This is a genomic window from Melissospora conviva, from assembly GCF_049523535.1.
Taxonomy (GTDB): domain Bacteria; phylum Actinomycetota; class Actinomycetes; order Mycobacteriales; family Micromonosporaceae; genus Melissospora; species Melissospora conviva.
The window spans coordinates 181,824-237,914 of record NZ_JBLLDT010000003.1; the positions used below are offsets into that span (position 1 = coordinate 181,824).

Genomic DNA, 56,091 nt, shown 5'->3' on the forward strand with positions numbered 1-56,091 from the left:
TCGCCGTTGTCTCAGCGCTGGCCGCGGCGGTGTGCGCCGCGGTGCTCCTCGGTGGTCGTGCCGTGGACGTGGTGCGGGCCAGCACGACGCCAGTGGCCTGGTCGGCGGCGGCGAGGACGTGCCGGGCGACAGTGTCGCCGGTCCGTGTCCGGGAGCCGCGTAGCGTCTTGCCGTCCACGGCGATCACCCTGCGTGTCCCCGCCGACCGCGCGGGCAGTTGCGTGGCGAGCCAGGCTCCGATCACCATGGCCAGCCGGTGGCGTCCAGGGCCTGCAACAGCCTGCGGATCATGGCCTCTGACGGCCGCCGGCCAGGGTCGATCCCGAGCACAGCCGCGGTATCGGCAGGTAGATCAGCGACCCACTCACCGATCGCCGGGTACGAGCGGTAACCGGCGACGACCGCGCACACCGCCGCCGCGACCACGGTTACCAGAGCATGCCGGACCCCACGTCGGGCACGCGGATCGGGCAGGGAACCCAACGCGGCCAGCAGGTCGGCAGCCGAGGCCACGGCAGATGACCCGGGCGGTGCGGTCGACAACGATGAGATCAGCGATGATGGCAACGCGGGCATGGCTCACTTCAGATAGATCAACAGGCCTCGAGAACCTTGATGATCTTCTGGAACGGCCATGCCCGCCCCGCTACCCACACCCAGGGCGCGTCTACACCAACCACCTCAAGCCGGACACCCCTCACGACTTTGCCGGGGCCCTGCGTAGTGGGGCGCCTCGTCGCCGCCCGCACCCTCGCCGGAGGCGACATCTGAGCCTCACAGCGATCGCTTAGGGTGACCGGGGAGAATGGTCGGGTGACTTCTCCCCGCGATCTCGTTCTGCTCGGTTCGACCGGTTCGATCGGGACCCAGGCCATCGACATCGTGCGCCGCAACCCGGACCGGTTCCGGGTGGTCGCGCTCGGCGCCGGCGGCGGCAACGTCGCACTGCTCGCCGCCCAGGCACTGGAGCTGGGCGTCGAGGCGGTCGGTGTCGCGAAGGCCTCCGCCGCCCAGGACCTGCAGCTCGCCTTCTACGCCGAGGCGTCCAAGCGCGGCTACGCCACCGGCGACTTCAAGATCCCAAAGATCGTGGCGGGCCCGGACGCGATGACCGAGCTCGCGCAGTGGCCCTGTGACGTGGTGCTCAACGGTGTCGTCGGCTCGCTGGGGCTCGCGCCGACGCTCGCCGCGCTGCGGGCCGGGCGTACGCTCGCGCTCGCCAACAAGGAGTCGCTGGTCGCCGGCGGCCCGCTGGTGAAGGCCGCGATCCAGCGGCCGGGGCAGATCGTGCCGGTCGACTCGGAGCACTCGGCGCTGGCCCAGTGCCTGCGCAGCGGCAGCGCCGCCGAGGTGCGCCGGCTGATCGTCACCGCCAGCGGCGGACCGTTCCGCGGGCGCAGCCGCGACGAGTTGACGCAGGTCACACCGGAGCAGGCGCTCAACCACCCGACCTGAGCACGGCGCGCGCCGCGTTCGCCTTCTTGTGGTACGAGTACGACGCACGTGGCCAGATGGCCAAGGCGATTCACTCGGAAGACCCGGGCCGGCCGTGGACCTGGAGCTACGACAAGCGGGGCCGGCTGAGACGGCCACCGATCCCGACACCGGCACGACGACGCTCGCCTATGACCACCGCGACCGGCCCCTGACGTCGACGAATGCCTGTGGCATCACGGTGTGGAGCGGTTACGACGAGTTGTCACGGCCGACGCAGCAGCGGCTTGGCGGCAGCAGCGGAACTCTCCTGGCGGAGTACACCTACGACACTGTCAGCGTCGGGCCGACTGTGAAAGGGGTAGAAAGTGGCGACGAGATTCGACTCCGACCGGTACCTTGACCTGCTAAATGAGGCGATCCCTGGCGAGACCGGGGCCGATGAGATCCTAAGGTTTCTAAAGAGGCAAGGGCTTTCGATAGTTCAGTCAACAACTGTCTTTGCGCGTCGACGTGGGATGTCGATGTCTGAGGCAAAGGAAATCGTTGCTGAGAGCGATACATGGAACGACGTGATGGCGGACCACTCAAACTTTCACGACGCACTGGAGCGTAGTGCAGAGACATGTCGCCAGATACCTTGATCGAGTTTGTGATTTCACCTCCGTGATGACGTCATTCAAGTATTTGATCAGTGGCGAGCAGCGGTTCGTCGTCGTAGTTATGGCTGGTGAAGCCGCTGCTGCCACTCGACTGTGGGTTTGTTTGGCGCCGGACAATCCGACGGTCGGAAGTGGTTGGCTCGGCTGCTGGAGTAGTGGCACGCGAAAGGTGGAAACAGGATATTCCCTCGGGCGTCTACTCGGGGAAATGAACGCGGAGGTGGCGCGTGTGGGGCGGACGGGCCCGTTTGGCTCCTACCTCGACGATCATCTTTTCTTCGACGGGTGGGATGCTTGGGGAAGCGGGATTCCAGCACCGATAGACAATCTGTTTCCGGTCGATGTGCTGGCGTGCGCGCAAAGCTGCCGATCGAGCAATGAACTTGTAGGTATACTGTTTGGCCGAGAAAGGCGAAGCGTCGATTCTCCTGAGTGACAGAAATATTCACGAGCGGGCCGTGTGGGTGTTTCGGTCAAGTGCCCGCCCGGCCTCTTTCGCTTCGGTCCGTGACCACGTTCCGTGAAAGTGCTGGATGCCTGCCGCCGTCAGGGGTGCCGTCATGGATAACTGTGCCTGCGATTTTGGGTGACTCGCAGTGAAGGACGTGCCTTGAGGAACTGCCGTTAGTGATTCACCGTCGCGGACGCGGCCCGAGGAGGTCTCACGATGCGCCGTCGCCGAGCGCCTCGTCGCCGCTGGTGCCCTCGCCGACGGCGACATCATGAGCCTCTCAGCGATCGCTTAGGGTGACCGGGGAGAATGGCCGGGTGACTTCTCCCCGCGATCTCGTCTTGCTCGGTTCGACCGGTTCGATCGGGACCCAGGCCATCGACATCGTGCGCCGCAACCCGGACCGGTTCCGGGTGGTCGCGCTCGGCGCCGGCGGCGGCAACGTCGCACTGCTCGCCGCCCAGGCACTGGAGCTGGGCGTCGAGGCGGTCGGTGTCGCGAAGGCCTCCGCCGCCCAGGACCTGCAGCTCGCCTTCTACGCCGAGGCGTCCAAGCGCGGCTACGCCACCGGCGACTTCAAGATCCCAAAGATCGTGGCGGGCCCGGACGCGATGACCGAGCTCGCGCAGTGGCCCTGTGACGTGGTGCTCAACGGTGTCGTCGGCTCGCTGGGGCTCGCGCCGACGCTCGCCGCGCTGCGGGCCGGGCGTACGCTCGCGCTCGCCAACAAGGAGTCGCTGGTCGCCGGCGGCCCGCTGGTGAAGGCCGCGATCCAGCGGCCGGGGCAGATCGTGCCGGTCGACTCGGAGCACTCGGCGCTCGCCCAGTGCCTGCGCAGCGGCAGCGCCGCCGAGGTGCGCCGGCTGATCGTCACCGCCAGCGGGGGACCGTTCCGCGGGCGCAGCCGTGACGAGTTGACGCAGGTCACGCCGGAGCAGGCGCTGAACCACCCGACCTGGAACATGGGGCCGGTGGTGACGATCAACTCCGCCACCATGGTCAACAAGGCGCTCGAGGTGATCGAGGCGCACGAACTCTTCGACATCGCGTACGCCGACATCGAGGTGATGGTCCACCCGCAGTCGGTGATCCACTCGATGGTGGAGTTCGTCGACGGCTCGACCATCGCCCAGGCCAGCCCGCCCGACATGCGGCTGCCGATCGCGCTCGGTCTCGGCTGGCCCGACCGGGTGCCCGGCGCCGCCACCGCGGTCGACTGGAGCACCGCCCACACCTGGGAGTTCTTCCCGCTCGACGACACTGCTTTCCCTGCGGTGGCGCTGGCGAAGGCGGCGGGGGAGACCGGTCGCTGCCGGCCGGCGGTCTTCAACGCCGCCAACGAGGAGTTCGTCGCCGCGTTCGTCGCGGGACGCCTGCCCTTCCTCGGTATCGTGGACGCGCTGCAACGGGTGCTGGAGAGTACTCCCGATTTCGATGAGCCGGGTACGGTCGACGATGTGCTTGCGGCGGAGTCGTGGGCGCGTACGCATGCCCAGGAGATCATCGCGCGCTCGGTGGAAGGAGCTTGATGGCGTACGTGTTCGGGGTGGTCCTCTTCGCCCTGGCGATCCTCATCTCGGTGAGCCTGCACGAGGCCGGTCACATGGTCACGGCCAAGGCGTTCGGGATGAAGGTCACCCGCTACTTCGTCGGCTTCGGGCCGACAGTCTTCTCCTTCCGCAAGGGCGAGACCGAGTACGGCCTCAAAGGCATCCCGCTCGGCGGCTTCTGCAAGATCGTCGGGATGACCCCGCAGGACGACGACGTCGAGCCGGCCGACCAGCCGCGGGCGATGTGGCGTTTCCCGCTCTGGAAGCGCACAGTGGTGATGTCCGCCGGGTCGATCACGCACTTCGGTCTCGCCGCCATCGCGATCTGGGTCTCGGCGATCTCCCTGGGCCTGCCGAACCCGGCCTTCCCCAGCACCGAGTCCGAGATTCTCGCCGAGCCGGCCCGGATCGCCGTCGCCGACTGTGTGATCGCCGAACAGGTCGCCCGCGAATGTGCCCCCGGTGACCAGGCCAGCCCCGCCAAGGCCGCGAACCTGCAGAACGGTGACGTGATCACCGCGGTCAACGGCGTGCAGGTCAGCAGCTGGGGCGACTTCCAGGCGGCCCTGCGCGAGGTGCCGCCGGGCACTGCGGCGACGATCTCCTACCTGCGCGACGGCCGGGCCGAGGAGACCACCGCGAATCTCGCCACGGTCAAGCGCCCGCCGCTGGACAACCCCGCGGGGGAGGCCAAGGACGTCGCCGCGCTCGGCGTCGGCCTGGTCGCCACCACGCCGAGCTGGGTCACCTACGGCCCCGTCGAGGCTGTCGGGGCCAGCGGCGAGTTCCTCGGCACGCTCGCGACCAACACCGTCGACGCGCTGCAGCGGCTGCCGCAGAAGATCCCCCCGCTCTGGGACGCCGTCACCGGCGGCGAACGGGACATGGACACCCCGATCAGCGTCGTCGGCGCCAGCCGGCTCGGTGGCGAGGCCGTCGACAACGACGCCTGGGAGGTCTTCATCCTCCTGTTCATCTCGTTGAACTTCTTCGTCGGTGTGTTCAACCTGCTGCCGCTGCTCCCGCTCGACGGCGGCCACATCGCGATCGCCTGGTTCGAACGCGCGCGCTCCTGGTTGTACGGCAAGATCGGCCGGGCCGATCCCGGGCATGTCGACTACCTGAAGCTCATGCCGCTCACCTACGCGGTGATCCTGATCGGTGGCGCCTTCACGCTGCTGACAGTCACCGCGGATGTCATCAATCCGATCACGCTCTTCTCGAGGTGAGTACCAACGTGACAGCTGTCAGTCTCGGTATGCCCGCCGTACCTCCCGCGCCGCTGGCTCCGCGCCGGATCAGTCGGCAGATCATGGTCGGCTCGGTGCCGGTCGGCGGCGGCGCGCCCGTCTCCGTGCAGTCGATGACCACCACCCTCACCTCCGACGTCAACGCCACGCTCCAGCAGATCGCCGAGCTGACCGCGGCCGGTTGTCAGATCGTCCGGGTCGCCGTTCCCTCCCAGGACGACGTGGAGGCGCTGCCGGCGATCGCCAGGAAGTCGCAGATCCCGGTGATCGCCGACATCCACTTCCAGCCGAAGTACGTCTTCGCCGCCATCGACGCCGGCTGCGCGGCGGTCCGGGTCAACCCGGGCAACATCCGCCAGTTCGACGACAAGGTCGGCGAGATCGCCAAGGCCGCCAGTGAGGCCGGTGTGCCGATCCGCATCGGCGTCAACGCCGGCTCCCTGGACAAGCGGCTGCTGGCCAAGTACGGCCGGGCCACCCCCGAGGCGCTCGTCGAGTCGGCGCTCTGGGAGTGCTCGCTCTTCGAGGAGCACGGCTTCCGCGACATCAAGATCTCGGTCAAGCACAACGACCCGGTCGTCATGATCCAGGCGTACCGGCTGCTCGCCGCGAAGTGCGACTACCCGCTGCACCTGGGCGTCACCGAGGCCGGCCCGACCTTCCAGGGCACCATCAAGTCCGCCACCGCCTTCGGGGCGCTCCTGTCCCAGGGCATCGGCGACACCATCCGGGTCTCCCTCTCCGCCCCGCCGGTCGAGGAGATCAAGGTCGGCTCGGCGATCCTGGAGTCGCTCGGGCTGCGCGAGCGCGGCCTGGAGATCGTCTCCTGTCCCTCCTGCGGCCGCGCCCAGGTCGACGTCTACAAGCTCGCCGAGGAGGTCACCGCCGGCCTCGAAGGGCTGCCGGTGCCGCTGCGGGTCGCCGTCATGGGCTGCGTCGTCAACGGCCCCGGCGAGGCCCGCGAGGCCGACCTCGGTGTCGCCTCCGGCAACGGCAAGGGCCAGATCTTCGTCAAGGGCCAGGTCATCAAGACCGTCCCCGAGGCGCAGATCGTCGAGACCCTGATCGAGGAGGCGCTGCGCCTGGCCGAGGAGATGGGCGCCGAACTCCCCGAGGAGCTGCGCGGGCTGACCGGCGCCACCGTCTCCGTGCACTGACGTACGTCGAACCTTCGCCGGGCCGGTCACCACGGGTGACCGGCCCGGTGTCTTTGCCGGCTCGAACGACCCGCCAACGTCTCTGCGGCACCGGCCCGGACCGCCCACCGGCGGCACCTGCTGTGAGCGGCGCAACGTCCGGGTAAAACCAGGCGAAATCCGTCCGCCCCGGTGGCTACTGTCCTGCGAGTGCCACTGCTGCCCGCACCGGGGCTCGCCCGGACGCTGACGTACGCCACCCTGGTCCACACCGTGGGGCGGGGCCTCTGGCTCACCGCCAGCGCGCTGATGCTGACCCGGTCCGTCGGGCTCTCCGTCGCCGAGGTCGGTATCGCGCTCAGCGCCGCGGCCCTGGTCAACCTCGTCGTCGCCAGCCCGATGGGCTACCTCGCCGACCGGCTCGGACCCCGCCGCGTCTACCTCCTGTCGGGGTTCGCCCTGGCGGTGCTGACCGCCGGGATCGCGCTCGCGGGGTCGTTCGTGGCGTACCTGGGGCTGGCCGTGCTGATCGCGGTGGCCGACAGCGCCAACGTCGGCGCCCGGGGCGCGGTGATCGCCGGGGGTGTTCCCGCCGACCAGCGGGTGCGCACCCGCGCCTACCTGCGCGCCACCACCAACGTCGGCATCTCCGTCGGCGCGGTGATCGCAGGCGCCGGCATCGCCGTCGACACGCGCGCCGCCTACCAGGTGCTGATCATCGCCAACGCCGCCTTCTTCCTGCTCGCGGCGCTGATGCTGATCCGGCTCGTCCCCATCCCGCGAGTGCCCGCCCCCGCGAGTGGCCCGCGGCTGCTCGCCCTGCGCGACCGGCCCTTCCTCGCCTTCGTCGCCCTCGACGGGCTGATGTCGATGCACTTCACCCTGCTCAACGTCGCCCTGCCGCTCTGGATCGCCGACCACACCGACGCCCCGCGCTGGCTGATCTCGGTGCTGCTGCTGGTCAACACCACGATGGTGGTGCTCTTCCAGGTGCGCGCCTCCCGGGGCACCGCGGATCTGCCGGGCGCGGCGCGGGCCTCCCGCCGCGCCGGCGTCGCGATCGGCGCGGCCTGCGTGCTCTTCGCCGCCGCCGGCGGAATGCCCACCGCCGCGGCGGTGGCGCTGCTGGTCGCCGGGGCGCTCGCCCACGTCGTCGGCGAGCTCTGGCACTCCGCCGCCGGCTGGGGCATCTCGTTCGGGCTCGCCCCCGCCCACGCCCAGGGCCAGTACCAGGGCACGTACGGCATGGGCTTCTCGCTCGGCCGGATGGTGGCGCCGGTGCTGGTCACCACGCTCGCCATCGGCTGGGGCACCCCCGGCTGGATCGTGCTGGGGGTGCTCTTCCTGCTGCTCGGGGCGGCGATCCCGCCGGTGGTGCGCTGGGCGGCGGGGACCCGTACGCCGGCGGGGGAGCGGGAAGCCGTCGCCGTCGGCTGAGGCGATGCCGCCACTCGTCCCCCGCGAAACGGCACCGATCTGGCAGGCTGGACGGGTGCTGATGGCGCCCGTACGGCAGCTCGGCGCGGCGGACCGCCGCGCCGTCGAACGGCTGCTCGACCTCGACCCGTACGGCGCCGCGCCTGTGGCGGAGCGGGTCGCCGCGCGCGGTCTGGCCTGGTGGCGCTCCGACGGCCGGGTGCTCGGCTACGGCAGCCGCCGCAACCTGGAGGCGCTCTGCTGGGTCGGCGGCAACCTGACCCCGGTGCGCGCCGGCCGTCCCGCGCTCGCGGCCTTCGCCGAACGGCTCGCCGGTGAGCCGCGGCTCTGCTCCTCGATCGTCGGGCGGGCCGACGCGGTGCTGGAGCTCTGGGAGCGGCTGGAAGGGCGCTGGGGCCCGGCCCGCGACGTACGCCCGAACCAGCCGCTGCTGGTGACCGCCACGATGCCGTCGGTCGCGCCCGACCCGTACGTGCGCCGGGTGCAGGTGGAGGAGAGCGAGCTGCTCTTCCCGGCCGCGGTCGCCATGTACACCGAGGAGGTCGGCGTCTCGCCGGTGCTGGAGGACGGCGGCCGCGCCTACCGGCGGCGGGTCAACGACCTGGTCCGGGCCGGGCGCGCGTACGCCCGCTTCGAGGACGGCCGGGTGGTCTTCAAGGCCGAACTCGCGGTGGTGACCCGTCGGACCGCGCAGATCCAGGGCGTCTGGATGACGCCGGAGTGGCGCGGGCGGGGGTTCGCCGCCGCGGCGATGGCGGCGGTGGTTCGCGACGCGCTCACGTACGTGGCGCCGACGGTGAGCCTCTACGTCAACGACTTCAACGCCCCGGCCCGGCGGGTGTACCAGCGCTGCGGCTTCGCACCGGTCGGCGCCCTCGCCACCGTTCTCTTCTGACCTGCCCCGCCGACGCGCGCGTCGGAATCCTGGCCAACCGGGTCGGGCCGGATATGAGCATCCGCACCGCCGCCGCCACGTACGGGGTGGCCTTCTCGCCGTACTTCCTGGGGATCGTGCGCCGGGTCGCCCAGACCTGAGTGCCACTCGGGGCCCTGGGCGGCTCCGGCCCTCGCCCCTATTCTGGGGGCATCGATTGGTCGCGCCCGTGGCTCCCCCGTGAGCCGCCCCCGTCCCCTGCGAAGGGTAAGTCCATGAGCGTCGCATTCCTGGTCTCCGGTGTCCGCACCCCGTTCGGCCGCTACGGCGGCGCCCTCGCCGGGGTCCGCCCCGACGACCTCGCCGCGCACGTGATCCGCGAACTGGCCGCCCGCCATCCGTCGGTTGACTGGTCCCGGGTGGACGACGTGGTGCTGGGCTGCGCCAACCAGGCCGGAGAGGACAACCGCAACGTGGCCCGGATGGCCGCGCTCCTCGCCGGCCTCCCGCAGGAAGTGCCGGGCAGCACCGTCAACCGGCTCTGTGGCTCCGGCCTGGACGCGCTCGCCACCGCCGCCCGGGCGATCGTCGCCGGTGAGGCCGATCTCGTGGTCGCCGGCGGTGTGGAGAGCATGAGCCGCGCCCCGTTCGTGCTGCCGAAGGCGACCAGTGCCTTCTCCCGCTCCAACGAGATCCACGACACCACCCTGGGCTGGCGGTTCGTCAACCCGGCGATGGAGGAGCAGTTCGGTACCGACTCGATGCCCCAGACCGCCGAGAACGTGGCCCGCGACTACGACGTCTCCCGCGCCGACCAGGACGCGTTCGCGCTGCGGTCGCAGCAGCGTGCGGCGAAGGCGCAGGCAAACGGCGTCCTCGCCGCCGAGATCGTGCCGGTGGAGGTGCCGGCCGGGCGGGGGCAGACCCGCCTGGTGGAGGCCGACGAGCACCCGCGGGAGACCACGGCGGAGAAGCTCGCCGCACTGCGCCCGCTCTTTCCCGGCGGCACGGTGACCGCCGGCAACGCCTCCGGCATCAACGACGGGGCGGTTGCCCTCCTCGTCGCCAGCGAGGCCGCCGTGCTCCGGTACGGACTGACCCCGCTGGCCCGCATCAGCGGCGCCGCCGCGGCCGGGGTGCCGCCCCGGGTGATGGGCATCGGCCCCGTTCCGGCCAGCCGCAAGCTGCTGGAGCGGCTCGGTCTGCAGATCTCCGACGTGGACGTGGTGGAGCTCAACGAGGCATTCGCAGCCCAGGGGATCGCGGTGCTGCGGGAACTCGGTCTGGCACCCGACGCCGAGCACGTCAACCCCAATGGCGGCGCGATCGCCCTCGGGCATCCGCTCGGTGCCAGCGGGGGCCGGCTGGCGCTCAACGCCGCGCTGCAGCTGCGCCGCACCGACGCCCGCCGGGCCCTGGTGACGATGTGCGTCGGTGTCGGGCAGGGCATCTCGCTGATGCTGGAATCGGCCGCCTGAGCGCGGCCCGCTCGGTCCGGCACGACCGGCACCGCACGCCTAGAGTGTTGACCACCATCAAGCACAGGGAGTCGGACCGGTGACCCTCGACGATGCCCAGGCGGCGGTGACGATCCTGGCCGGCGTGATGATCCTGGCCGGGCTGGCGGGTGTGGTCGTCCCGGTGCTGCCGGCGGTGCCGCTCTGCTGGGGCGGGGTGCTGGTCTGGGCGCTCTTCGGCGACGCCGGCGCGCTGCGCTGGGGGATCCTCGCCGTCGCCACACTGGTGGCGCTCGTCGGCGCCGTCGTCAAGTACGCCTGGCCCGGCCGCAACCTCAAACGCAGCGGGGTGCCCAACCGCTCCCTGCTCGCCGGCGGTCTGCTCGGGCTGGTCGGCTTCTTCGTGGTGCCGCTCGTCGGGCTGGTGATCGGATTCGTGCTCGGCATCTACCTCGCCGAACTCGCCCGGCTGGGCAACGCCTCCCTGGCCTGGCCCTCGACCGTGCAGGCGCTCAAGGCGGCCGGCTTGTCGATGCTGGTCGAGCTCGGTTCCGGGCTGATCATCGCCGGGCTCTGGGGTGCCGGGCTGCTGCTTGCCTGACCCGCGACTCCGTGATCGCAGTCGATTCCTGGCGCCCGGTGGTGTGGATCGCTTGCCACCGGGCATCAGTCCACTGTCAGTGATGCGTTAGGTTGCTCGTTCCGGCGGGTACATCGGCCTCGCACGGTGGGGACCCGAGGCATCGCCGCAACCAGCCGCAGTGGGAGGTTCGATGAGCTCTGCTCCGGCTGCAGAGCACGGTGACGGCAGCTACGCCGGCAGCGATCAGCTCTCGACGATGCTCTCGGCGGCGCCCACGACCAGCGACGCCGTACCCTTCCCGGCCGAGTTTCCCGAGGTGCCGGGGACGGCCCTGGCCGGACGGTACCTGCCCGGCACCCTCGACCTGGAAGTGGGCGGGGACTGGTACGACGTCCTGCCGCTGGACTCCGAACGCCTGCTGCTGGTCGTCGGTGAGGTGACCGCCCGTGGCCTGGCCGGTGTCGCGCCGATCCGGCAGGTGCGCGACGTGCTGCGCGGCGCGGCCCGCGACAACTGCGATCCCGGCGCGGTGCTCACCCGGCTGAACCAGGCGGCGGTCGACGGCGACGGCTGGGCCGCCAGTGTCATCTGCCTGATCTTCGATCCCGCCGGCGGCGAGCTGCGGTACGCCAGCGCCGGCCATCCGCCGCCGCTGGTGATCTCCGGCGCCGAGCTGCGGCTGCTCTACGACCGGGCGCTGGGCCCGCTGATCGGCGCGCTCCCCACCGCCGCCTACGAGGTCCGCGACGACCGGCTGGAAGTCGGGGACCGCCTGCTGCTCTACACCGGCGGCCTCGTCGAGCAGCACGGGGCCGGCGCCGACCTGCTCGGCCGGGTCCGGGTGGCGGCCGCCGAGCCGGCGGAGCGCCTGCCCGACCTGCTGGACGCGGTCGCCCGGGTGGTGACCGAGCGCTCCGGCCACGACGACGTCGCACTGCTGGCACTGGAGGCGGTGGAGTCCAGCGGGTTCGCGCTGCGGTTGCCGGCCGAGCCGACGAAGCTCAGCCTGCTGCGCAAGCGGCTGGAACGGTTCCTCGTGGCCCACCGGGTCGGTGAGACGGACCTCTTCGACCTGACCGTGGCGGTCTCCGAGGCAGCGGCGAACGCGATCGAGCATCCGATCGACCCGCGGGAGCCGGTGATCGAGGTCGAGGTGTCGATCAGGGACCGGAGCGTGCTGGTGACGGTGCGCGACACGGGCCAGTGGCGGGAGTCGACCGACGCCGGCTTCCGCGGCCGGGGCCTGTCACTGATCAACGCCCTCGGTGAGCTGGTGGTGCGCCGTACCCCGCAGGGCACCGAGCTGAGCCTGCGCCGCCGGCTCGCCGACTGATCGCCGCCGGGTCCGTTCCGGAGCGGGTGGCACGGATCACGGGGCGGGAAACGCCGGTGCGGGCGGCTATAGGCTTGCACGTATGACCGTCCGTCCGTCGCTGATCCCCGGCACCCTCTCCCCGGCGCGGCCGGTGCCGGGTCGCATCGTCCGCCCCGAGTACGTCGGCAAGACCGCCCCGAAACAGTGGCAGGGCTCGCACGTCCAGACCCCGGAGACCATCGAGAAGATGCGCGTCGCGGGCCGGATCGCCGCCCAGGCGCTGCAACTGGCCGGGGAGCACTGCAAGCCCGGCGTCACCACGGACGAGATCGACCGGGTGGTGCACGAGTTCCTCTGCGACCAGGGGGCGTACCCCTCGACGCTCGGCTACAAGGGCTTCCCGAAGTCCTGCTGCACCAGCCTCAACGAGGTCATCTGCCACGGCATCCCCGACTCCACGGTGATCATGGACGGGGACATCGTCAACGTCGACATCACCGCCTACATCGGCGGCGTGCACGGCGACACCAACGCCACCTTCCTGGCCGGCGAGGTCGCGGAGGAGGCCCGGCTGCTGGTGGAGCGCACCCGCGAGGCGATGATGCGCGGCATCCGGGCGGTCGCCCCGGGACGGCAGATCAACGTCATCGGCCGCGTGATCGAGTCGTACGCGAAGCGGTTCGGCTACGGCGTGGTGCGCGACTTCACCGGGCACGGCATCGGTGAGGCGTTCCACAGCGGCCTCTACGTGCCACACTACGACAGCCCCCGCCCCACCGACGTGATGGAGCCGGGGATGACCTTCACCATCGAGCCGATGATCACCCTCGGCACCCACCAGTGGGACATGTGGGACGACGGCTGGACCGTGGTCACCAAGGACCGTCGCTGGACCGCGCAGTTCGAGCACACACTGGTCGTCACCGAGGACGGGCACGAAATTCTGACCCTGCCATGACCGAGATCGACGTGCCGAAGGTCGAGGAGGTGGCCGAGATTCCCGCTGCGTTCCGGGAGCACCACCACGCCGACGTCTCCGGCGGCTGGCTGCGTCCGGCGGTCTTCGGCGCGATGGACGGGCTGGTCACCAACATCGCCCTCATCGCCGGCGTCGGCGGTGGCGGCGTCTCCGCCGACAACATCCTGCTCAGCGGTGTCGCGGGCCTGGTCGCCGGCGCCATCTCGATGGGGCTGGGGGAGTACACCAGCGTCAGCTCCGCCAACGAGCAGGTCGCCGCCGAGATCGCCAAGGAACGCCGGGAGCTGGAGCTCAACCCGGAAGCCGAGGCGTGGGAGCTGGCCCAGGCCTGGGTGCGCCGCGGTGTGCCCGAGGAGGTCGCCGAGCAGCTCGCGGCGGCGCTTGCGAAGAACCCGGAGGAGGAGCTGCGCGCCCACGTCCGGGAGGAGCTGGGCGTCGACCCCGACGACCGGCCGAGCCCGTGGATCGCCGCGATCTCGTCCTTCGTCTGCTTCTCGATCGGCGCGATCGTGCCGCTGCTGCCGTACCTGCTCGGGTTCACCTCGCTCTGGCTGGCGCTCGGCTTCGGTGCGGTGGGGCTCTTCGTGGCCGGCGCGATCGTTGCCCGCTTCACCGGCAAGCGCTGGTGGCGCAGCGGCGCGCGTCAGCTGCTGCTCGGTGTCGCCGCCGCAGGCGCCACCTACCTGATCGGCCTGCTGATCGGCGTCCAGATCACCTGACAGTCGTGCAACCGTTCCGGCCCGGCGCCCCCGTGGCGCCGGGCCGGAACTCTCCGCGGTCTCAGGTTCTCAGGCGGACCGCGATCCCGGTCGCGATCTCAGCCGAATCGGCGCTCGATCGGCAACCGCGAGCGGGTGAGCAGCCCCGCGCCCGCCATTGCGATCAGGGGTACCACCAGCAGCAGCCCCAGGGCGCTCCACGGCACCACCAACGGGTACGGATGGCTGACGAGGAGGACCCGCTCCTGCCCGGAGTTCAGTGCGGTCAGGATCACGAACGCCGAGCCCAGGCCCACCGCCGCCCCGAGCAGCGCGCCGATCCCGGCGATCACTCCCGCCTGGCTGAGCGACAGTCTCCGTCGTACGCCGGGACTGGCGCCGACCGCGGCCAGGGTGGAGAGGTCGCGGCGGCCGTCGGCGGCGGTGAGCCCGGTCGCGATCCCGGCGGCGCCGAGTGCGATCACCCCGGCGGCCAGCGCCAGGATGAGCGATGTGTTGTTCTGATCGGCGGTGTGGCCCCGCTCGACAGCCACCTCGATCTCCGGTGCCACCGCCAGTACGGCGGCGGTGAGGGCGTCCTGCTCCGCCTGGGTCAGCCCGTCGGCCGTGCCGGCCGCGTAGCCGCTGTGCCGGATGGCCAGTCCGGCCTGCTCGACCACGTCGGGCGAGAAGAACGTCAGCTGGTTTCCCACGCCGCTGGTGAGTGCATGACCCGGCACGGTGAGGCTGCCCGGGTCCGCCTCGTCCGGTCGGTGGATCTGCACCGTCACCTGTCCGTCGACGAGGTAGCGCGCGTCGTCGACCACCACACCTCCGGTCCGGAGAGTCCGTTGTGCCTTGGCGAGATCGTCGCCGGTTGCCCCGGTCAGTGTGGCCAGGGCCGAGCCGTCGTCGACCACCTCCTGCAGACTGATACTGCTCTGGTAGAAGCGGGGCGCGTCGTTGCAGCGGGGGTCGGCCCGGAGCCGCCGAATCTCATCCTGGGAGAGTTCGTCCGTCGAGCGGCCGCTCGGATTGGGGCAGATCTGCTCCGGTGGCATGCTCACCACGAGGTAGCAACGCCCGGGGCCCTCGGCGATCCCTGCCGGGCAGGCTGTCATATGGATCTCGGTGAGGGTGTTCGACACTGCCCGGTCGGCGACGGCGGTCCTGATCCGCTGTTTCTGGTCCCCCAGCACGGCGGTCGGGCTGACAACCATGACAGTGCCAAGCGGCGCGGAGGGCTGGTAGCCGGCGGCACTGCTCGCGCGTTCACTGTCGAGGTAGGTACCCATCAGCACCGCCCCGGCCACCGCAGCCATCACCGCCGAGACAGCCGGGGCTGCGGAGGCCCGGTTGCGGGCGGTGTCCCGCAGGGCGAGCCGTGGCGCCAGCGGCAGAACCGTCCCGGCCTTGGCGATCAGGCCGATCAGGCTGGGCGTGCAGACGGCCAGCCCGATCTGCACCAGGATCAGCCCGCCGAGGGTGCCGGCGATGTCGACCTGCTGTGCGCCGTACCCGGCCAGTGCGCCGCCGGCGACGACGAGTGTCGCGCCGAGCAGGATCCAGCGACGCCGGGAGCGGACGGCGCCGCGCCGTCCCGTCAGCCCCGCCACGACGGACTGCCTCGCGGCGGTGAAGGCAGGGATCAGCGCCGCGGCGGTGCCGGTGAGCACCGCGAGGACGGCGATGCCGGCGAGGGCGAGCGGGAACGCCCGGTAACCTCCGGCACGCTGATGGAAGAGGAACCCTTCCAGCAGTCCCCGGGTGGCGAAGGCGGTCAGGACACCGAGCAGCAGGCCGGCCAGTGCGCCCGCGAGGCCGAGCAGGACACCGTCGGCGAGGACGATGCGCCGCAGTTGGGCCGCGTTGCCCCCGGCCGCGGCGACCAGGGCCAGCTCACGGCTGCGTCGGCGGGCACCGACGGCGAAGGCCGGCCCGGCCAGCAACACGATCTCCAGGATGCCCAGCCCGGCGATGAGGATGCCGATGGCGGCGAACCGGCCGTTCTCGTCGGCGGGAGGTGGCGCGGTGTCGGGCGGATCCAGCACGACCGCGCGAGATTCGACCACCAGGCCGTGCCGGTTGAGCTGCTGGACCTGCTCCCAGTCGACGGGTGCAGGGGTGTCGATGAGCCAGTGATACTCGGCGGTTTCGCCGGTGATCTCGCGCAGCGCCGTCGGGGATATCGCCACGATCTCGGTGAGGGAGTTGGGGAACTCCACGATCCCGGTCACGGTGAAGCGACGTTCGCCTCCGCCGACGATCACCTCGCCGCCTCGGGTCACCCCGAGTCGCTTCGCGGCCTGGGTGGTGACGACGGCCTCGGCCTCACCCCGGGGTGCCGTACCGGAGACCAGGGTCCACATTCCGGTGGTGAGAGGGTCGCTCAGGTCGAGTCCGAGGACCCGCAGCTGGCCCCGGCCGGTCGCGGTCTCCAGCTCCACCCAGTTGTCGCGTGCCTGCGTGGCGCTGCTCCCTGGCGGCAGGACGGCCAGAATCTCGTCCTCGGTCGGCGGCTTGGTCCGGTAGCCGCCTGCGGCCGACCAATTGCGGCCGACAGCATCCTGGGTGACCGGGCTGCCGGCGAACCACCGCACCGAGGCGTCGGCCTGTCCGAGTGTCCGATCCAGCCGCTCCTCGGCGGTCAGCGTGAACATGTCGTACGCCGTGGCGGCGAAGCCCATCCCCAGGACCGGCAACGCGATCATCGCCAGCACCAGGGCACTGCGGCCCCGGGACCGCCGGGTTTCCCGCGCCGCGATGCGCAGCGCCGTACGCCAGCCGCTCATCGCACCGATCCCAGCAGCGATTCGGCGCCGGCGAGCGGGCCGCTGGTGTCGATGACGACACCGTCGCGGAGGAAGACGACCCGGTCGGCCCAGGCGGCGTGCCGGGAGTCGTGGGTGACGAGCATCCCGGCGGCGCCGGCGTCGATGCGGGCCCGCAGCAGCCGCAGGATCTGCTCGCCGGTCTGCGAGTCGAGCGCCCCGGTCGGTTCGTCGGCGAGCACCAGCCGGCGTTCGCCGACCAGCGCACGGGCGATGGCGACCCGCTGCTGCTGGCCGCCGGAGAGCTCGTCGGGGAAGCGGGCCGCCTTCTCGGTGAGGCCCACCTCCGACAGTGCGGCGATGGCGAGCCGTCGTGCGGCGCGTACGCCCTTGCCGTCCAGCTCCAGCGGGAGCGCGACGTTCTCCACGGCGGTCAGTCCGGCGAGCAGGTTGAGGTCCTGGAAGACGTACCCGATGCTGCGGCGGCGCAGCTGGGCCAGGTGGCGGCGGTTGAGGGTGCGCAGGGACTGCCCTTCGACGCGGACCTCGCCTTCGGTGGGGCTGTCGAGGCCGCCGGCGAGGTGCAGCAGGGTCGACTTGCCGGAGCCGGAGGGCCCCATGACGGCGACCAGTTCGCCGGGGCGGACAGTCAGGGTGACGCCGCGCAGGGCGTGCACCGCCGCCGCGCCCGTGCCGTGCGTGCGGTGCACCGCCGAGAGTTCCAGGACGGGCCGGGCCGGAGCGGCCCTCACGCGGACGCCTCGCTCTCGGCCGCCGAGGTGTCGTGCGTGTACCCGGCGTCGGTGCCGACAGCCCTTGCGGTACGGCGGGTCGGCGGTGGTGGTTCGCGCAGGACGCTCGCCTCGCAGTAGTCGAGCCAGCGCAGCTCCGCCTCGGCCTGGAAGACCAGCGACTCCAGCACCAGCCGCCAGGAGAGCGCGCCGGGTTCGGTGCCGCGGGTTTTGAGCCGGGTGAGTTCCTGCAGCGTGCGCATGGTGGCGCTGCGCTGGGTCTGCACGACGGCGCCGACGTCGACGCCCGGGGTGGAGAGCGCCAGCGCCAGTTTGATCGCCAGTTCGTCGCGGGGCCGGTCGGCGCGGCTGATCGGGGAGGCGAACCAGAGGGCGATCTCGGTGCGCCCCTCGGGGGTGATCTCGTACGGTCGTTTGCCGTCGGTGTCCTCCGGCAGGGCCGTGACCAGCCCGTCGCGTTCCAGCCGGCTCAGGGTCGTGTAGACCTGCCCGATGTTCAGCGGCCAGGTCGCCCCGGTGGCCTCCTCGAAGGAGGCGCGTAGCTGGTAGCCGTACATGGGCCCGCGTTCGAGCAGGGCGAGCAGGCCATGGCGAATCGTCATGGATACCGAGTATGCATACCCGGTATGGCGTTGGCAAGCGCGCGGTCCGCCCGCGGCGCGGCGCAGGTCGGGCCGAGCGTCAGGCGGTCCGGCCGGGGAAGTCGACAACGATCGGCGACACTCCCGCCTGCCGGCGCCAGTAGGTCGCCCGCCGGGCGCACCCGGTCAGCGCGTCGAGCGCCGGCGCGCGGCCGTCCCCGGCGGTCACCGGCAGCACCGCCCGCCAGTACGCGCCGGTGCGCTCCTCGACCTCGATCGCCAGCCGCAGCGCCGACGCCTCGTCGGTGACCTTGAAGGGCAGTTCGTAGGCGGGCTGCTCGCCCGGAATCCCGACGCCGGCCGCGCTCAACTGGACCAGCAGTTCGTCACGCCGGGCCCGGTGCGCGGCCTCGGCGTTGCGGGCGGCCCGGGCCAGGGCCTCGGGCAGGCGTACCCCGATCACCCCGTACGCGAAGATGGCGGCGTACTCGGCCCGCAGGGTGGCGACGAGTTCGGTGTTCACTTCAGGACCTCCACGTACGTCGCCAGAGCCGCCGCGATGGAGCCGACGAGCGCGGCCCGTTCGGCCGGCGCCGCCAGGCAGAGCCCGGCGGCCTGCTCACGTCCGGCCTGCTCGGCCTCGCGCAGCGCGGCAAGGGCCGCCGGCGCGTCGGGCATCGCGTTTCCGGTGCCGGCGGTCGGCGCCGCGCTGGGCGACGCCGCCCCGGTCACCGCGGCCAGCGCCTGCGCGTGGGCCAGGTGCCCGGCGGAGATCGGCGCCAGCAGGCCGGCCTGGTCAGGATGGGCCGCGGCGATCTCCTGACACCGGGCGGCGAGGTCCAGCGCGGTGGCGATCATCGGGGCCAGCGGATCCGCCGCTGGATCCGGTGCCGGATCCCGGCCGAGAAGATCACAGGCTGTCAGCGGTACAACGCTGCCTGCCAGGGCGAGTGTGGCCGTCATCCGTAGCAGCGCACGTCGGGAATGCCCGGATACGTCGTCGCGCTGAGTTGTGCTCCCGTTCCCCACCGGATCAGTCAACACCATGGCGCTCGATGGTGGGGACAGTGGTCGGTGCGGCGGCCGTCCGCCTTACCGCGCGGCGCGTTACGCTCTGCGCAGCCACCTGATGCCAATCGGCCAGGGGGCGTGCTTGCTTTGCCGGCAGGGTTGCGGCGAAGTCGACCGGAGAGGGGTGCGGAGATGACGCAGCGTGGCCGTGCCGGCAGGTCGGCGACTGGGCCGAGGACCACTGCGCGACCGAAGAGCGACCTTGCGAATCGCCGGGCGCAGTTGCGGGCAGTGATCGAGCCGGTGGTGACCGAGGCCGGATACGACCTCGAGGAGGTCTCCGTCTCGCGCGCCGGCCGGCGGCACATCGTCCGGGTGATCGTCGACGGTGACGGCGGCATCGGGCTGGACTCGGTCGCCGAGGTCTCCCGGGCGGTTTCCGCGGCGCTGGACGCCGCCGAGGAGGCCGGCGGCGATCTGGTCGCCGGCGAGTACCAGCTCGAGGTCTCCTCGCCCGGCGTGGACCGCCCGCTGATCCTGCCCCGCCACTGGCGGCGCAACGCCGGACGCCTGGTGAAGGTCACCGTCAAGGGTGGCGCGCCGCAGGCGGACGCGGGCGAGGGTGACCGGCAGATCACCGCGCGAGTGGTGTCGGCCGATGACGAAACGGTGACACTGGATCAGGACGGTCAGCAGACCGCCCACCGCTACACCGATCTCGGCCCGGGACGGGTCCAGGTGGAGTTCAGCCGCCTGGATCAGGTCACCGACGAGGAACTGACCGAGATCGACGATTCTGACGACGACGATGATGTGGAGGACGAGGAGAGGTGAACATCGACCTCGCGGCGCTGCGCGCACTGGAGCGCGAGCGGGAGATCCCGTTCGACACGATCCTCGCGGCGATCGAGACCGCGCTGTTGACTGCATACCGGCACACCGAGGGCGCCGAACCGCACGCCCGGGTGGAGATCGACCGCCGGACCGGGAGCGCCCTGGTCTACGCCCAGGAGATGGGCGAGGACGGCGCCGTGGTGCGGGAGTGGGACGACACCCCGCACGACTTCGGGCGGATCGCCGCCATGACCGCCAAGCAGGTCATCCTGCAGCGGCTGCGGGAGGCGACCGACGAGGTGCACTTCGGCGAGTACGTCGGCCGTGAGGGCGACCTCGTCACCGGCATCGTGCAGGCGCACGAGGCGCGCACCGAGAAGGGCATCGTCACCATCGACCTGGGCAAGCTGGAGGCGGTCCTACCCGCCTCCGAGCAGGTGCCCGGCGAGATCTACGCCCACGGCCAGCGGATCCGCTGCGTGGTGGTGCACGTCGCCAAGGGGATGCGCGGTCCGCAGATCACCCTGTCGCGCTCGCATCCGGCCCTGGTCAAGAAGCTCTTCGCCCTCGAGGTGCCCGAGATCGTCGACGGTGCGGTGGAGATCGGCGCGATCGCCCGTGAGGCGGGCCACCGTACGAAGATCGCGGTCCGGTCGACGGTGCCCGGGGTGAACGCCAAGGGCGCCTGCATCGGCCCGATGGGGCAGCGGGTGCGCGCGGTGATGAGCGAACTGCACGGCGAGAAGATCGACATCATCGACTGGTCGGACGACCCGGCGGCCTTCGTCGGCAACGCCCTGTCGCCGGCCAAGGCGCTGCGGGTCGAGGTCGTCGACCTGGCGAACCGGGCCGCGCGGGTGACCGTGCCGGACTTCCAGCTCTCCCTGGCGATCGGCCGGGAAGGGCAGAATGCCCGGCTCGCGGCACGGCTCACCGGCTGGCGGATCGACATCCGGTCGGACGCCGAACAGTCGTCCGACGGGTCCGGACGGGGTCCTTCGGATCACGCTCGGGAGCCGGGCGGAGCGATCTCGGGCGGCTAGGGGTAGACTTTCGTGGTGGTACGACGTGCGTGGCCGGAGCGAACCTGTGTGGGTTGTCGGCAACGCGCGGCGGCTGCCGAGCTTCTGCGGATAGTCGCGGTCGGCGAAGGGGCTGGTCACAGCCTCCGACCCGACCCGGCTCGCAGACTGCCGGGTCGAGGTGCTCATCTGCACCGGGACCCGGCTTGCTTCGCGCTGGCGCAGCGGCGCCGGGCCTTCGCCCGAGCCCTGCGGACACCCGGTGTCCCTGACACCGGCGAGCTGGCCGAGCACATCAACGCGTCATCCGCTGCGTCCGGTCATCCGGCCGGACGAGGGTCCGCAAGCAAGGTAGGACGACCGACATGAGCACACGATGAAGTTCCTGAAATGACCAGGCTTCAAGTGCAGGAGTGAGGTCGCTGCGGGTGCTGCCCGCACGACCTCGGAGTGAGGAGTGCAGTGGCAGGTAAGGCCCGCGTACACGAGCTGGCAAAAGAGCTCGGGGTCGAGAGTAAGACCGTTCTCGCCAAGTTGAAGGAAATGGGCGAGTTCGTGAAGTCCGCATCGAGCACCGTCGAGGCGCCTGTCGCCCGACGTCTCCGTGGCGCGTTCGCCGCGTCGGCCGGTGGCTCCGCCCCGGCCGCGGCAGAGCCGAAGGCACCGGCCGAGCCGGCCTCGCCCTCGGCACCGACCCCGAAGCCGACCGCACCGGGTGAGCCCCGCGTGTCGGCCAAGCCGATGCCCCCGCGGCGTCCGGCTGCTCCGGGCGCCAAGCCGAAGGGACCGGTCCCCGGTCCTCCGCAGCCGGCAGCGCCGGTCGCGAAGCCGGCGAGCGCCCACGACATCGAGGTGGCGGCCGCTGAGGCGCGTGCCGCTGCCCTCAAGGCCGAGCAGGAAGCCGCCGTCAAGGCGGCGCAGGCTGCTCGGCAGCAGCAGCGGGAGACGCCGCGCCGGGAGCCCCCGGCCGACGGCGGTCCCGCGCGTCCCAAGGGACCGGGTCCCGGCGCCATGCCGCCCCGCCCGGGTTCGCCCGCGGCCGGCCGTACCGCAACTCCGGGTACGCCGACGCCGGGTCCCGGACGGCCGGGCGGTCGTCCGCCGGCACGCGGTGCGGGTAACAACCCGTTCGGCATCACCCAGGGCAGCGGGCAGCGTCCCGCGGGTCCGGGTGGCGGCGGTCGTCCCAACCCGAACGCCATGCCTCCGCGGCCGAGTCCGGCTTCGATGCCGCCTCGTCCCAGCCCGGCCTCCATGCCGAGCCAGCGTCCGGGTCGTCCCGGTGGTGGCCCCGGCGCGGGTCGTCCGGGTGGTCCCGGTGGCGGCGCAGGTCGTCCCGGTGGCGGCGGCGGTGGCGGTTTCCGTGGCGGTCCCGGTGGCGGCGGCGGTGGCGGTGGCTACCGCGGCGGTCCCGGTGGCGGCGCCGGTGCTGGTGCCGGCGGCGGTTTCCGTGGCGGTCCCGGCGGTGGCGCCGGTGCTGGTGCCGGTGGTGGTTTCCGGCCGGGTGGTCCCGGTGGCGGCGGTGGCCGTCCCGGTGGCGGTGGCCGTGGCCGTGGCGGCGGCGCCGCGGGTGCCTTCGGGCGTCCGGGTGGCCGGCCCACGCGTGGCCGCAAGTCCAAGAAGCAGCGCAGACAGGAGTTCGACAACCTGTCGGCTCCGACCATGAGCTCGGGCGCGCCCCGGGGTCAGGGTCAGGTCGTCAGGCTCTCCCGCGGTGCGTCGCTCTCGGACTTCGCCGACAAGATCAACGCCAACCCGGGTTCGCTGGTCCAGGAGATGTTCAACCTGGGCGAGATGGTCACGGCGACCCAGTCCTGCTCTGACGAGACCCTGCTGCTGCTCGGTGAGCACCTCGGTTTCGACGTGCAGATCGTCAGCCCCGAGGACGAGGACCGCGAGCTGCTCGCGCAGTTCAACATCAACCTCGACGCCGAGGTTGACGAGGAGCGGCTGGTCAGCCGGCCGCCGGTGGTGACCGTCATGGGTCACGTCGACCACGGTAAGACCAAGCTCCTCGACGCGATCCGCAAGGCGAACGTCGTGGCGGGCGAGGCCGGTGGCATCACCCAGCACATCGGTGCCTACCAGGTCCGCGTGCCGCACGACGGTCAGGAACGGGCGATCACCTTCATCGACACCCCGGGTCACGAGGCGTTCACCGCCATGCGTGCTCGTGGTGCCCAGGTCACGGACATCGTGATCCTGGTGGTCGCGGCTGACGACGGTGTCATGCCGCAGACCATCGAGGCGTTGAACCACGCCAAGGCGGCCGATGTGCCGATCGTGGTGGCGGTCAACAAGGTCGACAAGCCCGAGGCGAACCCGGACAAGGTCCGCCAGCAGCTGACCGAGTACGGACTGGTCGCCGAGGAGTATGGCGGCGACACGATGTTCGTCGACGTGGCAGCCAAGCCGGGCATCGGCATCGAGCAGCTGCTCGAGGCCGTCCTGCTGACCGCCGACGCGTCGCTGGAGCTGACCGCTCCGATCGACGGGCCGGCGCAGGGTGTGGCGATCGAGGCGCACCTCGACAAGGGGCGCGGCGCGGTCGCGACGGTCCTGGTCCAGAAGGGCACGCTGCGGGCAGGCGACTCGATCGTCGCCGGCGGTGCGCACGGCCGGGTCCGGGCCATGCTCGACGACAACGGCGAGCAGGTCAGCGAGGCTGGTCCGGCGCGTCCGGTGCTGGTCCTCGGTCTGACCGCGGTGCCGAGCGCGGGCGACACGTTCCTCGCGGCGGCCGACGACCGTACGGTCCGGCAGATCGCCGAGCAGCGGCAGGCACGGCGGCGGGCGGCGAGCTTCGCCAACTCCCGTGGCCGGGCGACCCTTGAGACGCTCATGGAGCAGATCAAGGAGGGCGAGAAGACCTCGCTCAACCTCATCCTCAAGGGTGACGTCTCCGGTTCCGTGGAGGCCCTGGAGGACGCGCTGTTCAAGCTCGACATCCCGGAAGAGGTTCAGCTCAAGATCCTCGACCGTGGCGTCGGTGCGATCACCGAGAGCAACGTCATGCTGGCGAGCGCCTCGGACGAGGCGGCGACGATCATCGGCTTCAACGTCCGGGCCTCGAACAAGGTCCGGGAGATCGCCGACCGCGAGGGCGTGGAGATCCGGTACTACACCGTGATCTACCAGGCCATCGAGGAGATCGACGCAGCGCTCAAGGGCCTGCTCAAGCCGGAGTACGAGGAGGTCGAGCTCGGCAGCGCGGAGATCCGCGACGTCTTCCGCTCGTCCAAGATCGGCAACATCTCCGGTTGTATCGTCCGGTCGGGGCTCATTCGCCGCAACGCCAAGGCGCGCCTGCTGCGCGACGGGGCGGTCGTGGCGGACAACCTCACGATCAGCTCGCTCAAGCGGTTCAAGGACGACGCGACCGAGGTCCGCGAGGGCTTCGAGTGTGGTCTGACTCTGGGCAACTACAACAATGTCCAGGTCGGCGACATCATCGAGACCTTCGAGATGCGCGAGAAGCCGCGCGCCTGACGGTAGCGGCAACCACGACCGAGGGGTCCACACCGAAAAGGTGTGGGCCCTTCGGCCGTTTCCGCCGTATCGTCGCAGGCGATGTTTACCGGAACAGTGCTATTCGACCTGCTGCTGCCGAACGACTCGCGATCACTGAAAGCGAAACGTTCCTACGTACGACCGATTGTTGCCGCCCTGCGGCGTTTCGAGGTCTCCGCCGCCGAGGTCGGCGCGATGGAGCTGCACGGCCGAGCCGAGCTGGCGGTGGCCGTGGTGGGCGCCGAGGCCGGTCACGTGACCGAGGTGCTCGACTCCTGTGAGCGGCTGGTCGCCGGCCGCCCCGAGGTGGAGCTGCTGTCGGTGCGCCGGCGCCTCTACGGTGAGGATGACTGAAGCCCGATGATGATCGGCCCGCAGGTGCGGGCGCGCGCTACGCGGGTAATGTTCCAAAGGTTGGCCGGCGCCGGCCGCGGCACACCTGTGCCGCAGCTGTCGGCGCCGGGGCAGGACAGGCGTGGAGGTAGGCAAGATGGGTGACCCGGCCAAGGTACGCAGGCAGGCCGAACGAGTGAAGGAACTCGTCGCGTCGCTGGTGCGTACGCAGATCAAGGACCCGCGGCTGGGGATGATCACCATCACCGACGCCCGGATCACCGCCGACCTGCGTGAGGCGACGGTCTTCTACACGGTCCTCGGCGACGAGGCCGAGCAGGCGGGCACCGCCGCGGCGCTGGAGAGCGCCAAGGGGCTGCTGCGCAGCACCGTGGGCAAGGCGCTCGGACTGCGCCACTCGCCCTCGCTGGCCTTCGTGCAGGACAACGTCCTGGACCAGGCCAAGCACATCGACGACCTGCTGACGGCCGCTCGGCACGCCGACGCCGAGGTGCAGCGCCGGGCCGCGCAGGCCGCCTACGCGGGCGACCCGAACCCGTACCGGGTCGACGAGGACGACGAAGAGGCCGACGCGGCCGACGCGGAAGCCGCTCCGGCGCGGACCGGGGACGAGGGCCGGTGACGCCGCCGGCCGGTGCGGCAGCGGGCACGGACCCGGGAACTGGTCCCTCCACTGCCACCCCGGCCGGTTCGGGGCGCCGGTTCGCGGGCCAGGCGCCGACCGGCGGTGGGGTGAGTCCGGTCGTGGGCGCTGCCGGCGCTGACGCGCCCGGGGTGTCGTCGGCGGGTCCGGCGCCGCAGCAGTGGGCGGCGGCCGTGGAGACCCTGCAAGGGCTGCCCCGCGACGCCCGGGTGCTGCTGATCTGTCACATCAACCCCGACGGCGACGCGCTCGGCAGCATGCTCGGCTTCGCGCTCGGACTGCGGACGCTCGGCTTCACCCGGGTGCAGGCGACCTTCCCCGGGCCGATGGACGTCCCCGAGCCGTACGCGGCGATGCCCGGCAGCGAATTGCTGGTCCCCGCCGACGAGGCGACCGCCGACCCGGCGCTGGTCTGCTGCTTCGACGCGGCGAGCGTCTCCCGGCTCGGCGCGCTCGCCGACCGGCTGGAGCGCGCCCCCAGCATCGTGCTCGACCACCACGCCTCCAACAGCGGCTTCGGCACCGTCCCGCTGGTCATCCCGGGCGCCGCCGCCACCTCCGTGGTCGTCGAGATCCTGCTCGACCGGCTCGGGGTGCCGCTGGACGCCGCGATCGCCGAGTGCCTCTACATCGCGCTGGTCACCGACACCGGCTCGTTCCGCTTCGACTCCACCACCCCGGCCGTGCACCAGCTCGCCGCCCGGCTGCTCGCCACCGGCATCGCGCCGGCCGAGATCTCCCGCCGGATCTTCGAGACCCGCCCCTACGGCGCGGTACGGCTGCACGCCGAGGTGCTGTCGCGTACCCGGCTGGAGCCGGCGGCCGCGCGCGGGCGCGGGCTGGTGTGGACGTACGCGACCCTGGACGACCTGGCGCGGCACGGGCAGCGGCCGTACGTGCTGGAGTCGCTGATCGACCCGGTGCGCGCCACCGCGGAGGCGGATGTGAGCTGCGTGCTCAAGCAGGCAGCTCCCCGGGAGTGGGCGGTTTCGCTGCGCAGCAAGGGCGCGGTGGACGTCAGCCGGGTGGCGATCGCGCTCGGCGGGGGCGGGCACCGGCTGGCCGCCGGGTTCACCGCCTACGGCACCGTCGACGAGGTGCTGGCCCGGGTCCGCGCCGCACTCGACCAGGAGTGAGCCGGCCCGCTCGGCGGCATATCCGACTTTCGGCCGGGCCGCTTGCGGGCCACAATTGATCGATGGATTCCCCGCAGCAGCTTGCCGTCGACGTCCCCCGCGTCTGGGACCGGCCGGCGGTCACGGTGCCGGCGATGGCCGTCCTCGCGCTGATCGGCGGCCGGCTGCCGTCCTTCTCCACAGCCGCGAACGTCTACGTCATCGTGATCGGCGGGGCGCTGCTCTGGCTCGGCCTCGGCAACCGGGTGCCCCGCCGGGCCGCCGGTGGGCGGTTGCGTACGCCCGCACTCTGGTGGCTGGTCCCGGCCCTGCTCTTCGGCGTACTGGAGGCGGCGACGTTCATCTTCGGCACCAAGGACGGTTTCCCCACCTTTTCCCGGCTCAGTGATCCGCTGCTGGAGGACGCGATGATCCGCTCGGCGGCGTACTTCGGCTGGCTGGCGGCGTTCTGGGGCATGGTGCGGCGATGATGCGCGCGGTGGCGATCGGAGGTTTCCTGCTGTCGTTGGTGCTCGTCGGCGTCCTGGAGTTGCTGGCCCGGCGGGAGGGCTCGCGGCTGCCGACGCTCGGCATGGTCTGCGCCCACCTGATGCGCTACGAGGTCGGCACGGTGCCGGTGGGACGCATCGGGGTGCTCGGCATCTGGTGGTGGGTCGGCTGGCACTTCTTCGCCCGCTGACCCGCGCCCGCCGCGCGGTCTCCGCTCGTGGGGCTTTCCCGGATCGCGGGAACGACTGATGACCTTGGAGCCTTAACGCTAGTTTGGGTTTCGGCGGCACCTTTTCCACTTGATCAGGTGCAAGGCCGACAAAGTGATGCCTCCAGGGTCAACAAACCCCGGGCTCAGCCGCCCCGCTCGCGTGAACCGGAGACCCCGGGATCTCGCGTCCAGGGCCTACGCAGACCCCGTCGTCGCAAGTCGCCCGTGTGGCGCCCCGCGTTGCCGTCGCAGGCCGCCGCTGTGGCCTTGCGCGCTCTGGAAGGACACCTTGATGCAGTCTCAGCCGAAGCCCAAGCCCGCCACCGCCGACCAGGCCCGCGAAGAGGCCCGCCGCGCGCTGCAGGTCTCGATGGACCGCCGCCAGTAAGGTCGCACGACCCGGGCGGCGAGCCGCCGGCCCTCCGAGAAGATCAAAAGATTCGGGCCCGTACGGCGTACTGCGCCGGACGGGCCCGCATCTGTTGCCGTCATCGCTGCGGCTGTGCGCAGCAGGTGACCCCTTACTGGGCCGCGGGCCCGGTGGGGGCGGCCGGCGCCTGCGGCTGGGCCGGCGGCTGTGCCTGTGCCTGTGCCTGTGCCTGGGCTTGCGCCTGGGCCTGGGCCTGCGCCTGGGCCTGGGCGTCTGCCTCCGCTTCGCGCTTCTCCTTGATGCTCTTGAACGTCTGGACGATCAGCAGCACCGGAACGATGAAGACGTAGAGGAAGATCTGCACGTCACCGCCCTCAAAGATGAAGAAGAGGTAGAAGGCGTAGCCAAGCATCGCGAGGCCGATCACGGCGTTGAGAACGCGGCCGCCGGTGGAGGCGCCCAGCGGCAGCGCCGCGAGGACGACCAGCAGCAGGCCGCTGACGGCGAGGGCCGCGATGTACCCGAGGAACTGGCCTTCGCTGAGCTCACTTGCGGCGAGGACGTCCAGAGCGAGATTCATTGTGTACTCCGTACTTGGGGGTTAAAAGCTGGCACAGCGTACGGCTGACCGGGCAAGGTACGGCGCCTTGATCGACTCCCGATGGGGCGTCTGTGACTGAATCGAGACTGCTGAGTCGGTTCCCGGCGGTGGTACGGGGCTTTCCGGCGGTGGTACGGCATGCGAGCGGATTCGACGTAGCCACCGGCGTATCGATGGCGGGCCGGTGCCTTTGGTCAAGGTTCGGCTTGTCCCGCGGAGAGCTCTTGCGGGCGACGATTCTCGGCCCGTTCGGCATGTCCTGCCGGACGGGCCGAGCCCGTTTCGGGCGAAGTTGGACGGCTTCTCGTCGATGACAATGGTGATGCCCGCAATTCGAGCCATCAGGTCCTGCATTTTGAACGCAGGAGGCTGCGCAGACCGAAAGTCAACTTCCGCGCAGATCGAAACCACCGCGGTTATGATGAGGCGTGCCCACACCGCATTTGGTTCCCCGCCGCGCCGCCGCGCAGGTCGACGCCGCCCTGGCCGACACCCGCGTCGTCCTGATCAGTGGCGCACGTCAGGCTGGCAAGAGCACTCTGGTCCGCGTCGTTGCCGGCGATCGTCTCGCCGAGCGCCGCGATCTCGACCGGGCGCAGGACCGGGCGGCGGCGATCGCCGATCCGGTCGGTTTCGTGGACTCCTCCGAACTGCTGGTTATCGACGAGATTCAGCGCGCCCCGGAACTGCTGCTGGCGATCAAGGCGGCCGTGGACGAGGATCCTCGTCCCGGCCGGTACCTGCTCACCGGGTCTTCTCGGCTGTTCGGCATGGTGGCTGCCCCGGACGCGTTACCCGGTCGGATGGAGACGGTCGAGCTCTGGCCGTTCTCCCAAGGCGAACTCGACGGCGGGCCGGACGGCTTCGTTGACGCCGTCTTCGCCCTCGGCCCGGACCTGCGACACGAATCGGGCGTCACCCGCGCCGACTACGCGGCCCGAATCATGCGCGGTGGCCTGCCTGAGGCCACGACCCGCGCCGACCCGCGCCGCCGTCAACGCTTCCTCGACGCCTACGTTCAAGCGCTCATCGACCGCGATGTGCGGCAGCTGTCCGACATTCAGCACAAGGGTGAACTACGCAAGCTCGTGCGTCTGCTCGCAGGCAGGTCCGCGACCGTCATCGCCGCCAACTCCCTCGAATCCGCCATCGGACTGAGCCGGCCGACAATCGCCCGCTACCTCCAGGCCCTGGAAGAGATCTTCCTGATCAAGCGGATCCCCGGCTGGTCCCGCAACCTCGGCACCCGTGCCACCGCCGCACCGAAACTGATCTTCGTGGACTCGGGGGTTGCCGCCAACGAGATCGCGACCGACGCCCGGGCGCTGCTCCGGCCGGGCGCACCGTTCGGTCCGCTGCTCGAATCTTTCGTCCTGTCCGAGTTGTCCCGCCAGCTCACCTGGTCCGAGCAGTTGGTCGATCTGTCTCACTACCGCGACCAGGGCAGGTACGAAGTCGACGCGGTGCTCGAGAACAGATCCGGTCAGGTTGTCGGCATCGAGGTCAAAGCAGCCAGCACCGTCGGACCGGACGACTTCCGCGGGCTACGTCGACTGGCCGACCGCCTGGGCGACGACTTCATCGCCGGCATCGTCCTCTACACCGGAACTTCCACGCTGCCGTTCGGCGACAGACTCCGCGCCCTGCCAGTCAGCGCCCTGTGGCAGGTTCCGGCCCCACCAGCAGGCTGACCTCGCCCTTCGCCGGTCGCCGCCGGGTGCCGGTCCACCGCTAGGCGGAGAAGCCTCGTCTGCTCCCCGGTCAGTGCCTGCCGTAGCCGGCGCGGAGTGCTGCGGCGATGCGGTCGAAGCGGGCGCGGTCGAGGACTGCTCCTTTGCGGCGGATGCCGTCTTCGGCGACAGTAACGGCAGCGCGGCCAGGACGAGCAGGATCACGCCGCTGACGGCGAGGGCGGCGACGTAGGCGCCCATTCGACAACGTGAAGGTGGTGAGCAGCGTCTACACGTACCGGGTCTTGAAGTCGTCATGGGGTGTGGCGATCGACGTTGACGCCGAGGTCCGCGAAGGGGCAGGGCGGGATGCGTTGTCCGTGGGGCCTGGCCTGTGGCTGCGGGACGCGACTGCCCGGCAGCAGCTCTCTCCTGCTGTCCTGCAGATGCTCGCTCTTGGTCTTCGGTCCCTTGTGGCGCCCATACGGAGGGTTGCCGGTGGACGGGAACAGGTCGTCGAGGTGCGGGCGCTCCGGTACAACGACTGCGATTTTCAGTTTGAGGCTCTGGCGCCGGCGATGTACGGCTGGGCGGTGGCCGAGTTCGGTTTGACGGTGCCACAGGTGGAGGTGGCGTTCGGCGGGCGCGAACGGCGGTACGTCTTCACGCTACCGTGACAACGGTGATGATCACGGTCCTGGTGGCGGCGGTGCCCTTGCTGAAGCATCCGACGCCGGGACCGGATAGGCGGAATCGATGACGGCCGGTGCCGTCGGACCGGGAGGTTGGCGTGGGTGACGTCGACTGGGGTTTGCTGTTCAGCGACAGGTTGCGCGATGTGGACGACATCGTGGAGCTGGCTACCGCAATTCGTGATCGGAGTGGTGACCGCAGCGAGCAGTTCGCCGGGGCTGCCGAGCTGCGAAAGCAGCGCGGTCTCTCCATCAACGAGTTGGGCCAAGTCCTGGCGTGGCTGAAGGGTAAGCGGGAAGACGACGAGCTCCGAGCGTGGATGGCAGGGCATCCGTACAACAGGTGGGCGTTGCCGCGGTTCATGAATGATCCCGACGACCCGGACGGTGCCCAGGTCTGCAAGATTTACGACCCGGCGGTCGAGCGGGAGCTGGCACAGGCGAGCCTCAACAGGTTTCCCGCCTTCAACAGCGTTTCGCTCGATTGGCGCGACGGTACCTACGCTGCCCGACTGCCCTGTGCCGACGAAGCGGAGTTCGCGCAAGCCCTCCGGGAGTTGCTCCTTGATCACGAGCGAGCCGGGCGCAGCGTCGTCGTCTTCTGGGATGACGGGTCCATCCCTGCGGTGCGGATGCCGGCAGATGTGGCAAGGCGGAGGGCGGCGGAGTTTTGGGGCATGCCGGTCGGCACTCTCTGGGTCTATCCGGTCGGCAGCCGGAGCCTCCTTGAGTGCATCCTGGGTGACTGGGTGACTGCCGGGATCATCCCCGGCTGATTGAGTGGGACTTGGCATAGGGCTATGATCAGTGAAACTGAACGACTGGCTGCTCTTGAATGGCATGTTCGGAGATTCTGGGACGGTCACATCGTGGAACTCGCGACTTGGGATCGCGGTCCGATCCTGGAGAGAATTCCACAGTTCATGACCTATAAAGTCTTCCCGAAGCGCGCCGGTGACGCTTGGGTCTACGTGACTGTGGGTGCCTCTCTAGCTGATTCCAGCGCCAATGGAAGCGAATTCTTCGTCATGTCGCCCGTGGCTGATGATGTTCATTCGGAGACTTTGGCGATGGTGAGCGATTTTAACTCTTTTGAGGCTCATCGATTGACTGTCGGGTCAGTCATGAACATCGGTCGTCCATGGATGCCAACATCAATGATGGATCACCTCTTGGTGAGCCTTCCTTACCCTTACGGTCCGGAGCTCGAGTGGGCTTCGCCCGAGGCTGGCGGCGCGCGATTTTTGTGGCTTCTTCCGATTTATAAGAGTGAAGCAGATTTCATCAGAAGTGAGACGCTTGAGGATTTTGAATTATTACTGGATGCAGCAGCTGTGAACGTGCTGGATCCCAATCGAAGTTCAATGGTCTAATGCTTAGCCATCTTCGTGGATAGCCGGCGTCCTTGGCGGTTTGGAACGAGGATGGCTTGCACGGTGTGGTCAGTGCCAGCCGTGGTCGGCGCGGAGGGCGGCCGCGACGCGGTCGAAGCGGGCGCGGTCGAGTACGGCCCCTTCGCGGCGGATGCCGTTTTCGGCGACGGTGAGGACGCGGTCGAGGCGTACCCAGCTGGGGCGGTTGTCGCGGTCCCAGCTGCCGGGGCCGAGGGGGTGCCAGTGGCGTTGGCCGTCGCGGCTGTCCTGGCTGGAGAGCATCAGCCCGAAGACGGTGCCGCCGTCACGGCCGACGACGAGCACGGGCCGGTCCTTGCCCTGGCTGGGGTCGTCCTCGTACGGCACCCAGGTCCAGACGATCTCGCCCGGGTCGGCCTCGCCGTCCGGCTCGGGTGCGTAGGCGAGCTTGCGGCGCTGCAGGGCGGCGACCTGCGAGTTGCGGGCCACCTGGGCGGGAACCCGGCCGGGCTGCGTGCCGGGACGCGGGCCCGGCTTCGGGGCGGCGGTGCCGGGCTTACCGGTCGTCTTCGACGTGGCCCTGGTCGTGGCGCGCGGGGACCCGGCGGGCTTCGAGCCGGCCGCACCCGTCTTGGACGTGGCCGCCGGCGGGCCGGGCTTCGGGGCCGGGCGCGGCACGGACCGCTCCGAGCCCGCGGCGCTGGCCTGATCCTCGCGGTACTTGCGGACCACCGCCTTGGCCAGTAGCCGCCACAGGGGGCGCGCCTTCTCCGCCAGGTTCTTCCAGAAATCAGCCACGGCGGCACGATACTCGCGCCCGCGCCGGGCTGCTCCCAGCCGAGGGATCCATGATCATCCGGTGGGACGCAATGGTAAGGATCTCAGACCCTTCAGTCGCTTACGGGCCGAGTGGCAGAATCACAGCCGATGAGCCCGCAGACCGTACGCCCCAACGCCGCCCCGCCGATCGACGCATCCGTACGCCGGATTCTGGCGCTCGCCCTCCCGGCGCTGGTGGTGCTCTCCGCCGAACCGATCTACATCCTCGTCGACACCGCGGTCGTCGGTCACCTGGGCGCGATGCCGCTCGCCGCGCTCGCCGTCGGCGGCACCCTGATGACGATGGTCGCCTGGATCGGCACCGTCGTCGCGTACGGGACGACCGGCCGGGCGGCGCGGCGCTTCGGGGCGGGGGACCGGGCCGGGGCGGTCGCCGAGGGGGTGCAGTCCTCGTGGCTGGCGCTGACCGCGGGGCTGCTCGCCGTGGTGGTCATGCAACTCGCCGCCGGGCCGATCGCACGGCTCCTGGTCGGGTCGGCCGGGGAGACCGCCGACGCCACCGCCGGCTGGCTGCGCATCGCCATCCTCGGCGCGCCCGGGCTGCTGCTCGCCGCCGCCGGCAACGGCTGGATGCGTGGCGTCCAGGACACCCGCCGACCGATGATCTTCGTGGTGGGGCCGAACCTGCTCTCCGCGCTCCTCTGCCCGCTGCTGGTCTATCCACTCGGCCTCGGGCTCGCCGGGTCGGCGATCGCCAACGCCACCGCGCAGACCATCGGCGGACTGCTCTTCGTCAGCGCGCTGATCACCGAGCGGGTGTCGCTGCGCCCGCACCCGACGATGATCCGGCAGCAACTGGCGCTCAGCCGGGACCTGCTGATCCGCGGTGCCGCGTTCCAGGCGAGCTTCCTGTCGGCGACCGCGGTGGCCTCCCGGTTCGGCACCGCCGTCGTCGGCGCGCACCAGATCGCCCTGCAGCTGTGGTTCTTCACCTCGCTGCTGCTCGACTCCCTCGCCATCGCCGCCCAGTCGCTCGTCGGCGCCGCACTCGGCGCCGAGGACGCCGCCGCCGCCAAGGCCCTCGCGAAACGCATCGCCCGCTTCGGGGCCATCTGCGGCATCGGGTTCGCCGTGCTCATCGCCGCCGGCGCCGGCATCCTCCCCGGCCTGTTCAGCACCGATGCGGCCGTACGCGAGCAGGCGATGGTCGCCTGGCCGTGGTTCGTGGCGATGATGCCGCTCGCCGGGATCGTCTTCGCCCTCGACGGGGTGCTCATCGGCGCCGGCGACGTGCGGTACCTGCGCAACCTCACCATCGTCGCCACGCTCGGCGGCTTCCTGCCGGCGGTCTGGCTCGCGTACGGGCTGGACCTCGGTCTCGGCGGCATCTGGGCCGGGCTGACCCTGCTGATCGTGATCCGCCTGGTCGGGGCGCTGGCACGGATGCGCTCCGGCCGCTGGGCGGTCATCGGCGCAACCCGCGTCTGACCCCGCCGTGGTGAGCGGCCGGGGTGCGGGCTCAGCTCAGCGCGAAGAGCACCCGGGCGCGGGGCTCAGCTCAGCGCGAAGAGCGTGTAGGCGATGCTGAGCAGCACCATGGCCAGCAGCCAGGACACGAAGAACGCCGTGATCTTGAACGTGGTGGGGTAGCGGTCGTAGAGCCGGGTCCGGTCCTGCCAGCGCCACCAGCGCTGCTGAAGCGCCTGCCAGTGGGGCGTGCGGGTGACCGGAGCGGTGAGTCGCTGCGTCAGGGTGAGGCGCGGCGGCGGTGGATTGAGCATCCACTCCGGCAGGCTCGACCGGGTCGTCCCCTTCATTTCCGCTCCTTTGAGCAGCGCTACGCATCAATGCATCGATGTGAGCAGTCTCGCACCCCTGGGCAAGCCGTTTTCACCCCCGACACCCCGGGGCGACCGGCTGTACGGCGATCGGTGGGCTTCTGGCAGGCTTGGCGGACGTGAGCGCAGACGGTCTGATCGTGGTGGACAAGCCCGGAGGTATGACCTCGCACGACGTGGTGGCCCGGATCCGCCGGCTGGCGAAAACCCGCCGGGTCGGACACGGCGGCACCCTCGACCCGATGGCCACCGGTGTGCTCGTCATCGGCGTGGGCCGCGCCACCCGGCTGCTCACCTACGTCATCGGCGCCGCCAAGAGCTACGCCGGGACCATCCGGCTCGGGCAGACCACGGTCACCGACGACGCCGAAGGTGACGTCACCGCGACGATCGCCGCCGGTCACGTCACCGACGCGCAGATCACGGCCGGGCTGGCCGCGCTGACCGGTGAGATCGACCAGGTGCCGAGCGCCGTCAGCGCCATCAAAATCAACGGCCAACGGGCGTACAAGCGGGTCCGTGACGGCGAGACCGTCGAGATTCCCAGCCGCCGCGTCACCATCTCCACGCTCGAGATCCTCGCCGTACGGCGCGACGAGCCGGACGTGATCGACGTGGACGTCGACGTCACCTGCTCCTCCGGCACGTACATCCGGGCCATTGCCCGTGACCTGGGGGCAGGGCTCGGCGTCGGTGGGCACCTGACGGCGCTGCGGCGTACGGCGGTGGGTGGTTTCACCCTCGCCGAGGCCGCCACCCTGGCGCAGCTGGAAGAGCGCGCGCCCGAGGTTGTCAACCTCTCGCTGGAACAGGCCGCCGACCGCTTCTTCGCCCGGCGCGAGGCCACCGCCCAGGAGACGAAGACCCTGTCGCACGGCGGGCCGCTGGACCCGGTCGGCATCGACGGGCCGTACGCGGTGTTCGCGCCCGACGGCCGGCTGCTCGCTATCGTCAGCGAGCAGGACGGCCGGGCCCGCGCGGAGATCGTCCTGGCACCGGCCTGAGCGGACGACGGCAGCCGCCGGCCACCGCCGTCCGGCGGAGCACGCAGGAACCACCGTCGTCCGGCGGAGCACACAACGGGAGCTTCCGCCGGCTGGCGGATGACGCGATCGGGACCACCGCCGTCCGGCGGGATCACCAGGGGAGGAAGCAGATGCAGCGGTGGCGGGGGTTCGACGCGGCGCCCAGCGGCTGGGGCCGGTCGGTGGTCACCATCGGCGTCTTCGACGGCGTGCACCGGGGGCACCAGGCGACCATCGGGCACGCCGTGCGGCGCGCCAAGGAGCTGGGCATCCGCTCGGTCGTGGTCACCTTCGACCCGCACCCCTCGGAGGTGGTCCGCCCCGGTTCGCACCCGGCCGTGCTCACCGAGTCCGCCCGCAAGGCGGAGCTGATGGAACAACTCGGCGTCGACGCGCTCTGCGTGGTCCCCTTCACCCCGGAGTTCTCCCGGCTCACGCCCGAGCAGTTCGTGCACGACGTGCTGGTGGCGAACCTGCACGCCGCGCTGGTCGTCGTCGGTGACAACTTCCGCTTCGGGAACAAGGCCGCCGGGGACGTGGCGATGCTGGAGCAGCTCGGCCGGACCTTCGGTTTCGGGGTCGAGGCCGCGCCGCTGGTCGCCGAGGACGGCACGATCTTCTCCTCGACCTACATCCGCTCCTGCGTCGACGCCGGCGACGTGGCGGCGGCCGCGGCGGCGCTGGGCCGGCCGCACCGGCTGGAAGGCGTCGTCGTCCGCGGCGACCAGCGCGGCCGGGAGCTCGGTTTCCCCACCGCCAACCTGCTCTGCCACCGCTTCGCCGCCATCCCCGCCGACGGGGTCTACGCGGCGTGGATGCACCGGCGCAACGAGCGCGGCACGCAGGCGCTGGAGCCGCTGCGGGCCGCCGTCTCCGTCGGCACCAATCCCACCTTCTCCGGCCGGGAGCGCCGGGTGGAGGCGTACGCGCTGGACTTCACCGGTGATCTGTACGGCGAGTGGATCGCCCTGGACTTCGTCGCCCACCTGCGCGGCCAGCAACGCTACGACAGCATCGAGCCGCTGATCGCCCAGATCGCCGCCGACGTCGAAAGCGCCCGCCGCGCCCTGCCCTGACGCCCTTGGCCGGGCGGGTTCGGGGGAAGCTGGTAACCTCATGGAGGCGTCGGGTTACCGACGTGGGCCCCGCGTGCCTGCACGACGCCGTGGGTCGGGGTCCGGTCCGCGTCAGTCCTGAAGACAGACGCCGGCAAAATTCGCATCAACCCAAGAAATCAGGGAGAAAATGGCGCTCGACCAAGAAGCCAAGGCCGCCATCCGCGCGGAGTACGCGACCGCCGAGGGCGACACCGGTTCGCCCGAGGTGCAGGTCGCGGTCCTGACCAAGCGGATCGCGGAACTCACCGAGCACCTGAAGGTGCACAAGCACGACCACCACAGCCGTCGTGGTCTGCTGCTGCTGGTGGGCCGGCGTCGCCGCCTGCTCAACTACCTGCAGAAGAAGGAAATCACCCGCTACCGTGCGCTCATCGAGCGCCTCGGCCTGCGGCGTTGACGTAACGGGGGAGCGGCCGACCGGCGGCTCCCCCGCCCCGTCCCACCCGGACAAGACCATGGGTCCGCGCGACCTCCGACAGGAAGCCGCTCAGCGCACCGGTCTCCGGTAGTGGCCCCCGGGCACCAACCGGCGCACACGCCGACCGCCCCGGGCGCTTCGATCGAAGACCGGCCGTCTGGACAGCTCCCACGTCGCGCACCCGCGACCAGAGGAGTACATCTTTATGCCCGAGACCACACTCGGCACGCAGTCCCGCACCGCGGTGATCGACAACGGCGCCTTCGGCACCCGTGAGATCACCTTCTCCACCGGCCGCCTCGCGCGTCAGGCCGCCGGCTCCGTCGTCGCCCAGCTGGGCGAGACTGTCGTCCTCTCCGCGACCACGGCGAGCAAGCAGCCGAAGGAGCACTTCGACTTCTTCCCGCTGACCGTCGACGTCGAGGAGCGGATGTACGCCGCGGGCCGCATCCCCGGCTCGTTCTTCCGCCGTGAGGGCCGTCCCAGCGAGGACGCCATCCTCACCTGCCGGCTGATCGACCGGCCGCTGCGCCCGTCGTTCGTCAAGGGCCTGCGCAACGAGGTCCAGGTCGTCGAGACCATCCTCGCGCTCGACCCGCAGCACCCCTACGACGTCGTCGCGATCAACGCCGCCTCGATGTCGACCAAGCTCTCCGGGCTGCCCTTCTCGGGCCCGATCGGCGCGACCCGGATGGGTCACGTCGACGGCCAGTGGGTGGCGTTCCCGACCCACGAGGAGCTCTCCCGGGCGACCTTCGACATGGTCGTCGCCGGCCGGGTCCTGCCCGACGGTGACGTCGCGATCATGATGGTCGAGGCCGAGGCGACCGAGAACACCGTCGCGCTCGTCGCCGGTGGCGCTCCCGCCCCGACCGAGGAGGTCGTGGCCGGTGGCCTCGAGGCCGCCAAGCCCGCCATCCGCGAGCTGTGCCGCGCCCAGGCCGAGCTGGCCGAGATCGCCGCGAAGCCGGTCGCCGACTTCCCGGTCTTCCTGGACTACCAGGACGACGTCTACGACGCCGTGGCCGAGATCGCCCGCGGCGAGGTCGCCGAGGCCATCAAGATCGCCGGCAAGGCCGACCGCGAGGACTCCCTGGACCGGATCAAGGACCGGGTCAAGGAGCAGCTCGCCGAGCGGTTCGAGGGTCGCGACAAGGAGGTCAGCGCCGCGTTCCGGTCGCTGACCAAGTCCGAGGTCCGCAACCGGGTCCTGCGCGAGCAGGTCCGCATGGACGGCCGCGGCCCGCGCGACATCCGCCCGCTGATCGCCGAGATCGGCGTGCTGCCCCGGGTGCACGGCTCGGCCATCTTCGAGCGTGGCGAGACCCAGATCATGGGCGTCACCACCCTGAACATGCTGCGCATGGAGCAGTCGCTGGACACCCTCTCCCCGGAGAAGTCCAAGCGCTACATGCACAACTACAACTTCCCGCCGTACTCCACCGGTGAGACCGGCCGCGTCGGTTCGCCGAAGCGCCGCGAGATCGGCCACGGCGCGCTGGCGGAGCGGGCACTGATCCCGGTGCTGCCCAGCCGCGAGGAGTTCCCGTACGCCATCCGGCAGGTCTCCGAGGCGCTCGGCTCCAACGGCTCCACCTCGATGGGCTCGGTCTGCGCCTCGACGCTGGCGCTGCTCTCCGCGGGTGTGCCGCTGAAGGCGCCGGTCGCTGGCATCGCGATGGGCCTGATCTCCGACGAGGTCGACGGCAAGACCGAGTACGTCTCGCTGACCGACATCCTCGGTGCCGAGGACGCCTTCGGTGACATGGACTTCAAGGTCGCCGGCACGTCCGAGTTCGTCACCGCCCTGCAGCTGGACACCAAGCTCAACGGCATCCCCACGGACGTGCTGGCTGCCGCGCTGCAGCAGGCGTTCGAGGCGCGCCAGACGATCCTGGGCGTCATGCAGTCGGCCATCGACGCACCGGCCGCCATGTCGGAGTACGCGCCGCGGGTCACCACCGTCAAGATCCCGGTGGACAAGATCGGCATGGTGATCGGCCCGAAGGGCCAGACCATCAACGCCATCCAGGACGAGACCGGCGCCGACATCTCCATCGAGGACGACGGCACGATCTACGTCGGCGCCACCAACGGCCCGTCGGCCGAGGCGGCGGTGGAGCGGATCAACGCCATCGCCAACCCGACCCTGCCGAAGATCGGCGAGAAGTACCTCGGCACCGTCGTCAAGACGGCCGCCTTCGGTGCGTTCATCGCCCTCCTGCCGGGCCGTGACGGTCTGCTGCACATCTCCAAGGTGGGCGACGGCAAGCGGGTCGACAAGGTCGAGGACTTCCTCAACGTCGGCGACAAGGTCGAGGTGCAGATCGCGGACATCGACGCCCGCGGCAAGATCTACCTCGACAAGGTCCGCCCGGAGGGCGAGGAGGCCCCGGCCGAGGCGGCCGGTGGCGAGCGGCCGGCCGGCCGTGACCGTGGCGACCGGGGTCCGCGTGACCGCGGCGACCGTGAGCGCGGCGAGGGCGGACCGAGCCGTGGCGGCGAGGGTGGCGAAGGCGGCGAGGGCGGCGAGCCGCGTCGTCGGCGCAACCGCCACAGCTGAGCCATCCGATCCCTACAAGTCGAGACTGCGCACTGGGAGTGACGGGTCCTTTGAATCGGGCGACACGACCGCCATTCCTGCTGCACCGTGGCCGCTCGGGTGGGGAGAACATCCCCGCCCGGGCGGTCACCCGCACCATCAGTGACGATCCGCTGGGCGGCACGGTACGCCGTACCGTGCTCCCCAGCGGGCTGCGCATCATCACCGAGGCGATTCCGGCGATGCGCAGCGTCTCCTTCGGCGTCTGGGTGGGTGTGGGGTCCCGGGACGAGACGGGCCCGCTCTCGGGCGTCTCGCACTTCCTTGAGCACCTGCTCTTCAAGGGCACGCCGAAGCGCAGCGCGATGGACATCTCCGCGCAGATCGAGGCGGTGGGCGGCGAGACCAACGCCTTCACCACCAAGGAGTACACCTGCTACTACGCGCGGGTGCTCGACCAGGATCTGCCGTTGGCGATCGACGTGATGTGCGACCTGGTCGCCAACTCGGTGCTCGACCCGGCCGATGTGGAGACCGAGCGGGGCGTCATCCTCGAAGAGATCGCCATGCACGACGACGAGCCCGGTGACGAGGTCCACGACCTCATCGTCCGGGCCATCTACGGCGACAACCACCCGCTGGGCCGGCTGATCTCCGGTACCGAGGAGACCATCACGCCGATGACCCGGCGGCAGATCCACGGCTTCTACCGCCGCCGCTACACCGCGCCGTCGATCGTCATCGCGGTCGCCGGCAACCTCGACCACGCCGAGGTCGTCCGCGGCATCCGTCAGGCGCTCGCCGGCGGCCCGCTGGACACCGCGCCGGCGCAGCCGGCCTCGCACCGTCCGGCCGGAGCGCGGGTACGCACCCGCAAGGCGAACACGGTGGTCGAGCCGAAGGAGACCGAGCAGGCGCACGTCGTGCTCGGCTGCCCGGCGATCGACCGCTTCGACGACCGGCGCTTCGCGCTCGGCGTCATGAACAACATCCTCGGCGGCGGCATGTCCAGCCGGCTCTTCCAGGAGATCCGGGAACGCCGCGGCCTGGCCTACTCGGTCTACTCCTACGCCAGCCAGTACGCCGACAGCGGGCACTTCGGTGTCTACGCCGGCTGCGCTCCGGGCAAGGTGCACGAGGTGCTGGACCTGATCCGCGCCGAACTGGCCCGGCTGGCCGCCGACGGGATCACCGACGAGGAGCTCTCCCGGGGCCGGGGCATGACGAAGGGTTCATTCGTGCTCGGGCTGGAGGACACCGGTTCGCGGATGAGCCGGCTGGCCAAGGGGGAGCTGCTCTACGACGATCTGCTCTCCGTCGACGAGCTGCTGGCCCGGGTGGACGCCGTCACCGCCGACGAGGTCAACCGGGTGGCCGCGGAGCTGCTGACCCGCCCCATGTCGCTGGCCGTGGTCGGCCCCTTCGACAGGAACGACACCTTCCCCACCGCCTGACCCTGGGCCGGCTCTCGCGCTCTCGCCGCGCTCCGCGGCGGGGGTGGGTTGTCCGACAGGCTGGGCGGTCTGTGCACCCTCGGGGTGCGCGTCATCCGGCTGGGATAGGTTGTGGGCCGTGAGCGATGAGCAGGAAAAGACCCCGGCCGAAGTGCTCCGGGTGGGCGTACTGGGCGCGCGCGGACGCATGGGCCAGGAGGTCTGCAGAGCGGTCGACGCCGCGCCGGACCTCGAACTCGTGGCAATGATCGACCAGGGTGACTGGTTGTTCAACGCCGCCGACGCCGGCGCGGAGGTGATGGTCGACTTCACCACTCCGGACACCGTCATGGACAACCTGCACTGGTGCATCGACCAGGGCATCAGCGTGGTCGTCGGGACCAGTGGCTTCACCGAGCAGCGGCTTGACCGCGTCCGCAACTGGCTGGCGGCCAAGCCCGGCGTCGGCGTGGTGATCGCCCCCAACTTCGGCATCGGCGCGGTGCTGATGATGCAGTTCGCCGCCCGGGCAGCCCGGCACTTCGAGTCGGTCGAGATCATCGAGCAGCACCACCCGCGCAAGCTCGACGCTCCCAGCGGCACCGCCACGCACACCGCGCGACTGATCGCGCAGGCCCGTGCGGAGGCCGGGCTGGACGCCCCGCCGGACGCCACGACCAGCGAGGTCGCCGGGGCCCGGGGCGCCGACATCGACGGGGTACGCGTGCACGCCGTACGCGCCACTGGCCTGGTCGCGCACCAGGAGGTCCTCTTCGGCACCACCGGAGAGACGCTGACCATCCGGCACGACTCGTACGACCGGGCGTCGTTCATGCCGGGCGTGCTGCTCGCCGTCCGGGAGGTACGCCGTCGTCCGGGGCTGACCATCGGCCTGGACGCACTGCTCGACTGAGCCTCGCCGCTCCCGGCCGGACGTCATCTGTGGTCACGATGACCCGGCCGGGACGGCGCTGTGGTCCGCGCCGGTGCGGCTTACTGGTCGTCTTCGGTCGCCGCCAGGGCGACGTGCAGCCGTAGCTGCGGCACCAGCATGTCCTCGACGTCCAGCGCGCGGGCCGCGCCGTCGGGCTCCCAGCCGGTGCCGGTGAGGAACTTGCGGGTCGCCTCGTCGGCCTCGAACGCCCAGGCCAGCGCGGTGTCGAAGCCGTCCTCCCGCCAGAGGTCCACGGCCGCGGCGAGCAGCCGGCTGCCGTGCCCGCGCCGGCCCCAGCGCGGCTCCACCAGCAGGTCGGTGATCGATACCGTCGCCGCCCCCAGCGCCTCAGCAGGCTCTTCCGGGGCCAGTGCCTCCGCGTCGGCCGGACCCGATGCGACGAAACCCACCAGATACGATTGTTCGGCCTGCTCGACGGCGACCAGCACCCGGTGTCTGGGTGACGGGGGATTCCGCACGGCTTCGGTCCACTGCCGGGTCATCCACGCCTCGTCCAAGTTGTCGAGCACGTGTCGGGGCAGGATTCGACGGTAGGCGACCCGCCAGGTCGCCAACTGGATGCGCGCGATCTCGCCGGCGTCTTCGACGCGCGCCGGCCGGACGTACCCGAGTGCCATGAGGCGTGAGCCTACGCAAGGTGGGAGAGGCGGCAGGAGTGCAGGGTACGCGGCGGACCACCTGGCAGGTGCTGATCGTGCTGGGGCTGGCGGCGTTGGTCGCGTGGTTCCTCTCCTGGGCCGCGATCCGGCACGGCTTCTTCGACCTGCAGATCTACTACGGCGCACTGCGGCACTGGGCCTACGGCCACGGCGAGCTCTACGACTGGCTGCGGGGCAACACCACGTACGGCTTCACCTATCCGCCCTTCGCGGCGCTGGTGATGCTGCCGATGGCGCCACTGCCCTGGCACGCGGCGATCGTGGTCAGCGTGGCCGCCGCCGTGGTGACCAGCGGGCTGCTGATCTGGTGGCTGCTGGACCCGGTGTCGCGCCGGCAGGGCTGGACCCGCTGGTACGCCTTCGCGCTGGTCTGCTGCCTCGCCGCGGCCTTCGAGCCGATGCGTGAGACGGTCAACTTCGGCCAGGTCAACACGCTGCTGCTCTTCCTGGTCGCGGTGGACCTGCTCTTTCTCGTCAGCCGCGGCAGCCGCTGGGCCGGAGTGGGTGTCGGCCTGGCGACCTCGATCAAGCTGACCCCGGGCATCTTCATCGTCTACCTGCTGATCACCCGGCGCTGGCGGGCCGCGGCGACGGCGATCCTGACCACCGCCGGGACCGCGGTGCTCGCCGCGGCGATCTTTCCGAACGCATCCCGGGAGTACTGGACGCAGGCGCTCTGGAACACCGACCGGGTCGGTGACCTCTCCTTCGTCTCCAATCAGTCGCTGCGCGGCGTGGTGGCCCGGCTCAGCCCCGAGGACCCCAGCACCCTGGCCTGGCTGGCACTGGTGGCCCTCACCGTCGCCGTCTGGTGGTGGCGCAGCCGGGCCGCGGTGGCGGCCGGCGACGAGGCGACCGGGCTGGCCCTGACCGGTGTGGTGATGTGCCTGGTGAGCCCGGTGACCTGGGTGCACCACCTGGTCTGGCTGATCCCGGGGCTGCTGCTGCTGGTCGACAACGCCTTCCGCGCCCCCGCGGGCAGCCGCCGCCGACGGGGACTGCTCGCCTTCGCCGTCGTCGCGTACGCCTTCCTGATCAGCCGGTTCGTCTGGATCTGGGAGCGGGACTTCTCCGGCGTGCTCGGCTTCGTCGGGAGCAACTTCTACATCTGGATCAGCATCGCGCTGCTGCTGGCGCTACCGATCCGGTCCAGGGAACCGCAGTACCTCAGCTCGGGCAGCCCGACCGGGGTCGCCTCGGAGGTCCACCGCACCTCGTAGGTGCTCTGCTCGCCGTCGACGGCGAGCCCGGCGCGTTCATAGAAGCGGCGGGCCCGGACGTTGCCGGCGAGCACCCAGAGCCGCAGCTGGCTCCAGCCCCGGGCGGTGAGCGCGGTGCAGGCCGCCCCCATCAGCGCCGTGCCGAGGCCCCGGCCCCAGGCCCCGGGGTCGACGTACATGCTCACGATCTCGCCGTACCGCTCGTCGAGGTCGTCGCGGTTCTGGTCCACGCGGTACGGCCCGAAGGTGACGAAGCCGGCGATGCCCGCGTCGTCGGTGACGACGAGGGTGGTGAAGGGCTGTTCGGGGTCGGCGGTGCCCATGTCGCGGCGGCGCTGCGCCCAGGCGGCCGGGTTGAGCCGGCTCAGCACCTCGGCGGGGATCAGCCCGGCGTACCCGCCCTGCCAGGCGCGTACGTGCACGCGGGCGATCGCCTCGGCGTCGTCGGGGGTCTCGGGCCGGATGGTGGGCATGCGTTCGTTCTATCCCGCGCCCGGGTTCCGGTCCAGCGTCCCCGCCGGGCGGGCCCCGGGGGCGTCGCGCGGGCCGAGTGGCGTTGCGGCGGCGCCGGATGGGCGATGTCGTACCGCTGGGCTACCGTGCCGCTTCATGACGGTGATCGATTCACTCTCTCTCGCCGAGGCGCGCCGGCTGGCGCTCGCCGCCCAGGGCTTCGCCGACCGCCCGGTGGGTGGCACGGCCGACCGGCGGCACCTGCGCCGGGTCCTGGCCCGCACCGGTCTGCTGCAGATGGACTCGGTCAGCGTGCTTCAACGCGCGCACTACCTGCCGCTCTACAGCCGGCTCGGGCCGTACCCGACGGCGCTGCTCGACGACGCCGCCTACCGGGCGCCCCGGGAGCTCTTCGAGTACTGGGGGCACGAGGCATCGCTGATCCCGGTCGACCTGCACCCGCTGCTGCGCTGGCGGATGGAGGCGGCCCGGACCGCCGCCTGGGGCCAGATGCGCCACATCGCCACCGAGCAGCCGGAGCTGGTGGCGCGGGTGCGCGACGAGGTGGCCGACCGGGGGCCGCTGACCGCCGCCGAGATCGAGGACGACGCTCCGCGGACCACCGGCAACTGGGGCTGGAACTGGTCGAACGTCAAACGGGCGCTGGAGTACCTCTTCTGGTCCGGGGAGGTGACCGCCGCCGACCGGACCGCCTCCTTCGCCCGCCGTTACGACCTGCCCGAGCGGGTGCTGCCGGCCCGCGTGCTCGACGCGGCGACCCCGTCGGACGCCGAGGCGTACCGGGGGTTGGTGGAGATCGCGGCGCGGGCGCTCGGGGTGGCGGCCGAGCCGGAGCTGCGGGACTACTTCCGGCTGCCGAAGGGGGTGGTCGTCCCCGCCGTGACCGAACTGGTCGAGGCAGGGGTGCTGATTCCGGTGACCGTCGCCGGCCGGCCCCGTCCCGCCTGGCGGCACGCCGACGTCAAACTGCCCCGCGCCGTCGGGCGCGCCACCCTGATCAGCCCTTTCGACCCGCTGATGTGGCAGCGGCGGCGCGTCGAGGAGCTCTTCGGCTTCAGCTACCGCATCGAGATCTACGTGCCGGCGCCGAAGCGGCTGTACGGCTACTACGTGCTGCCCTTCCTGCAGGGCGACCGGTTCACCGCCCGGGTCGACCTCAAGGCCGACCGGCGGGCCGGACGGCTGCTGGTGCCGGCCGCCTGGATCGAGCCGGGCGCCGAGGCGGGGGAGACGGCGGTGGCGCTCGCCGCCGAGCTGCGCCGCCTCGCCGGCTGGCTCGGCCTGGCCGAGGTGGCGGCGCCGGCCGCCGGTGACCTGGCGGCCCCGCTGGCCGCCGCGCTGGCGGGCGTCTCCGGTGTACCGTGAGACCGCTGATCGACACGAGTGGGGTTGACATGACGAGCGTGGGTGGACCGGACGCCCGGCCGCAGCCCGAGCAGGCCGCGCCGGAGCCCGCGCACGCCGTACCGCAGGCGGGGCCGGCGGTGCGGGAGCCGGGGGAGGCCGCGCCGCAGTTCGCTCATGCGCCGCACCCTGGGCCGGAGGGGTACCCGTACCCGGCGGGGGCGCAGGGCGGTCAGCCCGGTGATCCGGCCGCCTGGGCGGCGGTCTATCAGGCGCCGCAGCCGGACCGGTTCAGTCTCTTCGTCGCCCGGCTCTACGACCGCGCACCGCGCTGGGCGGTGCCGTTGGCCGCGCTCGGCTGCATCGGCGCCGCAGTCGCGTACACCCTCGTCGCCGACCCGACGCAGAGCAGCGCCGACGCTCGCCCCTCGTGCCTGCTGAAGCTCACCACCGGCTTCACCTGTCCGGGTTGCGGCGGCACCCGCGCCGCCTGGTATCTGCTGCACGGCGATCTCGGCGCGGCCGCCCGGCACCACCTGCTCTTCGTCTTCGCGGTGCCGTTCCTGATCTACATGTACGTCGCCTGGGCCGGCCGTACGGCCTTCGGGTGGCGCCTGCCGCAGCTGCAACTGTCGCCGAAGGTGCTGGGGCTCTTCCTGGCCGCCTGGGGCGTCTTCACGGTGGTGCGCAACCTGCCCTGGGAACCCTTCACGCTGTTTCAGGTGTAGTCCACCCCTCCTGCGCGGCGGGTGGTTTGGGTGGCGGGGGAGCAGGCAACTACAGTCCCAGGAATGCCGGACATGGTGCAGCCGCAGGTGAAGCTGATCGCGTGGACCCACTTCGAGGCCCCGGACGAGGTGCCGTGGTCGACCGACGCCGATGGTGGGCAGGCGCTCGCCGAGTTCGCCGGGCGGGCCTGTTACCAGAGCTGGAAGAAGCCGAACCCGGCCACCGCCACCAACGCCGGCTATCTGGCCCACATCCTCGAGGTGGGGCACCTGTCGGTGCTGGAGCACGGCAGTGTCACCTTCTACTTCACCGGGGTCTCCCGCTCCTTCACGCACGAGTTGATCCGGCACCGGCACTTTTCGTACTCGCAGTTGTCCCAGCGCTATGTCCCCGAGCGGGACGCGGCGATGGTCGAGCCGGCGGTGATCGCCGCCGACCCGGAGCTGCACAAGCGTTTCGTCGCCGCCGCCGAGGCGAGCGTGCAGGCCTACAACGACCTGCTCGAAGGGCTTGAGCAGCGCTTCGCCGACGAGCCGAACCCGACGCTGCGGCGCAAGCAGGCCCGCCAGGCAGCCCGGGCGGTGCTGCCCAACGCCACCGAGACGCGCATCGTGGTCACCGGCAACTACCGCGCCTGGCGGCACTTCATCGCCATGCGAGCCACCGAGGCCGCCGATGTCGAGATCCGTGAGCTGGCGGTGGAGTGCCTGCGTCAGCTGCAGCGGGTCGCGCCGAACGTCTTCGCCGACTTCACCATCTCGGCGCTGCCCGACGGCACCGAGATCGCCGCCAGTCCGCATGCGGCGCAGTCCTGAGCCCTTCGCCGGTGGCGGTGGTCTCCGCGTCCGCTAGGTTGTCAGCATGACGCAAGCGCACCCTGTCGCCCCGCACTCCGGGGCGCCGATGCCCTTCGGACGCCTCATCACCGCGATGGTGACGCCGTTCGCGGCGGACGGCTCGCTGGACCTCGACGGCGTCGCCCGGCTGGCGACGCACCTTGTCGACGAGCAGCACAACGACGCGCTGGTGATCAGTGGCACCACCGGGGAATCCCCGACCACCACCGACGCCGAGAAGGAGCAACTGCTCCGTACGGTCGTCGAGGCCGTCGGTGACCGCGCAAAGATCATTGCGGGGGTCGGCACCAACGACACCCGGCACACCATCGAGCTCGCCGCGACCGCCGAGAAGGCCGGCGCGCACGGGCTGCTGGTGGTCACGCCGTACTACAACAAGCCGCCGCAGGCGGGGCTGGTCCGGCACTTCACCGCGGTCGCCGATGCCACCGCGCTGCCGGTGATGCTCTACGACATCCCGCACCGCTCGGGTGTGCCGATCGCCACCGAGACCCTGGTCCGCCTCGCCGAGCACGAGCGCATCGTCGCCGTCAAGGACGCCAAGGTCGATCTGATCGCCACCTCCTGGGTGACCAGCCGGACCGATCTGGCAATCTACTGCGGCGACGACGCCACCACCCTGCCGGCGCTGGCCGTCGGCGCGGTCGGCATGGTCGGCACCTCCACGCACTTCACCGGTCCCGGCACCAAGCGCATGATCGAGGCGTACGAGGCCGGTGACATCGCCACCGCGCTGGCCCTGCACCGGCAGCTGCTGCCGCTCTACACGGGGATCTTCCGCACCCAGGGTGTCATCCTGGTCAAGGCGGGCCTGACCGCGCTCGGCCTGCCGGCCGGGCCGGTGCGCTCCCCGCTGGTGCCGGCGACCGAGGACGAGATCGCCCAGCTGCGCCTCGACTTCGCGGCAGCCGGGCTGGACCTGCCCGGGTGAGGTTGCGGCACCCGGCGCAGACGCCCGGTCGCGCCCTCCTGGCGCCGGCCGGCAGCACAGAGGGCCGTGTGTACGCGGCCCGTAAGACAGGCGGCCGTGTTCGCGCGGCCCGTAAGACAGATGGCCGCGTTCGCGCGGCGTTCGATGGGAAATTCGGCCGCGCTCGCGCGGCGTTCAAAGGGAAAGTAGAGGTGGTGGCATGACAGCGGCACACAACGAGGCGGAGCTGCCACCCCCGCTTCCCGAGGGCGGCCTGCGGATCATTCCGCTCGGCGGTCTCGGTGCGATCGGCCGCAACATGACGGTCTTCGAGTACGACGGCAAGCTGCTCATCGTCGACTGCGGGGTGCTCTTCCCCGACGTCGAACAGCCCGGTGTCGACCTGATCCTGCCGGACTTCGGTCCGATCCTGGACCGGCTCGACGACGTCCAGGCGATCGTGCTGACCCACGGGCACGAGGACCACATCGGCGCGGTGCCGTACCTGCTGGCGCACAAGAAGGACATCCCGCTGGTCGGTTCGCAGTTCACCCTCGCCCTGGTCGAGGCGAAGCTCGCCGAGCGGCGGATCAAGCCGTACACGTTGACGGTGCGTGAGGGCGACCGCGAGCAGCTCGGCCCGTTCGAGTGCGAGTTCTTCGCGGTCAACCACTCGATCCCGGACGCGATGGCGGTCGCCATCCGCACCCCGGCCGGGCTGGTGCTGCACACCGGTGACTTCAAGATGGACCAGCTGCCGCTGGACGGGCGCATCACCGACCTGGCCGGTTTCGCCCGGCTCGGCGCCGAGGGTGTGGACCTGCTCCTGTCGGACTCGACCAACGCCGAGATTCCCGGCTACGTCACCCCGGAGAAGGAGATCGGACCGGTCCTCGACGCGATCTTCGCGAAGGCGACCGGACGGATCATCGTCGCCTCCTTCGCCTCGCACGTGCACCGCGTGCAGCAGGTTTTCGACTCCGCCGCGGAGCACGGCCGCAAGGTCGCCCTGATCGGGCGTTCGATGGTGCGAAACATGGGCATCGCCCGGGACCTCGGGCTGCTCAACATCCCGGCGGGCATGGTCGTCGGCCTCGACGAGGCGACCGCGCTGCCGCCGAACGAGATCGTGCTGATGTCGACCGGTTCGCAGGGTGAGCCGATGAGCGCCCTGGGCCGGATGGCAAGCGGCGACCACCGGCACATCACCATCGCCCCCGGCGACACGGTCGTGCTGGCCAGCTCGCTGGTGCCGGGCAACGAGACCTCCGTGTACCGCGTGATCAACCGGCTCGCCCGCGCCGGCGCGAACGTGGTGCACAAGGAGGTCGCGAAGGTGCACGTCTCCGGGCACGCCCCGGCGGGTGAGCTGCTCTATCTGCTCAACGTGGTCCGGCCGAGCAACCTGATGCCGGTGCACGGCGAGTGGCGGCACCTGCGCGCCCACGCCCGGCTCGGCATCGAGTCCGGCGTGGCCCCCGACCGGGTGGTGCTCTGCGAGGACGGCGACGTCGTCGACCTGGTCGAGGGGCGCGCCAGCGTCGTCGGCCACGTCAAGAGCCGCTACGTCTATGTCGACGGGCTCGCCGTGGGCGACGTCAGCGAGTCGCTGCTGACCGAGCGGCGCATCCTCGGCGACGGCGGTTTCATCGCCGTCACCGTCGTGGTCGACTCGGTCACCGGCAAGGTCGTCGGCGGGCCGACGGTCTCGGCGAAGGGCTTCTCCGAGGACCCCTCCGCCTTCGACCCGGCCATCCCGCTGGTCACCGAGGCGCTCAACCGCGCGGCGGGTGACGGGATCACCGACCCGCACCAGCTTCAGCAGATCGTGCGGCGCACCGTCGGCCGCTGGGTCAACGACGCGTACCGTCGTCGCCCGATGATCATGCCGACGGTCGTCGAGGTCTGACACCGCCGGCCTACGGCCGGATCCGCCTCGTGCGGGTCCGGCCGTAGCCGTTTCTGGGTACGCGTACCCAGGGCGACAGGCCGCACAGTACGTAGCCTTCTGCGCGTGACGGCGTATCGACTCCTGACTCTGGTGATCGTGGTGGCGCACTTCGGCTTCCTGGCGTACCTGGTCGCCGGGGGCTTCCTCGCCTGGCGCTGGCCGCGCAGCATCGTGCTGCACGTCGCCGCGGCGGTGTGGGGCACCACCGTCCTGTTCGTCCCGCTGGTCTGCCCGCTCACCTGGGCCGAGGAGTGGTCCCGGCAGCGCGCCGGGGAGCCGGCCCCGCAGGGCGGCTTCATCGACCGGTACGTCGAGGGCGTCCTCTATCCGGAACGTTTCACGCTCGCGGTGCAGGTGCTGGTGGCGCTGGTGGTGCTCGGCTCGTGGGCCGGGCTGGCGCTGCGCCGCCGCCGCGCCGGTCAGCCGAGCGCTGCCACCGCCCGGCCGTAGCCGGCCGCGGACTCCAGCGCGGTGGCGATCAGCGCGTCGAGCTGGTCGGCGGCGACGCCGTACGCGAGGTCGGTGCTGAGCCCTGCCCCGAACACCAGCTCCCCGCCTCCGGTGTCGTGCACGTACGCCTTCGGCGTGAGCCGGTCCCGGTTCCACCAGTTGCAGAAGGCGTAGGCGGCGGCCAGGCGGCGGGCCGGCAGGCGGTGGTCGGTGACGATCCGGGCGTGCAGGATCTCCCCGTCGTCGCCGGCGAGTTCGAACTGCACGGTCGCCGGACCGGAGCGCACACCGACCGTCCGGGTGGCGTCGAGCGCGTAGCGGCATCCGCGCCGGCGCAGCGCGGCGGTGACAGCGGCGACGCTCAGCGGTTCGGGGATGCGGCGGTCGGCCTCGTCCGCGCCGTGGTCGCCGGTGTCTCCCTGCGCGTCCCGGTCGTCGGCGTGGTGGCCGACACCGGTGGAGCCCGGTGCGTCGCCGGCGTCGGGTGCGGGCAGTCGTCGCCGGGGTTCCCGTTGGGCCGGTGTCGTGCGGGTGTCCGGCTCGGCCAGCCAGGCGGCGACCCGGCCGGACTGGTGCCCGGTGCCGTTGCGGGCGTCGAACGCCCCGGCGAGCTGCCGCGCCGTCGCCAGCAGCTGGGCACCGAGCGCGTCGGCGCGCTCGCGCGGCAGCCCGGCATCCGGCCCCGCGGCGACGCCGGGTCCGGTCGTGGCCTGGCAGAGCGCGGCACCCGCCGCGGCGAACTCCATGGCGGCGAGTTCGTCGGTGGCGCCCGCCAGGCGGGGCAGCTGCGCGATGAGGATGGCCAGCCCTCGTTCGGTTTCTCCGGCGAGCATGCAGAAGCGCAGGTGCCCGCCGATCTCACCGAAGGCCGCCGCCTCCTCGCGGTGCCGCCGGTACGACCGCAGGTGCGCCGCCGTGGCCTCCTCGACCCGGCCAAGCCGCAGGTAGGGCAGCATCAGCGCCGCCAGGTTCCGCTCCGGCTGGGCGGGACAGCCAGGCCCGTCCCGCAGTCCCGCCTCGGCGCTGCGGACCGCCGCCTCCCACTGCCCCCAGCCGGCGAGCAGCCGGGCGCGGCGAGCGGGAGCACAGCCGGGGCAGTCGCTGTACTCGTCGGCCTCGGCGGCGGCACCGCGTTCAAGCCACCGCCGCGCACCCGCCTCGTCGCCGAGATGGTCGGCGATGCGGGCACTCAGATCGGCGACCACCTCCGGCGGCGCGTCACCACCGGGAAGCCGGCGGCGCAGCTCCGCCAGGAGCTCCTCGGTCTGGGCGCGGCCCACCCGGGTGCTGGTGCAGAAGGCCGCGATGGTGGCGCGCTGCTGCCGGTGCAGCCGCCACCGGTCCGCCTGGTCGATCCACTCCGGCCGGTCGCCGGCCAGCCCGAGGCACCAGAGCAGCGGTTCGTGCGCCCGCCAGCCCTGCCCGCCGCCGCGGTACGCCTCCAGCAGCGCCATCCGGGCCGCGAAGCCGATCCGCTGGTGCCCGCCGCTGTCGGCGTGCGCGGCGATGCGCTGCAGTTCGGCGTACTTCTCCTCGCCGTCGGGCAGGTCGCGGGCGCAGGCCAGCACGGCGGCGAGCCGGTCCCGGGAGATCACCTGGCCTGCCGGCTGCTCGAAGGGTCCAGGCCGGCGGCGGCCCGGGCCAGTTCGTCACCGGCGGCCAGGGCGCGTTCCAGCAGCCGGGCGAGCTGGTGCGGAGCCACCCCGTACGGCAGGTCCGTGACGCTCGCCCCGCGCACGCCGACCGTGCCGCGGTCGCCGACCTCGACATAGGCCGACGGCCAGAAGCGGTCGTGGTTCCAGGCGTTGCAGAAGCCGTACAGGCGCGGAATGTCGGGAATGGAGAAAGCGGCGGTGAGCCGGATCTCCACCTCCAGCCGACTGCCGGCCCGACCCGGTCGTACCAGCAGGGTCGTGCCGGCCGGCGACGTCAGGCGCAGCGGCGTCCCGGGTTCGGGCCGGTGACCCCGGGCGGTCAGCACCGAGCGGATCAGCTCCTCGGTCAGCGCGAGCAGCTCTTCCGCGCCGTCGATCCGACCGTCCGTTCTGTCCTGACTGTGCGCCGGCGCCATGGGCGAACCCTCCTGCGGCGAATATCACTCCTCGACGTGGTGCAGGTGCGGCGGCACGCGGACACGACCCGCAAAAGCGGGTGAGAACCCGCTCGCGCCGTTACGGTGACTCTATGGCGGGTCGTACCTCTCAGGCGAGCCGGCGGCGCGGCGCGTCGTCGCGCAGCTCCGCGACCGGCCGCGCACGGCAGCCGGCGAAGAAGCCCTCGACGGCGGCCCGACGACGGCCGGTCAAGAAATCCCAGCCCAGCGGTGCCGTTCGCGCGGCGCGTTCGGTCTGGATGGGTGTGGCGCGCAGCGTCGGCTGGTCGGTGCGGGCGATGGGCCGGCAGGCGGCGACCGCCCGGGACCTCGATCCGGAGCACCGCCGCGACGGGCTGGGACTGCTCCTGCTCGGCATGGCGATCCTCAGTGGAGTCGCTGTCTGGTTCGCCGGTGCCGGACCGCTCGGCGCCGGCCTGGCCGACGGCATCCGCCTCTTCATCGGCGCGATCGCGGCGGTGCTGCCGCTGCTGCTGCTGATCGGCGCGGTCCGGCTGATGCGCGATCCGGGCGAACCGGAGCACCGCGGCCGGGGGCTTGTCGGCTGGTCGTCGATGCTGGTGGCGACCGCCGCGCTGCTGCACATCGGGCAGGACCCGACGACCAATGTCGAGCGTGACTACGCCGGTGGTCTCATCGGCGCCGCCGTCGGCGACCTGCTGCAGCGGGCGGTGACCCCCTGGGTGGCGGTGCCGCTGCTGCTGCTCTGGCTCGTCTTCGGTCTGCTGGTGGTCACCGCCACGCCGGTCAACAAGGTGCCGGAGCGGCTCCGGGAGCTCACCGCACGGCTCCTCGGCCGGCCGCCGCTCCTCGGTGAGGTCGACGACGCCGCCGAGGCCGCCGCCGCAGCACCGGGGCGCCGTCGTTCGGCCCGGCCCCGTCGCAGCGCCGCGCCGGAGCCGGACCTCGGGCTCGACGATGCCGACGAGATCCTGGTACGCGAGCCCGCCGTGCCGGAACGCCGGCCCGCCAAGGTGCCCGCCGCCCGCCGGGCCGCCGAGCCGCCGGAGCACTCGCCGCCCCCCACCCGGGCCGAGCAGCTGGCGCTCACGGCGACCGAGGGCGACTACAAGCTCCCGCCGGCGAACCTGCTCAAGACCGGGTCGGCGCCGAAGTCGCGCAGCAAGGCCAACGACGAGATCATCAACGCCCTCACCGGCGTCTTCGAGCAGTTCGACGTGGACGCCGCCGTCACCGGGTTCACCCGCGGGCCGACGGTCACCCGCTACGAGGTGGAGCTCGGGCCCGGCGTCAAGGTCGAGCGGATCACCCAGCTCTCCCGCAACATCGCCTACGCCGTCAAGAGCCCGGACGTACGGATCCTGAGCCCGATTCCCGGCAAGAGCGCGGTCGGCGTGGAGATCCCGAACACCGACCCGGAGAACGTCGCGCTCGGCGACGTGCTGCGGTCGCGGGCGGCGACCAGCGACCACCACCCGATGATGGTGGCGCTCGGCAAGGACATCGAGGGCGGCTTCGTGGTGGCCAACCTCGCCAAGATGCCGCACATCCTGATCGCCGGCGCCACCGGCGCCGGTAAGTCCTCCTGCCTGAACACCCTGCTGGTCTCGATCCTGACCCGCGCCACACCGGACGAGGTGCGGCTGCTGCTGATCGACCCCAAGCGCGTGGAGATGACCGGCTACGAGGGCATCCCGCACCTGGTGACACCGATCGTGACCAACGCGAAGAAGGCCGCGGACTCCCTGGAGTGGGTGGTCCGCGAGATGGACATGCGCTACGACGACCTCGCCGCCAACGGGGTGCGCCACATCGACGACTTCAACCGCAAGGTCCGCAACGGCGAGATCAAGGCGCCGCCGGGCAGCGAGCGGGAGATGCGGCCGTACCCGTACCTGCTGGTGATCGTCGACGAGCTGGCGGACCTGATGATGGTCGCGCCGCGCGACGTGGAGGACTCCGTCGTGCGCATCACGCAGCTCGCCCGGGCCGCCGGCATCCACCTGGTGCTCGCCACCCAGCGGCCGTCGGTCGACGTGGTCACCGGTCTGATCAAGGCCAACGTGCCGTCCCGGCTGGCGTTCGCCACCTCGTCGCTGGCCGACTCCCGGGTCATCCTCGACCAGCCGGGCGCGGAGAAGCTGCTGGGCCGCGGCGACGGGCTCTTTCTGCCGATGGGCGCCTCCAAGCCGGTCCGGATCCAGGGCGCCTGGGTCACCGAGAAGGAAATCGCCGACGTCGTCAAGTTCTGCAAGGACCAGCGGGAGCCGGAGTTCCGCCCCGACGTGCTGGCCCCGGCCCAGGACAACAAGAAGAAGATCGACGAGGACATCGGCGACGACCTGGAGGTGCTGATCCAGGCGATCGAGCTGGTGGTCAACTCGCAGTTCGGCTCGACCTCGATGCTCCAGCGCAAGCTGCGGGTCGGTTTTGCCAAGGCGGGCCGGCTGATGGACCTGATGGAGACCCGCGGCATCGTCGGGCCGTCCGAGGGCTCCAAGGCCCGCGAGGTGCTGGTCAAGCCCGACGAGCTGGACGAGGCGCTGGCGGGGCTCCAGGAGAGCTGAAGGCGGTCCCGGCCGGATCAGGTGTTGATGATGGCGACGTTGATCAGGACCCCGATCACCGCGCCGAGCACGGCGGTCCCGGCGGCGTACCAGCCGAGCGGCTTGTCGCCGAGGGTCGCCCCGACGATGCCGAGGATCAGGCCGAGCACGCCGAAGATCAGCGGTGACAGGAAGATCGCCAGCACCGCGAAGACGAACGCGATGATGGTGCAGACGCGGGCGGCGCCGCCGCGGCTGCCCGGACGTGCGCCGTTCGGCATGTCGGCCATTGCTTCCTCCGTGGTACGAGGTGGGATGAGTCGGTCATCTCTACCCGCCACGGACCGCGTCTACGCCTGTGCGGCGCCGGCCCCTTTTGCGGCCGGCCGGTGCACGCCGTGGTCGGTGTGCACCCGGGCCGGCCGTCGCCGGTGTGCCCTCAGGAGAAGACCTTCAGTCCGATCACCCCGGCGACAACCAGCAGCAGGCAGAGCAGCCGGGGCACGTTCGCCGGCTCGCCGAGCGCCACCATGCCCACCAGCGCCGTGCCGACCGCCCCGATCCCCACCCACACCGCGTACGCCGTGCCGACCGGGATGTGGCGCATCGAGTACGCCAGCCCGGCCATGCTCAGGCTGACAGTGACCAGGAAGACCAGCGACGGGACGAGCCGGGTGAACCCGGCGGTGCGGTCCAGTGCGATCGCCCAGGCCGTCTCCAGCAGCCCCGAGATCACCAGTACCAGCCAGGCCATCGCGCTCACCTCTTCCCGGCGCTCGGTCCGCGCCGCTCGGCGTACATCGTCCCTCATCGCGTGCGGCCCGCGGGCGCGCTGGTGATCACCGGCACCGGCCGTGGTTGTGCAAGGGGTCGCTCCCGCCGAGCGCCGTTACGACCTGGGCACCGCCGCCCGGTACCCTCGGATGGTGTCTGCCGCTGACCC

The 56,091-nt window shown here is 71.2% G+C and carries 54 protein-coding genes and 2 pseudogenes (1 of these 56 cut by a window edge); 41 read left to right on the forward strand and 15 right to left on the reverse strand.

Annotation, left to right across the window (positions count from 1 at the left end):
• Positions 1 to 240: 240 nt before the first annotated feature.
• Positions 241 to 576: a transposase family protein gene (locus tag ACK8GG_RS10260; RefSeq protein ID WP_440356172.1), complete on the reverse strand. Its 336-nt coding sequence runs from the start codon at positions 574 to 576 to the stop codon at positions 241 to 243.
• A gap of 237 nt (positions 577 to 813) precedes the next feature.
• On the opposite strand from ACK8GG_RS10260, the pseudogene ACK8GG_RS10265 reads away from it, so the two are divergent.
• From ACK8GG_RS10265 to ACK8GG_RS10320, 12 genes and pseudogenes are all read left to right on the forward strand, one after another.
• Positions 814 to 1,452, forward strand: a pseudogene (locus tag ACK8GG_RS10265) (1-deoxy-D-xylulose-5-phosphate reductoisomerase); the annotation flags it as partial.
• Between the two features lie 97 nt (positions 1,453 to 1,549).
• Positions 1,550 to 1,837 carry a hypothetical protein gene (locus ACK8GG_RS10270; protein ID WP_440356173.1) on the forward strand — a complete coding sequence of 96 codons (288 nt, stop codon included), beginning with the start codon at positions 1,550 to 1,552 and terminating at the stop codon, positions 1,835 to 1,837.
• A 1,027-nt stretch (positions 1,838 to 2,864) separates the two neighbouring features.
• On the forward strand, positions 2,865 to 4,076 hold the full coding sequence (gene dxr / locus ACK8GG_RS10275) for a 1-deoxy-D-xylulose-5-phosphate reductoisomerase (protein WP_440356174.1): 1,212 nt from the start codon (positions 2,865 to 2,867) through the stop codon (positions 4,074 to 4,076).
• Positions 4,076 to 5,326: a M50 family metallopeptidase gene (locus ACK8GG_RS10280; protein ID WP_440353469.1), complete on the forward strand. Its 1,251-nt coding sequence runs from the start codon at positions 4,076 to 4,078 to the stop codon at positions 5,324 to 5,326. Before dxr ends, ACK8GG_RS10280 begins: the two co-directional genes overlap by 1 nt.
• Positions 5,327 to 5,334: 8 nt before the next feature.
• The gene (gene ispG, locus ACK8GG_RS10285; RefSeq protein WP_440356175.1) at positions 5,335 to 6,504 is read left to right on the forward strand and encodes a flavodoxin-dependent (E)-4-hydroxy-3-methylbut-2-enyl-diphosphate synthase; all 1,170 of its coding nucleotides are present in this window, start codon (positions 5,335 to 5,337) and stop codon (positions 6,502 to 6,504) included.
• 189 nt (positions 6,505 to 6,693) lie between these two features.
• Positions 6,694 to 7,920, forward strand: a complete 1,227-nt coding sequence (locus ACK8GG_RS10290; RefSeq protein ID WP_440356176.1) for an MFS transporter — start codon at positions 6,694 to 6,696, stop codon at positions 7,918 to 7,920.
• Positions 7,921 to 7,975: 55 nt separating this feature from the next.
• Positions 7,976 to 8,815, forward strand: a complete 840-nt coding sequence (locus ACK8GG_RS10295) for a GNAT family N-acetyltransferase (protein ID WP_440356177.1) — start codon at positions 7,976 to 7,978, stop codon at positions 8,813 to 8,815.
• Positions 8,816 to 9,069: 254 nt separating this feature from the next.
• Complete coding sequence (pcaF, locus tag ACK8GG_RS10300; RefSeq protein ID WP_440349992.1) at positions 9,070 to 10,272, forward strand: 3-oxoadipyl-CoA thiolase; 1,203 nt, start codon at positions 9,070 to 9,072, stop codon at positions 10,270 to 10,272.
• Positions 10,273 to 10,351: 79 nt separating this feature from the next.
• Positions 10,352 to 10,852, forward strand: a complete 501-nt coding sequence (locus tag ACK8GG_RS10305; RefSeq protein WP_440356178.1) for a DUF456 domain-containing protein — start codon at positions 10,352 to 10,354, stop codon at positions 10,850 to 10,852.
• A gap of 172 nt (positions 10,853 to 11,024) precedes the next feature.
• Positions 11,025 to 12,167, forward strand: coding sequence for an ATP-binding SpoIIE family protein phosphatase (locus ACK8GG_RS10310; RefSeq protein ID WP_440356179.1), 1,143 nt, complete (start codon positions 11,025 to 11,027; stop codon positions 12,165 to 12,167).
• 82 nt (positions 12,168 to 12,249) lie between these two features.
• Complete coding sequence (gene map, locus ACK8GG_RS10315; RefSeq protein ID WP_440349995.1) at positions 12,250 to 13,107, forward strand: type I methionyl aminopeptidase; 858 nt, start codon at positions 12,250 to 12,252, stop codon at positions 13,105 to 13,107.
• A 29-nt stretch (positions 13,108 to 13,136) separates the two neighbouring features.
• Positions 13,137 to 13,847, forward strand: coding sequence for a VIT1/CCC1 transporter family protein (locus ACK8GG_RS10320; RefSeq protein WP_440350308.1), 711 nt, complete (start codon positions 13,137 to 13,139; stop codon positions 13,845 to 13,847).
• A 98-nt stretch (positions 13,848 to 13,945) separates the two neighbouring features.
• Here ACK8GG_RS10320 and ACK8GG_RS10325 read toward each other — a convergent pair whose 3' ends face one another.
• The 5 genes from ACK8GG_RS10325 to ACK8GG_RS10345 form a co-directional block, all read right to left on the reverse strand.
• Entirely contained in the window at positions 13,946 to 16,618 is a 2,673-nt protein-coding gene (locus tag ACK8GG_RS10325) for an ABC transporter permease family protein (RefSeq protein WP_440356180.1), read from the reverse strand.
• The gene (locus ACK8GG_RS10330) at positions 16,615 to 17,349 is read right to left on the reverse strand and encodes an ABC transporter ATP-binding protein (RefSeq protein ID WP_440353480.1); all 735 of its coding nucleotides are present in this window, start codon (positions 17,347 to 17,349) and stop codon (positions 16,615 to 16,617) included. Before ACK8GG_RS10330 ends, ACK8GG_RS10325 begins: the two co-directional genes overlap by 4 nt.
• Entirely contained in the window at positions 17,346 to 17,951 is a 606-nt protein-coding gene (locus ACK8GG_RS10335) for a PadR family transcriptional regulator (protein WP_440353481.1), read from the reverse strand. Before ACK8GG_RS10335 ends, ACK8GG_RS10330 begins: the two co-directional genes overlap by 4 nt.
• 79 nt (positions 17,952 to 18,030) lie before the next feature.
• Positions 18,031 to 18,453 (reverse strand): ferritin-like domain-containing protein, encoded by a 423-nt coding sequence (locus ACK8GG_RS10340; RefSeq protein ID WP_440349999.1) that lies wholly within the window; start codon positions 18,451 to 18,453, stop codon positions 18,031 to 18,033.
• Positions 18,450 to 18,902 (reverse strand): hypothetical protein, encoded by a 453-nt coding sequence (locus tag ACK8GG_RS10345; RefSeq protein ID WP_440353881.1) that lies wholly within the window; start codon positions 18,900 to 18,902, stop codon positions 18,450 to 18,452. The genes ACK8GG_RS10340 and ACK8GG_RS10345 overlap by 4 nt, the downstream gene beginning before the upstream one ends.
• 231 nt (positions 18,903 to 19,133) lie before the next feature.
• Here ACK8GG_RS10345 and rimP point away from each other — a divergent pair, with 231 nt between their 5' ends.
• From rimP to ACK8GG_RS10390, 9 genes are all read left to right on the forward strand, one after another.
• The gene (gene rimP, locus ACK8GG_RS10350) at positions 19,134 to 19,775 is read left to right on the forward strand and encodes a ribosome maturation factor RimP (RefSeq protein WP_440350000.1); all 642 of its coding nucleotides are present in this window, start codon (positions 19,134 to 19,136) and stop codon (positions 19,773 to 19,775) included.
• Entirely contained in the window at positions 19,772 to 20,818 is a 1,047-nt protein-coding gene (nusA, locus tag ACK8GG_RS10355; protein ID WP_440350001.1) for a transcription termination factor NusA, read from the forward strand. The genes rimP and nusA overlap by 4 nt, the downstream gene beginning before the upstream one ends.
• Before the next feature lie 15 nt (positions 20,819 to 20,833).
• A complete protein-coding gene (locus ACK8GG_RS10360) occupies positions 20,834 to 21,166 on the forward strand; it encodes a YlxR family protein (RefSeq protein ID WP_440350002.1) in 333 nt (110 codons plus the stop codon).
• Between the two features lie 93 nt (positions 21,167 to 21,259).
• Complete coding sequence (infB, locus tag ACK8GG_RS10365) at positions 21,260 to 24,286, forward strand: translation initiation factor IF-2 (RefSeq protein ID WP_440350003.1); 3,027 nt, start codon at positions 21,260 to 21,262, stop codon at positions 24,284 to 24,286.
• A gap of 81 nt (positions 24,287 to 24,367) precedes the next feature.
• Positions 24,368 to 24,661 (forward strand): DUF503 domain-containing protein, encoded by a 294-nt coding sequence (locus ACK8GG_RS10370; RefSeq protein ID WP_440350004.1) that lies wholly within the window; start codon positions 24,368 to 24,370, stop codon positions 24,659 to 24,661.
• A 136-nt stretch (positions 24,662 to 24,797) separates the two neighbouring features.
• On the forward strand, positions 24,798 to 25,283 hold the full coding sequence (rbfA, locus tag ACK8GG_RS10375; protein WP_440353882.1) for a 30S ribosome-binding factor RbfA: 486 nt from the start codon (positions 24,798 to 24,800) through the stop codon (positions 25,281 to 25,283).
• A 110-nt stretch (positions 25,284 to 25,393) separates the two neighbouring features.
• On the forward strand, positions 25,394 to 26,440 hold the full coding sequence (locus ACK8GG_RS10380) for a DHH family phosphoesterase (RefSeq protein WP_440353485.1): 1,047 nt from the start codon (positions 25,394 to 25,396) through the stop codon (positions 26,438 to 26,440).
• A gap of 62 nt (positions 26,441 to 26,502) precedes the next feature.
• Positions 26,503 to 26,910: a hypothetical protein gene (locus tag ACK8GG_RS10385; protein ID WP_440353486.1), complete on the forward strand. Its 408-nt coding sequence runs from the start codon at positions 26,503 to 26,505 to the stop codon at positions 26,908 to 26,910.
• Positions 26,910 to 27,119 (forward strand): DUF6186 family protein, encoded by a 210-nt coding sequence (locus ACK8GG_RS10390; RefSeq protein ID WP_440353883.1) that lies wholly within the window; start codon positions 26,910 to 26,912, stop codon positions 27,117 to 27,119. The genes ACK8GG_RS10385 and ACK8GG_RS10390 overlap by 1 nt, the downstream gene beginning before the upstream one ends.
• Before the next feature lie 542 nt (positions 27,120 to 27,661).
• Here ACK8GG_RS10390 and ACK8GG_RS10395 read toward each other — a convergent pair.
• Positions 27,662 to 28,090, reverse strand: coding sequence for a hypothetical protein (locus ACK8GG_RS10395; protein ID WP_440353487.1), 429 nt, complete (start codon positions 28,088 to 28,090; stop codon positions 27,662 to 27,664).
• Positions 28,091 to 28,539: 449 nt separating this feature from the next.
• On the opposite strand from ACK8GG_RS10395, the gene ACK8GG_RS10400 reads away from it, so the two are divergent.
• From ACK8GG_RS10400 to ACK8GG_RS10415, 4 genes are all read left to right on the forward strand, one after another.
• On the forward strand, positions 28,540 to 29,802 hold the full coding sequence (locus tag ACK8GG_RS10400; protein ID WP_440353488.1) for an ATP-binding protein: 1,263 nt from the start codon (positions 28,540 to 28,542) through the stop codon (positions 29,800 to 29,802).
• Positions 29,803 to 30,059: 257 nt separating this feature from the next.
• The gene (locus ACK8GG_RS10405; RefSeq protein WP_440353489.1) at positions 30,060 to 30,458 is read left to right on the forward strand and encodes a hypothetical protein; all 399 of its coding nucleotides are present in this window, start codon (positions 30,060 to 30,062) and stop codon (positions 30,456 to 30,458) included.
• Positions 30,459 to 30,571: 113 nt separating this feature from the next.
• Positions 30,572 to 31,249, forward strand: coding sequence for a hypothetical protein (locus ACK8GG_RS10410; RefSeq protein ID WP_440353490.1), 678 nt, complete (start codon positions 30,572 to 30,574; stop codon positions 31,247 to 31,249).
• 24 nt (positions 31,250 to 31,273) lie between these two features.
• The gene (locus ACK8GG_RS10415; protein WP_440353491.1) at positions 31,274 to 31,846 is read left to right on the forward strand and encodes a suppressor of fused domain protein; all 573 of its coding nucleotides are present in this window, start codon (positions 31,274 to 31,276) and stop codon (positions 31,844 to 31,846) included.
• A gap of 69 nt (positions 31,847 to 31,915) precedes the next feature.
• Here ACK8GG_RS10415 and ACK8GG_RS10420 read toward each other — a convergent pair.
• Positions 31,916 to 32,332, reverse strand: a pseudogene (locus ACK8GG_RS10420) (type II toxin-antitoxin system PemK/MazF family toxin); the annotation flags it as partial.
• 420 nt (positions 32,333 to 32,752) lie between these two features.
• On the opposite strand from ACK8GG_RS10420, the gene ACK8GG_RS10425 reads away from it, so the two are divergent.
• The gene (locus tag ACK8GG_RS10425; protein ID WP_440353492.1) at positions 32,753 to 34,093 is read left to right on the forward strand and encodes an MATE family efflux transporter; all 1,341 of its coding nucleotides are present in this window, start codon (positions 32,753 to 32,755) and stop codon (positions 34,091 to 34,093) included.
• 65 nt (positions 34,094 to 34,158) lie between these two features.
• On the opposite strand, the gene ACK8GG_RS10430 is transcribed toward ACK8GG_RS10425, so the two are convergent.
• Entirely contained in the window at positions 34,159 to 34,422 is a 264-nt protein-coding gene (locus tag ACK8GG_RS10430; RefSeq protein WP_440353493.1) for a hypothetical protein, read from the reverse strand.
• A gap of 140 nt (positions 34,423 to 34,562) precedes the next feature.
• Here ACK8GG_RS10430 and truB point away from each other — a divergent pair, with 140 nt between their 5' ends.
• From truB to dapB, 6 genes are all read left to right on the forward strand, one after another.
• Positions 34,563 to 35,447, forward strand: a complete 885-nt coding sequence (truB, locus tag ACK8GG_RS10435; RefSeq protein ID WP_440353494.1) for a tRNA pseudouridine(55) synthase TruB — start codon at positions 34,563 to 34,565, stop codon at positions 35,445 to 35,447.
• A 152-nt stretch (positions 35,448 to 35,599) separates the two neighbouring features.
• Positions 35,600 to 36,544, forward strand: a complete 945-nt coding sequence (locus ACK8GG_RS10440; protein WP_440353495.1) for a bifunctional riboflavin kinase/FAD synthetase — start codon at positions 35,600 to 35,602, stop codon at positions 36,542 to 36,544.
• A gap of 169 nt (positions 36,545 to 36,713) precedes the next feature.
• A complete protein-coding gene (gene rpsO, locus ACK8GG_RS10445) occupies positions 36,714 to 36,983 on the forward strand; it encodes a 30S ribosomal protein S15 (protein ID WP_440350014.1) in 270 nt (89 codons plus the stop codon).
• A gap of 226 nt (positions 36,984 to 37,209) precedes the next feature.
• Entirely contained in the window at positions 37,210 to 39,567 is a 2,358-nt protein-coding gene (locus ACK8GG_RS10450; RefSeq protein WP_440350015.1) for a polyribonucleotide nucleotidyltransferase, read from the forward strand.
• 77 nt (positions 39,568 to 39,644) lie between these two features.
• Positions 39,645 to 41,000 (forward strand): M16 family metallopeptidase, encoded by a 1,356-nt coding sequence (locus tag ACK8GG_RS10455; protein WP_440350313.1) that lies wholly within the window; start codon positions 39,645 to 39,647, stop codon positions 40,998 to 41,000.
• A gap of 118 nt (positions 41,001 to 41,118) precedes the next feature.
• A complete protein-coding gene (gene dapB, locus ACK8GG_RS10460; RefSeq protein ID WP_440350016.1) occupies positions 41,119 to 41,892 on the forward strand; it encodes a 4-hydroxy-tetrahydrodipicolinate reductase in 774 nt (257 codons plus the stop codon).
• Positions 41,893 to 41,972: 80 nt separating this feature from the next.
• On the opposite strand, the gene ACK8GG_RS10465 is transcribed toward dapB, so the two are convergent.
• A complete protein-coding gene (locus ACK8GG_RS10465) occupies positions 41,973 to 42,551 on the reverse strand; it encodes a GNAT family N-acetyltransferase (protein WP_440353496.1) in 579 nt (192 codons plus the stop codon).
• A gap of 20 nt (positions 42,552 to 42,571) precedes the next feature.
• Between ACK8GG_RS10465 and ACK8GG_RS10470 the strand changes: the two genes are divergently transcribed.
• The gene (locus ACK8GG_RS10470; RefSeq protein WP_440350314.1) at positions 42,572 to 43,813 is read left to right on the forward strand and encodes a glycosyltransferase 87 family protein; all 1,242 of its coding nucleotides are present in this window, start codon (positions 42,572 to 42,574) and stop codon (positions 43,811 to 43,813) included.
• Here ACK8GG_RS10470 and ACK8GG_RS10475 read toward each other — a convergent pair.
• On the reverse strand, positions 43,696 to 44,286 hold the full coding sequence (locus tag ACK8GG_RS10475) for a GNAT family N-acetyltransferase (RefSeq protein ID WP_440353497.1): 591 nt from the start codon (positions 44,284 to 44,286) through the stop codon (positions 43,696 to 43,698). The genes ACK8GG_RS10470 and ACK8GG_RS10475 overlap by 118 nt on opposite strands.
• A 136-nt stretch (positions 44,287 to 44,422) precedes the next feature.
• Between ACK8GG_RS10475 and ACK8GG_RS10480 the strand changes: the two genes are divergently transcribed.
• The 6 genes from ACK8GG_RS10480 (at position 44,423) to ACK8GG_RS10505 (ending at position 50,528) form a co-directional block, all read left to right on the forward strand.
• Positions 44,423 to 45,652: a winged helix-turn-helix domain-containing protein gene (locus ACK8GG_RS10480; RefSeq protein ID WP_440350019.1), complete on the forward strand. Its 1,230-nt coding sequence runs from the start codon at positions 44,423 to 44,425 to the stop codon at positions 45,650 to 45,652.
• 29 nt (positions 45,653 to 45,681) lie between these two features.
• Entirely contained in the window at positions 45,682 to 46,359 is a 678-nt protein-coding gene (locus ACK8GG_RS10485) for a DUF2752 domain-containing protein (protein WP_440353498.1), read from the forward strand.
• A 72-nt stretch (positions 46,360 to 46,431) separates the two neighbouring features.
• Entirely contained in the window at positions 46,432 to 47,175 is a 744-nt protein-coding gene (gene thyX, locus ACK8GG_RS10490) for an FAD-dependent thymidylate synthase (protein WP_440350315.1), read from the forward strand.
• 46 nt (positions 47,176 to 47,221) lie between these two features.
• A complete protein-coding gene (gene dapA / locus ACK8GG_RS10495) occupies positions 47,222 to 48,148 on the forward strand; it encodes a 4-hydroxy-tetrahydrodipicolinate synthase (RefSeq protein WP_440353499.1) in 927 nt (308 codons plus the stop codon).
• Positions 48,149 to 48,347: 199 nt separating this feature from the next.
• Positions 48,348 to 50,036 (forward strand): ribonuclease J, encoded by a 1,689-nt coding sequence (locus tag ACK8GG_RS10500; RefSeq protein ID WP_440350022.1) that lies wholly within the window; start codon positions 48,348 to 48,350, stop codon positions 50,034 to 50,036.
• Between the two features lie 105 nt (positions 50,037 to 50,141).
• Positions 50,142 to 50,528, forward strand: coding sequence for a DUF2784 domain-containing protein (locus ACK8GG_RS10505; protein ID WP_440350023.1), 387 nt, complete (start codon positions 50,142 to 50,144; stop codon positions 50,526 to 50,528).
• Here the strand turns inward: ACK8GG_RS10505 and ACK8GG_RS10510 are convergent.
• Positions 50,498 to 52,123 carry a YbjN domain-containing protein gene (locus tag ACK8GG_RS10510; protein ID WP_440353500.1) on the reverse strand — a complete coding sequence of 542 codons (1,626 nt, stop codon included), beginning with the start codon at positions 52,121 to 52,123 and terminating at the stop codon, positions 50,498 to 50,500. The two genes, ACK8GG_RS10505 and ACK8GG_RS10510, sit on opposite strands and share 31 nt — an antisense overlap.
• Positions 52,120 to 52,599 carry a type III secretion system chaperone family protein gene (locus ACK8GG_RS10515; protein ID WP_440350025.1) on the reverse strand — a complete coding sequence of 160 codons (480 nt, stop codon included), beginning with the start codon at positions 52,597 to 52,599 and terminating at the stop codon, positions 52,120 to 52,122. Before ACK8GG_RS10515 ends, ACK8GG_RS10510 begins: the two co-directional genes overlap by 4 nt.
• A 281-nt stretch (positions 52,600 to 52,880) precedes the next feature.
• Here ACK8GG_RS10515 and ACK8GG_RS10520 point away from each other — a divergent pair, with 281 nt between their 5' ends.
• Positions 52,881 to 55,169 (forward strand): FtsK/SpoIIIE family DNA translocase, encoded by a 2,289-nt coding sequence (locus ACK8GG_RS10520; protein ID WP_440356267.1) that lies wholly within the window; start codon positions 52,881 to 52,883, stop codon positions 55,167 to 55,169.
• Positions 55,170 to 55,186: 17 nt separating this feature from the next.
• Here ACK8GG_RS10520 and ACK8GG_RS10525 read toward each other — a convergent pair whose 3' ends face one another.
• Both ACK8GG_RS10525 and sugE read right to left on the reverse strand, forming a co-directional pair.
• Positions 55,187 to 55,438, reverse strand: coding sequence for a hypothetical protein (locus tag ACK8GG_RS10525; protein ID WP_440350027.1), 252 nt, complete (start codon positions 55,436 to 55,438; stop codon positions 55,187 to 55,189).
• Positions 55,439 to 55,587: 149 nt separating this feature from the next.
• Positions 55,588 to 55,902: a quaternary ammonium compound efflux SMR transporter SugE gene (gene sugE, locus ACK8GG_RS10530; protein ID WP_440350028.1), complete on the reverse strand. Its 315-nt coding sequence runs from the start codon at positions 55,900 to 55,902 to the stop codon at positions 55,588 to 55,590.
• Between the two features lie 169 nt (positions 55,903 to 56,071).
• On the opposite strand from sugE, the gene rimO reads away from it, so the two are divergent.
• Positions 56,072 to 56,091, forward strand: the beginning of a protein-coding gene (gene rimO, locus ACK8GG_RS10535; protein ID WP_440350029.1) for a 30S ribosomal protein S12 methylthiotransferase RimO. Its footprint extends 1,468 nt past the window's final position; the window shows 20 of its 1,488 coding nt (coding positions 1-20); it begins with the start codon at positions 56,072 to 56,074; the stop codon falls past the right edge of the window.

What these genes read in the sequence shown, in the direction of transcription:
- ACK8GG_RS10370 (WP_440350004.1), top strand. Translation starts at nt 24,368, where the DNA reads ATGTTTACCGGAACAGTGCTATTCGACCTGCTGCTGCCGAACGACTCG.
- ACK8GG_RS10395 (WP_440353487.1), bottom strand. Translation starts at nt 28,090, where the DNA reads ATGAATCTCGCTCTGGACGTCCTCGCCGCAAGTGAGCTCAGCGAAGGC.
- ACK8GG_RS10515 (WP_440350025.1), bottom strand. Translation starts at nt 52,599, where the DNA reads ATGGCGCCGGCGCACAGTCAGGACAGAACGGACGGTCGGATCGACGGC.
- rimP (WP_440350000.1), top strand. Translation starts at nt 19,134, where the DNA reads ATGACGCAGCGTGGCCGTGCCGGCAGGTCGGCGACTGGGCCGAGGACC.
- ACK8GG_RS10480 (WP_440350019.1), top strand. Translation starts at nt 44,423, where the DNA reads ATGACGGTGATCGATTCACTCTCTCTCGCCGAGGCGCGCCGGCTGGCG.
- ACK8GG_RS10415 (WP_440353491.1), top strand. Translation starts at nt 31,274, where the DNA reads ATGATCAGTGAAACTGAACGACTGGCTGCTCTTGAATGGCATGTTCGG.
- pcaF (WP_440349992.1), top strand. Translation starts at nt 9,070, where the DNA reads ATGAGCGTCGCATTCCTGGTCTCCGGTGTCCGCACCCCGTTCGGCCGC.
- ACK8GG_RS10465 (WP_440353496.1), bottom strand. Translation starts at nt 42,551, where the DNA reads ATGGCACTCGGGTACGTCCGGCCGGCGCGCGTCGAAGACGCCGGCGAG.
- ACK8GG_RS10525 (WP_440350027.1), bottom strand. Translation starts at nt 55,438, where the DNA reads ATGGCCGACATGCCGAACGGCGCACGTCCGGGCAGCCGCGGCGGCGCC.
- dapA (WP_440353499.1), top strand. Translation starts at nt 47,222, where the DNA reads ATGACGCAAGCGCACCCTGTCGCCCCGCACTCCGGGGCGCCGATGCCC.
- map (WP_440349995.1), top strand. Translation starts at nt 12,250, where the DNA reads ATGACCGTCCGTCCGTCGCTGATCCCCGGCACCCTCTCCCCGGCGCGG.
- ACK8GG_RS10335 (WP_440353481.1), bottom strand. Translation starts at nt 17,951, where the DNA reads ATGACGATTCGCCATGGCCTGCTCGCCCTGCTCGAACGCGGGCCCATG.
- ACK8GG_RS10390 (WP_440353883.1), top strand. Translation starts at nt 26,910, where the DNA reads ATGCGCGCGGTGGCGATCGGAGGTTTCCTGCTGTCGTTGGTGCTCGTC.
- ACK8GG_RS10450 (WP_440350015.1), top strand. Translation starts at nt 37,210, where the DNA reads ATGCCCGAGACCACACTCGGCACGCAGTCCCGCACCGCGGTGATCGAC.
- ACK8GG_RS10325 (WP_440356180.1), bottom strand. Translation starts at nt 16,618, where the DNA reads ATGAGCGGCTGGCGTACGGCGCTGCGCATCGCGGCGCGGGAAACCCGG.
- ACK8GG_RS10280 (WP_440353469.1), top strand. Translation starts at nt 4,076, where the DNA reads ATGGCGTACGTGTTCGGGGTGGTCCTCTTCGCCCTGGCGATCCTCATC.
- rbfA (WP_440353882.1), top strand. Translation starts at nt 24,798, where the DNA reads ATGGGTGACCCGGCCAAGGTACGCAGGCAGGCCGAACGAGTGAAGGAA.
- ACK8GG_RS10430 (WP_440353493.1), bottom strand. Translation starts at nt 34,422, where the DNA reads ATGAAGGGGACGACCCGGTCGAGCCTGCCGGAGTGGATGCTCAATCCA.
- ACK8GG_RS10310 (WP_440356179.1), top strand. Translation starts at nt 11,025, where the DNA reads ATGAGCTCTGCTCCGGCTGCAGAGCACGGTGACGGCAGCTACGCCGGC.
- ACK8GG_RS10500 (WP_440350022.1), top strand. Translation starts at nt 48,348, where the DNA reads ATGACAGCGGCACACAACGAGGCGGAGCTGCCACCCCCGCTTCCCGAG.
- sugE (WP_440350028.1), bottom strand. Translation starts at nt 55,902, where the DNA reads ATGGCCTGGCTGGTACTGGTGATCTCGGGGCTGCTGGAGACGGCCTGG.
- ACK8GG_RS10425 (WP_440353492.1), top strand. Translation starts at nt 32,753, where the DNA reads ATGAGCCCGCAGACCGTACGCCCCAACGCCGCCCCGCCGATCGACGCA.
- ACK8GG_RS10475 (WP_440353497.1), bottom strand. Translation starts at nt 44,286, where the DNA reads ATGCCCACCATCCGGCCCGAGACCCCCGACGACGCCGAGGCGATCGCC.
- rpsO (WP_440350014.1), top strand. Translation starts at nt 36,714, where the DNA reads ATGGCGCTCGACCAAGAAGCCAAGGCCGCCATCCGCGCGGAGTACGCG.
- thyX (WP_440350315.1), top strand. Translation starts at nt 46,432, where the DNA reads ATGGTGCAGCCGCAGGTGAAGCTGATCGCGTGGACCCACTTCGAGGCC.
- ACK8GG_RS10520 (WP_440356267.1), top strand. Translation starts at nt 52,881, where the DNA reads ATGGGTGTGGCGCGCAGCGTCGGCTGGTCGGTGCGGGCGATGGGCCGG.
- ACK8GG_RS10485 (WP_440353498.1), top strand. Translation starts at nt 45,682, where the DNA reads ATGACGAGCGTGGGTGGACCGGACGCCCGGCCGCAGCCCGAGCAGGCC.
- ACK8GG_RS10440 (WP_440353495.1), top strand. Translation starts at nt 35,600, where the DNA reads ATGCAGCGGTGGCGGGGGTTCGACGCGGCGCCCAGCGGCTGGGGCCGG.
- ACK8GG_RS10385 (WP_440353486.1), top strand. Translation starts at nt 26,503, where the DNA reads ATGGATTCCCCGCAGCAGCTTGCCGTCGACGTCCCCCGCGTCTGGGAC.
- ACK8GG_RS10260 (WP_440356172.1), bottom strand. Translation starts at nt 576, where the DNA reads ATGCCCGCGTTGCCATCATCGCTGATCTCATCGTTGTCGACCGCACCG.